At 39.8% G+C, this 48498-nt stretch carries 46 protein-coding genes and 3 pseudogenes; 27 read left to right on the forward strand and 22 right to left on the reverse strand.

Annotated elements, in window-relative coordinates; genetic code table 11:
* Together NMG86_RS25600 and NMG86_RS25605 are read left to right on the forward strand one after the other, a co-directional pair.
* A partial coding sequence (locus NMG86_RS25600) for an AAA family ATPase (protein ID WP_087882305.1) occupies positions 1-654 on the forward strand: 654 nt, incomplete at its 5' end.
* Entirely contained in the window at positions 651-965 is a 315-nt protein-coding gene (locus NMG86_RS25605) for a ribbon-helix-helix domain-containing protein (RefSeq protein ID WP_087882304.1), read from the forward strand. The genes NMG86_RS25600 and NMG86_RS25605, both read left to right, overlap by 4 nt.
* Here the strand turns inward: NMG86_RS25605 and NMG86_RS25610 are convergent.
* The 7 genes from NMG86_RS25610 to NMG86_RS25640 all read right to left on the reverse strand — a co-directional run bounded on the left by NMG86_RS25610 (position 962) and on the right by NMG86_RS25640 (position 8674).
* A complete protein-coding gene (locus NMG86_RS25610) occupies positions 962-4327 on the reverse strand; it encodes a DUF3854 domain-containing protein (RefSeq protein WP_499103753.1) in 3366 nt (1121 codons plus the stop codon). The two genes, NMG86_RS25605 and NMG86_RS25610, sit on opposite strands and share 4 nt — an antisense overlap.
* A 226-nt stretch (positions 4328-4553) precedes the next feature.
* Entirely contained in the window at positions 4554-5015 is a 462-nt protein-coding gene (locus NMG86_RS25615; protein WP_026789293.1) for a hypothetical protein, read from the reverse strand.
* Between the two features lie 128 nt (positions 5016-5143).
* Positions 5144-6580, reverse strand: a complete 1437-nt coding sequence (locus NMG86_RS25620; RefSeq protein ID WP_144018205.1) for a hypothetical protein — start codon at positions 6578-6580, stop codon at positions 5144-5146.
* The gene (locus NMG86_RS25625; protein ID WP_026798344.1) at positions 6577-6849 is read right to left on the reverse strand and encodes a hypothetical protein; all 273 of its coding nucleotides are present in this window, start codon (positions 6847-6849) and stop codon (positions 6577-6579) included. The genes NMG86_RS25620 and NMG86_RS25625 overlap by 4 nt, the downstream gene beginning before the upstream one ends.
* Positions 6850-7383: a hypothetical protein gene (locus NMG86_RS25630; protein ID WP_026798345.1), complete on the reverse strand. Its 534-nt coding sequence runs from the start codon at positions 7381-7383 to the stop codon at positions 6850-6852.
* A gap of 180 nt (positions 7384-7563) precedes the next feature.
* Positions 7564-8322, reverse strand: coding sequence for a hypothetical protein (locus NMG86_RS25635; RefSeq protein ID WP_144018204.1), 759 nt, complete (start codon positions 8320-8322; stop codon positions 7564-7566).
* On the reverse strand, positions 8267-8674 hold the full coding sequence (locus NMG86_RS25640; protein WP_026798347.1) for a hypothetical protein: 408 nt from the start codon (positions 8672-8674) through the stop codon (positions 8267-8269). The genes NMG86_RS25635 and NMG86_RS25640 overlap by 56 nt, the downstream gene beginning before the upstream one ends.
* Positions 8675-9422: 748 nt before the next feature.
* Between NMG86_RS25640 and NMG86_RS25645 the strand changes: the two genes are divergently transcribed.
* Positions 9423-9692 carry a hypothetical protein gene (locus tag NMG86_RS25645; RefSeq protein ID WP_144018203.1) on the forward strand — a complete coding sequence of 90 codons (270 nt, stop codon included), beginning with the start codon at positions 9423-9425 and terminating at the stop codon, positions 9690-9692.
* Positions 9693-9770: 78 nt separating this feature from the next.
* Positions 9771-10343, forward strand: a complete 573-nt coding sequence (locus NMG86_RS25650) for a hypothetical protein (protein ID WP_237746761.1) — start codon at positions 9771-9773, stop codon at positions 10341-10343.
* A 155-nt stretch (positions 10344-10498) separates the two neighbouring features.
* On the opposite strand, the gene NMG86_RS25655 is transcribed toward NMG86_RS25650, so the two are convergent.
* The 3 genes and pseudogenes from NMG86_RS25655 to NMG86_RS25665 all read right to left on the reverse strand — a co-directional run.
* Positions 10499-10708, reverse strand: coding sequence for a hypothetical protein (locus tag NMG86_RS25655; protein WP_026798351.1), 210 nt, complete (start codon positions 10706-10708; stop codon positions 10499-10501).
* A gap of 65 nt (positions 10709-10773) precedes the next feature.
* On the reverse strand, positions 10774-10998 hold the full coding sequence (locus tag NMG86_RS25660; protein WP_026798352.1) for a hypothetical protein: 225 nt from the start codon (positions 10996-10998) through the stop codon (positions 10774-10776).
* Between the two features lie 93 nt (positions 10999-11091).
* Positions 11092-11322, reverse strand: a pseudogene (locus tag NMG86_RS25665) (tyrosine-type recombinase/integrase); the annotation flags it as partial.
* A gap of 110 nt (positions 11323-11432) precedes the next feature.
* Between NMG86_RS25665 and NMG86_RS25670 the strand changes: the two are divergent.
* Positions 11433-12536 carry a ParB N-terminal domain-containing protein gene (locus NMG86_RS25670; RefSeq protein WP_040957830.1) on the forward strand — a complete coding sequence of 368 codons (1104 nt, stop codon included), beginning with the start codon at positions 11433-11435 and terminating at the stop codon, positions 12534-12536.
* Between the two features lie 192 nt (positions 12537-12728).
* On the opposite strand, the gene NMG86_RS25675 is transcribed toward NMG86_RS25670, so the two are convergent.
* From NMG86_RS25675 to NMG86_RS25685, 3 genes are all read right to left on the reverse strand, one after another.
* Entirely contained in the window at positions 12729-13409 is a 681-nt protein-coding gene (locus tag NMG86_RS25675) for a nucleotidyl transferase AbiEii/AbiGii toxin family protein (RefSeq protein WP_026785217.1), read from the reverse strand.
* Positions 13390-13914, reverse strand: a complete 525-nt coding sequence (locus tag NMG86_RS25680) for a hypothetical protein (protein ID WP_026798354.1) — start codon at positions 13912-13914, stop codon at positions 13390-13392. Before NMG86_RS25680 ends, NMG86_RS25675 begins: the two co-directional genes overlap by 20 nt.
* Positions 13915-14070: 156 nt before the next feature.
* On the reverse strand, positions 14071-14466 hold the full coding sequence (locus NMG86_RS25685; protein WP_040957831.1) for a DUF4351 domain-containing protein: 396 nt from the start codon (positions 14464-14466) through the stop codon (positions 14071-14073).
* A 44-nt stretch (positions 14467-14510) separates the two neighbouring features.
* Between NMG86_RS25685 and NMG86_RS25690 the strand changes: the two genes are divergently transcribed.
* From NMG86_RS25690 to NMG86_RS25700, 3 genes are all read left to right on the forward strand, one after another.
* Positions 14511-15914, forward strand: coding sequence for a Uma2 family endonuclease (locus NMG86_RS25690; RefSeq protein ID WP_026789288.1), 1404 nt, complete (start codon positions 14511-14513; stop codon positions 15912-15914).
* A gap of 119 nt (positions 15915-16033) precedes the next feature.
* Positions 16034-17008, forward strand: coding sequence for a tyrosine-type recombinase/integrase (locus NMG86_RS25695; protein WP_081692466.1), 975 nt, complete (start codon positions 16034-16036; stop codon positions 17006-17008).
* A gap of 107 nt (positions 17009-17115) precedes the next feature.
* The gene (locus NMG86_RS25700) at positions 17116-17682 is read left to right on the forward strand and encodes a Uma2 family endonuclease (protein ID WP_026789286.1); all 567 of its coding nucleotides are present in this window, start codon (positions 17116-17118) and stop codon (positions 17680-17682) included.
* 412 nt (positions 17683-18094) lie between these two features.
* On the opposite strand, the gene NMG86_RS25705 is transcribed toward NMG86_RS25700, so the two are convergent.
* Positions 18095-18337, reverse strand: coding sequence for a hypothetical protein (locus tag NMG86_RS25705; RefSeq protein WP_026798355.1), 243 nt, complete (start codon positions 18335-18337; stop codon positions 18095-18097).
* A gap of 205 nt (positions 18338-18542) precedes the next feature.
* Complete coding sequence (gene psb34 / locus NMG86_RS25710; RefSeq protein WP_043939620.1) at positions 18543-18707, reverse strand: photosystem II assembly protein Psb34; 165 nt, start codon at positions 18705-18707, stop codon at positions 18543-18545.
* Between the two features lie 340 nt (positions 18708-19047).
* Here psb34 and NMG86_RS25715 point away from each other — a divergent pair, with 340 nt between their 5' ends.
* From NMG86_RS25715 to NMG86_RS25765, 11 genes and pseudogenes are all read left to right on the forward strand, one after another.
* Positions 19048-19839 carry a hypothetical protein gene (locus tag NMG86_RS25715; RefSeq protein ID WP_026798356.1) on the forward strand — a complete coding sequence of 264 codons (792 nt, stop codon included), beginning with the start codon at positions 19048-19050 and terminating at the stop codon, positions 19837-19839.
* Positions 19840-19862: 23 nt separating this feature from the next.
* A complete protein-coding gene (locus NMG86_RS25720; RefSeq protein ID WP_026798357.1) occupies positions 19863-23093 on the forward strand; it encodes an ATP-binding protein in 3231 nt (1076 codons plus the stop codon).
* A 72-nt stretch (positions 23094-23165) separates the two neighbouring features.
* Positions 23166-23597 (forward strand): DUF7680 family protein, encoded by a 432-nt coding sequence (locus tag NMG86_RS25725; protein ID WP_026789282.1) that lies wholly within the window; start codon positions 23166-23168, stop codon positions 23595-23597.
* 15 nt (positions 23598-23612) lie between these two features.
* Positions 23613-23852, forward strand: coding sequence for a hypothetical protein (locus tag NMG86_RS25730; RefSeq protein ID WP_026789281.1), 240 nt, complete (start codon positions 23613-23615; stop codon positions 23850-23852).
* A gap of 267 nt (positions 23853-24119) precedes the next feature.
* Positions 24120-27167 (forward strand): DUF1156 domain-containing protein, encoded by a 3048-nt coding sequence (locus NMG86_RS25735; RefSeq protein ID WP_081694537.1) that lies wholly within the window; start codon positions 24120-24122, stop codon positions 27165-27167.
* A 159-nt stretch (positions 27168-27326) separates the two neighbouring features.
* The gene (locus tag NMG86_RS25740; protein ID WP_026789280.1) at positions 27327-27518 is read left to right on the forward strand and encodes a hypothetical protein; all 192 of its coding nucleotides are present in this window, start codon (positions 27327-27329) and stop codon (positions 27516-27518) included.
* A gap of 44 nt (positions 27519-27562) precedes the next feature.
* Positions 27563-28012, forward strand: coding sequence for an REP-associated tyrosine transposase (locus NMG86_RS25745; protein WP_026789279.1), 450 nt, complete (start codon positions 27563-27565; stop codon positions 28010-28012).
* Positions 28013-28300: 288 nt separating this feature from the next.
* Complete coding sequence (locus tag NMG86_RS25750) at positions 28301-28522, forward strand: hypothetical protein (RefSeq protein ID WP_026789278.1); 222 nt, start codon at positions 28301-28303, stop codon at positions 28520-28522.
* 6 nt (positions 28523-28528) lie between these two features.
* Positions 28529-28771, forward strand: coding sequence for a PIN domain-containing protein (locus tag NMG86_RS25755; RefSeq protein ID WP_499103756.1), 243 nt, complete (start codon positions 28529-28531; stop codon positions 28769-28771).
* Between the two features lie 17 nt (positions 28772-28788).
* A complete protein-coding gene (locus tag NMG86_RS25760; RefSeq protein WP_499103757.1) occupies positions 28789-28953 on the forward strand; it encodes a PIN domain-containing protein in 165 nt (54 codons plus the stop codon).
* Between the two features lie 71 nt (positions 28954-29024).
* Positions 29025-32385 (forward strand): annotated as a pseudogene (locus NMG86_RS25765) (helicase-related protein).
* Between the two features lie 2 nt (positions 32386-32387).
* On the opposite strand, the gene NMG86_RS25770 reads toward NMG86_RS25765, so the two are convergent.
* Positions 32388-33995: an endonuclease NucS domain-containing protein gene (locus NMG86_RS25770; protein ID WP_052338795.1), complete on the reverse strand. Its 1608-nt coding sequence runs from the start codon at positions 33993-33995 to the stop codon at positions 32388-32390.
* Between the two features lie 132 nt (positions 33996-34127).
* Complete coding sequence (locus NMG86_RS25775) at positions 34128-34430, reverse strand: hypothetical protein (protein ID WP_026798359.1); 303 nt, start codon at positions 34428-34430, stop codon at positions 34128-34130.
* Positions 34431-34875: 445 nt separating this feature from the next.
* Here NMG86_RS25775 and NMG86_RS25780 point away from each other — a divergent pair, with 445 nt between their 5' ends.
* The 7 genes from NMG86_RS25780 to NMG86_RS25810 all read left to right on the forward strand — a co-directional run bounded on the left by NMG86_RS25780 (position 34876) and on the right by NMG86_RS25810 (position 42312).
* The gene (locus NMG86_RS25780) at positions 34876-35763 is read left to right on the forward strand and encodes a phytanoyl-CoA dioxygenase family protein (RefSeq protein ID WP_026798360.1); all 888 of its coding nucleotides are present in this window, start codon (positions 34876-34878) and stop codon (positions 35761-35763) included.
* A 257-nt stretch (positions 35764-36020) separates the two neighbouring features.
* Positions 36021-36776: an SDR family oxidoreductase gene (locus tag NMG86_RS25785; protein ID WP_026798361.1), complete on the forward strand. Its 756-nt coding sequence runs from the start codon at positions 36021-36023 to the stop codon at positions 36774-36776.
* Between the two features lie 526 nt (positions 36777-37302).
* A complete protein-coding gene (locus NMG86_RS25790; RefSeq protein ID WP_071783123.1) occupies positions 37303-38496 on the forward strand; it encodes a phytanoyl-CoA dioxygenase family protein in 1194 nt (397 codons plus the stop codon).
* A gap of 55 nt (positions 38497-38551) precedes the next feature.
* A complete protein-coding gene (locus NMG86_RS25795; protein WP_043939625.1) occupies positions 38552-39091 on the forward strand; it encodes a DUF6309 family protein in 540 nt (179 codons plus the stop codon).
* Positions 39084-39797 carry an MtnX-like HAD-IB family phosphatase gene (locus NMG86_RS25800; protein ID WP_043939622.1) on the forward strand — a complete coding sequence of 238 codons (714 nt, stop codon included), beginning with the start codon at positions 39084-39086 and terminating at the stop codon, positions 39795-39797. Before NMG86_RS25795 ends, NMG86_RS25800 begins: the two co-directional genes overlap by 8 nt.
* A gap of 47 nt (positions 39798-39844) precedes the next feature.
* The gene (locus NMG86_RS25805) at positions 39845-41230 is read left to right on the forward strand and encodes an aspartate aminotransferase family protein (protein ID WP_026798363.1); all 1386 of its coding nucleotides are present in this window, start codon (positions 39845-39847) and stop codon (positions 41228-41230) included.
* A 245-nt stretch (positions 41231-41475) separates the two neighbouring features.
* Complete coding sequence (locus NMG86_RS25810) at positions 41476-42312, forward strand: IS5 family transposase (RefSeq protein ID WP_202962725.1); 837 nt, start codon at positions 41476-41478, stop codon at positions 42310-42312.
* Positions 42313-42488: 176 nt separating this feature from the next.
* Here the strand turns inward: NMG86_RS25810 and NMG86_RS25815 are convergent.
* The 3 genes and pseudogenes from NMG86_RS25815 to NMG86_RS25825 form a co-directional block, all read right to left on the reverse strand.
* Positions 42489-42740, reverse strand: a pseudogene (locus tag NMG86_RS25815) (hypothetical protein); the annotation flags it as partial.
* A gap of 708 nt (positions 42741-43448) precedes the next feature.
* Positions 43449-43946, reverse strand: a complete 498-nt coding sequence (locus NMG86_RS25820) for an SDR family oxidoreductase (RefSeq protein WP_026798834.1) — start codon at positions 43944-43946, stop codon at positions 43449-43451.
* A 24-nt stretch (positions 43947-43970) separates the two neighbouring features.
* Positions 43971-45050 (reverse strand): glycosyltransferase, encoded by a 1080-nt coding sequence (locus NMG86_RS25825; RefSeq protein ID WP_026798367.1) that lies wholly within the window; start codon positions 45048-45050, stop codon positions 43971-43973.
* Positions 45051-45320: 270 nt separating this feature from the next.
* Here NMG86_RS25825 and NMG86_RS25830 point away from each other — a divergent pair, with 270 nt between their 5' ends.
* Positions 45321-46253, forward strand: a complete 933-nt coding sequence (locus NMG86_RS25830) for an NAD-dependent epimerase/dehydratase family protein (protein WP_026798835.1) — start codon at positions 45321-45323, stop codon at positions 46251-46253.
* A gap of 46 nt (positions 46254-46299) precedes the next feature.
* On the opposite strand, the gene NMG86_RS25835 is transcribed toward NMG86_RS25830, so the two are convergent.
* The gene (locus NMG86_RS25835) at positions 46300-47019 is read right to left on the reverse strand and encodes a polysaccharide deacetylase family protein (protein ID WP_199918563.1); all 720 of its coding nucleotides are present in this window, start codon (positions 47017-47019) and stop codon (positions 46300-46302) included.
* A gap of 32 nt (positions 47020-47051) precedes the next feature.
* On the reverse strand, positions 47052-48149 hold the full coding sequence (locus NMG86_RS25840) for a glycosyltransferase family 4 protein (RefSeq protein WP_026798837.1): 1098 nt from the start codon (positions 48147-48149) through the stop codon (positions 47052-47054).
* Positions 48150-48498 lie beyond the last annotated feature (349 nt).

Consider the following 48498-nt stretch of genomic DNA (forward strand, 5'->3'; position numbering starts at 1 on the left):
ATGGGAATAATTGCCTTAATCAATCAGAAGGGGGGGTCGGGAAAATCTACCTCCTCAGTGCATTTAGCTTATTGGCTTCAGGTCAAGAAAAACTATCGGGTATTACTCGTAGATGCCGATGCTCAACGGTCAAGTTCTCAGTGGATTGCCGGGATGGAAAACCAGATTCCTTGTCAAGTGATTCAATCACCAGATGACATCCTAGAAAAGATTCCAGAGTTAATCAAAGATTACGATTACCTAGTTATTGACGGCCCGGCGAGTCTTTCCGAAGAAACCAGAGCTATTTTATTCCGATGTGATTTAGCCGTAATTCCGGTGCAACCAACGGGTGTTGATTTACGGTCTGCCAGCGATGCCATGCGATTACTCAAACAGGCTCAGTCTGTGCGGGGGGGATTGCCCAAAGGTTTAGTTTTCCTAAGTCGGGCGGTGAAGAATACCAAACTCAAACAGGAGGCGATCGCCCTTTTATCTCAAATCCCCGATGCTAAATTTTTAAAACCCATCATTCACCAAAAACAAGCCATCGCCGATACTTCCGGTCAATCACTAACTGTTTGGGACTTACCAGGACAAGCCGCCAGTGAAGCTGCTATCGAATATGACCGATTATTTAAAGCCATCTTGAAACAATTGCCAGAGGGAGTATGACCAATAAAAAACAAACCCGTAAACCCTTGAGTGATGCTTTAGCCCAAGAATTTGTCTATGGAGAAAATTCAACTCCGGCGGTAACTCCCAAACCGATTGAAATTTCCGAACCCCAACCCATTCCCCAACCAGAAACAACATTTATGGACAGATTACAAGTTCAACCCAAAGAAGGGACAAAACGCTTCACCGTCGATTTACCCGAATCCACCCATCGAAAATTATCAATGTTGGCGGCCAGGACAGGACGAACCAAAGCGGAAATCGTCAGACTCCTATTAGATGAAGCATTAGAGAATGTTCAGGATTAATTTAGGGCCTCATCGGTAGGAAAGAAACCCTCAAGAGTCCTGAAAATATCCTCCAGAATAGGCTGAGTTTGCAATTCCTCCGCCACCCATTGCAAAGCTTGGGGAATCTTCAATAGCTTCCTGAGTCGGGGTTTCCAATCGGTACAAGTGAACAGATTCCAGAATTGTGTCCAAAACCGTTTCAGCAATTCCGATTCTCCGGCCGGAGGTGCACTTTCTGATTCGGGAACATCACTCACAACAACTTCTATATTATTTATAGACTGCGGTGTTCCCTCCTGTTCCCTGAGTAAATCCCGTTCTAACCAATGGTCAAAGATAGAGTAACGCCAGGTGGGACAATCAAAAGCATAAACTCGTTGCCTTGTCCCATCGGGTAACTTAATTTGGCGCACACATTTGAGAGGTAGACCAATTTTATTCCTCAACACATCCTGAACAATACGGATAGGAGAAGCTTTACTATCGGGACTAATCCCCAGATAATCCCTCATATCTCGACTGTAGGTAATCACCTTATCCGCAAACTCCAAAATTTCCTCCGACTCCAAGGTAAACTCCGCATCAGGGTTAAGTAAATGTTCAACTCCTAATAGTTGCAACACCTGGACTTGTGCCGACAATAACTTAATATCCTGCAAACAAACTTTTCCTTCCCCTGCCTCCAACTGTTTCTGTAAATGGTGTTTATCCCGTTGATGAACTAAGTCAGGATGCAGTAAATAATAATGTAACCGCAACTTAGGATAATCCCCCGCCATATCCCTCAACACCAACTCCGGCGAGACTTCCACCCCATAACGATAAGAAATCTCATAATGACGCTGTTGGGCTAAATCCTCTTTGGTTTTCTGGCGCTTACTTTTTAGTTCCTCATATTGATTTCGAGAAACCAAGAATTGAGCCGCAATAAACTTAGCATAACTATATTGGTTCTTATCCCTGGTTTCCGTCGCTTTCTCTAAGTGATTTTTGGCAGTTTGTTCTAAATGATGGAGTTTTTGAACCGTTCCTTTTAATTGTTCAGTGAACTCAGGAACCTCAGCTAAGGGGTCTAAAACTTCACCTAATAAACGCTCACATTCTAAAGAAGTTTTCTCAAATTCAGACAATTCAATAATATGTCCTTCCGCTTCTAATTCCCTGACTAAAGTATTTTTAAATTTCCATTGACCTGCATTAACCCGTGCAGCAAACTTAGCCCAGAATTTAGTATGTTTAGGAGTCAGTTGCTCATCAAAATCTATAGATAACTCTAAATCAATTTCTTGCAGAATCTGGAGATTGCGTTTAAAAACCTTATTTTGAGTTGCCAATAAGGGTTTCCAATCAGTCTGGCGATTACCAATTTGACCACAACCATAGTTCGCCGCCCAAACATGACAAGGAACATTCAAATCTCGAACCCTTGCCAAAAATTGACAAGCATCTTTAACATTAATTGCCCCTTGGAAAATCCCAAATATCGCTTGAAAATGATTAACTAAATCAATACTAACTCCCGTACCAATCGTGGGAGAAGTAATAACAACATCATAATCTTTAATATGATTATTGATATCTTCCATACAGCCAAAAGCTTCATGGGTTTCATCAGCAACAGTTTCCGAATCAATCCGCAAAATCTTCAACTCAGGAAAAGACTCTCGTAATTGACTTTCAATATTAATACAAGAAAACTTCCCTTTAACCTTCTGACTATCTAAAACCATTAGAATCGGAGCTTTCCCTACGGATTCATAGAGTTTAGTGATTAGATGGGACGGATTTGATTGATTATAAACAATAATTTTCCGTTGTTGATTATGTTTATATTCATTAACATAAACTTGAGGGATAATGTTCCCCCCAGCACAATCAATTAAATAATCAATAGCATAATCAGATAAATCCGCATCTTGAGCAACAACTAAACCATCAGAACCCAAAACCGTCTGCATTAATTCCATGAACATTCGGCATAAAATGGCTCGTTTATCTGTACAGGTTGAACTATTGAGTAAATGCCAGATAATTTGTTCAACTTCGTCTAAAATAATAATAGCATCCTCCCATTCAGAGGGATTAAACTTAGCTTGACTTAGAGGATGTAAACTATCAATACATAAGCCAAAACCAAAGATAGAATCGTAGGGATTTTCCTTCTGGTCTTCCACCCAGACTAACCCTAATCGCTTACAAATTGAACGCCCTAACTGAATCCGATGGCTAATTACTAGAACTTTCCGACCAATGCCCATTGCTCCTTCAATCAAAGGAATTAGATTCTCGGTTTTCCCTGTACCTTTTCCTGACTTAATACAAACTAATCCCTGTTCTGGGAATTGAAGCTCTAAATACCGACTATTAAGTTTAGTTACAGGATAAGTAATAGAATATTCCTTCTGATAATTCCAATACTCTGAATCCGTTGCTGCAATAAATAATTGGTCAAATTGACCTTCACCATGATGGACAATAAAATCATCCACGCCTTTATCGGGGCCAGGTAAACTAATTATCCAAGCGGGACACTTCAAGGATTTTAAACATTGACCGAGTTTCTGGATTTCCCGATTAACTGCAATTTGGGTAGTCCGTTTCCGGTCATGGTCAAAACAAATATAGAATGGTCGTCTATTAGCAAACCGTTCTAGTTCAGGGAGTAGGAAACTCCGCAGTTTCAAACCATTGCTATCTCGTTCAACTCGTACCCCCCCGGTGATACCAGGTAAACCAATGGCCACATAACCAGCAGTTAATAAAGCCCCCGCTTTTTTAGCCCCTTCACAAATCGTAATGGGAATATTATTCTCTAGTACCCAGTCCCAAAACCCAATATCTTCCTCAGACAGAAGCGAGTCCAGTAAACTATCGTATCCCTGGAGTAAATGCGCCGGGGAAATATTGAAGGGAAGCTGTAAATGATGTTGTAGACGTTGTGAATATTCTTGGCCATAGCCATGTTTGAGAGCAATCTTTAGACCAATATTCCAAGATACCGAGAGTTGAAAGATACTGGTGGGGACTTTTGGGGGATGTTCATATTTGATGACCTTAGATTTGCCATCATGTCGAGGTTGGTCAGGTTTAAAACAGCCCCATTGTCCTAGACCCTGACAAAACCAGCCCCCCAATTCCAAGTGTCCATAGGTGGTTAGGAGGGGAGAACTAACTCTGCCGCTGTTGAGTCGCTTGAGTTGTGGCGAATAAAATAAATACTCGGCGGGTTGATATCCTTCTAGGCTAACAACGTTTAGACCAATGATATTTTGATGGACTCCAGAGCCTTGCCATTCAATAAAATGCGGTTCCTTGAGAAAATCAGGAGAAAAAGTTGAATAAACGCTTGCAGTATGCCCTGATTGTGCTAATATATCCATAAGTTTATGAAAGGGTTTCTACAAAACCCTGGTTGAATAACTAACTATCACCCGCAGAATCCTTGCCAAAAGTTCCTGTGGGTGATAATCATTTAAGCCTAAATAAGTACAAAAAGCAATCAATTTCGGTAACATTTAACAAATCTCTCCTGAGAAACTCAATCTCGCCATCAGAAAGGATTGGATTTAAAGCCCAAAGCATTAGCCCGTCAGGATTATCTAAGTCCTAGCAGTTTGGACGGCCATTAAAATACCTCCCGCAATACCCCGACTCCCTAACCCCATATTGAATCAAATAATCTTCATAAGTTTTGACCCGTTTAGGTGGTGAAACCAAGCGGTAATTAGGAGCAAATCTATCACGGTCAAGGCAACCGGAGCCGCCGTTATTCTGTAAGCAAAACCAAGCATCTGATCCTTCCTCAATAACAATAAGTTTCTGTGGCTTCTTAGTAATCACTAGGGGCGGTTCCGATGGTTGTGTTAATTTCTGATTACTGATACCGGGGTTAGGTTGTTCCATTGTGGGTAACTTGGTGATAGTTTGACGACTATTAACTACATGAATAATTCCCCCAATCAAACTAACTGTGATGGTAGCGATCGCAATCCCTTTTAGGAGTATCAATTTAGGAGGTTTATTCTCATCCAGTATTGAAGCTGTCGGAGTAATATTAATTGTTTGCATAACTTTGTCCGGGTTAGTTAATAAAACTGTCGTAGTGTCGTAGCGTCGTAGGTGTCGTAAGGTTATAGAAGCCCCCCTGTACTGCCCTTTACGACGGGTTACGACGGGGTTACGACGGTTACGACAGGTTACGACGGGGTAGGAGCTTCTAACCAAATTGTTTCCCCCTCAGTTGTCATCAACAAATATCCTTTATCAGCAATAAAACGGCAAGCATTGAGATAGTTTTGCTTAGTCCATCTCTCACCATCACTTGAAATTGTCAAACCTTTTAACATCTCGTTTAACTTAACCTTCCCCCCTTGTTTGCCTACCCATCTAACTATTTTGGCTTGCTCTATAGATAGGTTGGGATAATTAGGGTCTAAGGGGGGTTTATCAAAATTAAATCGGGGTAAATGTGGTTCAGGTTTTGAAGGTTGACGGGGTTGATAATCCTCATCAAAGTCTTCTGATTGTTCCGATTCAAAGACCGGAATTGATGATTTATCAAGGAATCTAGGCTGTATCAAATTAGCAGGTGCATTACCTTTTTTCTTGTATTGAGCATGGTGCTTATGGGTGGGATGTTCTGCTATCTGGAGAGGGTTTGAACCGCTAATTACAGCCGAATAAGCTGTATCTTTAATGTGTAAAAATCTAGGGTCATCATGTTTCCATTTATTGTCGATTTCTCCCCTAGCAGAAGCACCACAGAGTATTAGTAAAAAGTTGTTCCTAAACTTCCCGTCAATGCCTATGGCTTCTGTATTGTGGCTTTGCATAAGCCCCAACAAACAGATATCAAACTTCCGGGCGTTAGAAAGTTTGCGGATGGCATAGATAAAGGTATTTCTGCGTTTTTGTTTACCAGGCAAGGGGCTAATGGTATCCAGTTGTTCTAACTCACTCAGAGTATCGTTGATTTCGTCAAGGCAGACAATTATCGGGTGTCCGTCTTGATGTTTTCGGCGCTCAATTTCCTCAATTAACCAGCAGAGAACTTGATAAATTACCTGAACATCGGACTCGATACGGGGGAATCCCATCTGTTGCCAGATGATATTTTTTTGTTGGTGAATGTCAAGTACAATCACTTCCGCAGGGGTAACGGCGGTTAATTTCCCAACAATAAAACCAGCAGCGAGTGAAGTCTTGGCACTGCCGGAGTTCCCCCCAACTAATATTCCAGAAGCTTCATCGGCTAAATCATCCCAGTTGTAGAAGTCCAACTGCTCAGGGTTTTGACCTAACTGCATTTGATAGTATTGGTTGTAAATATCAGGAGTTGGCGGCATGGGAGAAGGTGGGAACAAGATATTTTGAACAGTTTGGATTTCCGCCACTTGATACAAGCCAAATATTTCCTCTTGAGTGTCCCGGCGGATAATTGACCTTTCCTCCTCCTTTAGTCCTTTAATTGCCGTGGCGATCGCCCCCACCCCAAATAACCCCGCACAACCTGAAGCATAAAACCGAGAAGGGTTAAGTCCGGGGTTGACAACTGACCAACTCAGGGCAACAACACCACCCCCGCAACAAATCAGGGAACTAACTGCCGATTCATGATCCTCTAACCATGTCAAAAACCCCATCCCCAAATCACCCCCAGAAAGGAACTAATTAAAATAATTACGATTACGGTTAACCATGTTGGCGATGACGTTGCAAACTGTCCACTATAAACCTGTCTAGCAACTGCGGTACAGGCAATAATTGACCCGACAATGATAATAAAAAAACCTGACCAATATAGCCAGATAAAGTTAGGAATAGAGCGAGTTATTAAAGTTAAGAACTGCCAACCCCCAACACTTAATAACCCCGTCCCAAAGTAGAGACTAAATCGAGACATCTAACCTCCTCTCAAGCGTTCCTTACGCTCTTGTATTCGTGCTTTTTGTTGTTCTAGTTGTTGTTGCAGTTGTCGGGCTTCTGCTTCCCTGAGAGCGATGTTTTTCTGATACTCAACAGCTATTTTATCCATATCAGAATTAAGTTTTTGATTAGCTGCATATTGGGCAAAATTCCCCCCGGCAACCTTGGGAATAGTTTTAGTTACAGTCCCGACTAATTTGGCTTCTGTTCTACTAAAAGCTCCTAATTCCTTTCCGTACTCCTTAGACAATTTCTCGTAACCTTCAAGGGTTTTGTGCATGGCTTTGAGAGTTTCTAAATCATCTTTAGAAATCATCCATCCCCTTGATTCCCACTCTCTTAAAATGTCAGCAGAAGTAGCAATATAAACCCCGTTCTGAGGGCGGTAATCAGGGGTGATAAGGTTTTGTGGGATAGGTGAAATATCCCCTTTAATGGCTATTTTAGGGTCGGTAGCAGTATCATTTTTACCACCGCCAAATATTCTGCCAATGGCATCAAAAATTCCCATATTAAAACCCTCCCAAACACTGCATAACTAAACCGTCATATTGATTGGATGATATGCTCTCAAGTTGTCGTAGGATGCGCTGTAATCGTGATATAATCGCTTTCATAATTAATCCTTCGTGATGGTTGGATTTATTAGAGAGACGGCTTTCTAGCAGGATTACCGTCTCTTTTAATTGGTTTATTTGCTGTTGGAGGCTTTCGATTTCAGTCCGACTAAATCCAGTTTCTTTTGCCGAACTGTTGACGCTTTCTGACTGCTTTGTTGGTTGGTTGTTGCCTTTTTTCCCAAGTCCTTTATCAGTTCGTTTGGGCGTTCCTTTCCCCGTTTTCCCAGTTCCTCAATCCGTTGGTGAATTAAGTTTTGGAAGTCTTCAGCTAACAAATTTTGCAACCCAACAACCTGGTTAATTCCCTCGATTTGTCCCTGTAATAAAGTCTTGGCAAACTCGATATTTCCGGCATCTGCAAGGGCTTGAGCATTGTCTCGTTGTTGTCGGATATATTCATCAATCAAGCCACCGGATAAACCCCCAACGGCCCCGATATGGTTCACCATGTTTTCTGCCACAGGGTTACTGAGAGCGAGTTCCTTGAGCGCTGCAAAATCACTACGGGTCACAGCTTCTCGTTCTAGTCCCAACTCCTGAACAAGTGCTAAGGCATTTTCCCCTAACTCATTCTCGATTTCTTCCCAGTCGATAAAGTCCTCTGAGTCTTCAATACTGAAGCTTTCCGGTGTTGATTCCGGTTTGGTTCCCTTGAGTGTTTGGGGTTTAGTTCCGGTTAGGTGATTGGCGATCGCATCCCCCCAACTTTCCTCAACTTCTGATGGATTTAAGCCAAGTTGTTTTATGGCAATTAGTAATTCAGTTTCACCAATTTTAAGCGACTTTGCTAAGTTTTGCATTGTCGATTTTTGTTTCGGTTGTGCAGACATTTTCCAATTCCTCTAAGTATTTTTTGATGGTCAATGATTGAGAATTGTTAACAATAAAATCCTCGATTATGTCCGGTCGTGGTGCTGATTTGCATTGTTTTTTATCATGTTCATCAATGCGTTCAATACACCAGACAACATAATCACAGTAGGCTTTACGAGGTTTGTAGAACTTCCAAAAACTGTCAACATGAGTAATCAAAAGGTTGACCCATGTTCTGAGTGTTTGTGCCTTCCGTTTCAATCGAGAAGTTAAATCTTTTTGGGAAGTGTACAAACTGTTCTCGGTTCGATTCTTGTAAAGCCTAACCCGTTCATTGTTTGGGATAATTTCTGGGTTAATTGCTGTCATTTTCCTTGGGATAATAAAGTGAATTAATTGCTTTCCACAGTTGAGCCTCTTATTGTGAGGATGTGGCTAGGCTATTTAGTTTTCAAGGTTCAGGATAGGTGCTATAGCTCTTAGAATCCGCCCTGTGACTCTATCGGGAGTCCTAGCATGGAATGTTTTGGAGTGCTATAGATAATACAGTATATTCAGATATCTTAAATGTCAAGAAGTATCTGAATAGCTTGGATACATTGCTTGGTATTCAGACATCGGTGATACTGAAGATATAAAGACATCGAGGTACATTGTGGAGAAGGAAAAGATTATCAGAGTTGACCTACCCGAATCACTTCACCTTGACTTCAAGCTGAAATGCACAACCAAACAGGAGAACATGAAGGATAGGGTCAAAACCTTAATACAAGCTGATGTTAGTGCATGGAAAAAAGGAGAAGATTTGCTTATCGACAACATTATTGATGGTGGTAATTTCTAATTAAGGAGAAAAAACACAGCCATTTTTGCTTTGCCTAACAATCCTCCGTAATGGGGGATTGCGAATTGAAACAAACCTCTCAGGGGAGGTAATAGCTTCCTTTGGGTATCTTCTGAGTCCTATCTAGGGTTCTGCGAGGGGATGTTCTAGGGCGCTATAGAATCAATAATACATCAAAATTAAACAGAATGAATTATTTTGTTTATATTAGAATATCTTATGAGTCTCTAAGTGCTGATATAATGAGATTTGATGCTGATACGGGGTAAAAATATGGTTGAACGGATCACAATTGATATAGAAGGGTTGCGAGGGCCGTTAGACAGGGTATGCGCTAGATATGAAAGGAGTCTCAGTCAGCAGATCAGGTATTTCATCCGTCAGGGGCTTGAGTCTGTGGGGGAACATGATGATGATGATGAAAATGCAAAAATATCACCGCCGGAGGACATTCAGGTGATTATCAGAAAAGTTTTAACTGGGAAAAAATTAAATAATATTGAATCTGATAAATTAAAGAATTATTTTAATATTGATGACTAATGAAGCGGGACTCTTAACTGCCAATTACTGCCAATTTCAACGAATAAAAACCATGATTTTCTGTTTAAATAAATGTGAATGATGACACCCATTAAATCATTTAAGGTATCCGTTTTAGCGCAAACTGGGACTCAACAAACAGCTTTACTAACTCCAGCAACAGAGGAAGATATGCCGACTGACTGGACATTTAACTGGCTATTGTTGTGGCAAGCAACGGACTTTGATTGTCAAAACATCGTTAAACTAATTTACGATAAACAGCTTTGGGGATTAGTTCGATATGGTGTTTATCCCTATTCTGATTCTGCCTCCCCAGAATTTCTGGAGATAGAACATCTGGAGACTAACCCAGTCAGTAGAGGACAACTCTCAGAACGTTTGATTGTACCCATAGGCAAATGGTTAATCTGGTACGCTGTACAAGTGGGATTACAGTGTTGCTCAGGAACCGACACACTGATTGTGTTAGTGTCATTGGAAGATGCTATCAACTACTATAGAGATATAATCCAAATGCAGTGTTTGGGGCCAACAACTATCGCTCCGGGAGAAGATGGATATGCGTTCAAATTTTCTAAGAAAGAAGCAAAAGCCTTCTGTTACAGACAAGAAAATGAATGGGGAGTCCCAACTAGCCTCAACCTCTAATCAGGTTAGAGCAGGCACAACAAAAGTGATGACGCATTCTCAGCGACAAGCTTTTTGGGAAAATTCCAACTTAGGAAAATCTTTAGGTTTTTCTCATTCGGATGAACAAAATTAATCTAATTCAAGCATTTGGCCTATGGTAATACAATTTAGGATCATTTTTGAGCGTGAGTTTTTTTTAAAACAATACAAGTAACCGAAATATCTCTAAATAACCATAAACTATAACGCAGGGAATTAAGCCATCGTAGCGGCTGATAAATTGGTAACAATAGTCGAATCATCATTACTATTAAATAGAGAAAAGGGGGTACAGATGTACACTGAATTAACTTGCCACCTTCAATAATTTCGCCGTGAACCATTTCCAATTCAGGAAAAAGTTGACACAATTGATTAATATTAGGACGAAATAGAGTATCAATAGGGTCTAAATGTAAAGGGAATTTATAACGCCGCAGTCTTGTTTTAGATCAGCGTGGATCACCAAATTACCCTTTTCTCTAGGAGATCTGAATAAATATTGATCTATCCAAGGTTGTTCTTTTTCTCGAAAAATTTTGCTAGAACTCCCAAGATTTAAAAGAGGAAAAACGGTTTTTTCATCAAGAGAATTAATCATTTTTCCTAACCATTGTGCTTCTTCTCGTAACATAATATTTTTTGACGATTAAAATTTAAAGTTCTAATTTGTTAACCTTACAACCTCCTGAAATTATTTACACAAGGTTAGGCTCAAATTCAATAGTTACAACAAATCATCCAAAAGATTCGTAATTTCTCCCTGAGCATTTTGGCGATTATCGTCATAGGCCATCAAGATATTCACATCATTATGGCGGCTAAGTTTCTGCACCCGGCGCACATCTCCCCCGGTGGCATCGAGGGCGGCGGTGATGGAACTATGGCGGACACGGTGGGGTGACATGGGTTTGGAAATCCCGGCTTTCTGGGAAAACTTTCTGATCAAGTTAAATAAGTTCAAACATAACGATTCTTATGCTATTCCTGCTATTCGTTATGCTATCCTTCTGCTATCCGTACTGAATCTTAAACGGCTTTAATATAACCTAGAGTTTCCTGCTCAACTTGCCCTCACCTGATGTAAAAATCACCCTAACAACCGTAGACCCCAAAAGCCTCAAACCCCATCCCCGCTACCTCAAAATTTACGGTCAGATGAACATTGGGGAATTGGTCGAACAAATTCAATTGTCCAATTGGATTAACCCGATTTTAATTACACCCAAACAAGTCATTATTAGCGGTCATCGACGCTGGCAAGTCGCCCTCCAATTAAACTGGGATAGCATTCCCGTTGAAATTCGAGCCTTTCCCAATCGACTGTCAGAACTTGAAGCCCTCCTGAGTGAAAATCTCGCCCGCTCCAAAACCCGTGAACAAAAAGTCCGAGAAGCTAACTCGTGGAAAGAAGTCGAATCGGCTCGCGCCAAACAACGGCAAGAAGCCGGACTTAAAATTGATGAACCCGACAACCTTATGGATATATTTTCAGAAGGTCGGAAGGGAACCACCCGGGATTTAGTTGCTGCTAAGGTGGGTTTGGGTTCCGGTGTCACTTACACTAAAGCCGCCAAAGTGGTGACTCAAATTGACTGGGAAATCAAAGCCGGAAACGAAGAATGGGCTGATGCTTGGCGTTCAATTCTCAACACCGTCAGCATTCAAGCGGCTTATTCCTTACTGAAACTGCCTCGAAAACAACAAAAACAAATCTTAGATTTAATTGCTACAGGTCAAGCTCGGACTCCTAAAGAAGCTACCCTACTGCTCGCCGAAGAAGCCAGTCTTGATGACCCCCGCTTATTTGTATCGGGCGACTTTGCCGTTGTCAACATTGACCCGAACCTAACCTTTGCTCCCTCTGACAATCGCTGGAATGGGTATTGGGGAAGGGTGGAAGGCACAGGAACTTCTGGGTTGATTGGGCTGAACTTAGGCAGTGAAATGCTGCAATTTTACAGTCGAGATTTAGTAGAAATTGATGAGCCTAGTGATGAATTATTACAGGTCGCTTCCAAAGTGCTGCGACTGCGGAGTTTAGACTTAGATGAACTGGAAATCGCCTTGCTGGATGTGTTGCAACAGCGTGTAGAATTTACGCCTCGACAACTGCTGTATCTGGAATATTTGGAAAAAGTTTTAACGTTACCTCGGCTTTCTGGCTCTTAATTTCTCAACCCGTGTGAAAACAGCCTTCACCGAGAGAGGAAAGCTACATTGCTTGCGTAATAATGATTAGGGAGAGTTAGGTTAAGATAATACCCATTCACTAAAGCCTAGTTTTTCATCCACAAAGAGTGCGCCAAAAGTGCGGAGTGCGGGGTGGAGAGTGGGTACTGGTGAGAGGTTTATCCTTTTTCCTTAAATAACCCTACCCAAACGTTCAATTAAATCAATTACTAAATCTTCCCGTTCCCCACTAGAAGCTGGCAAAAAAGTTAACACCGCTTCCTGTAGCTCTTCCCTATTTTCTCGAAACCAAGACCCCAGAAAAATCTTAACTTCACCTTGAATCTGATTAAATTCTTCTTCCAAGACCTGACAACCCTCTAACAAAATTACAATATCTTCTATATCCTTAGAAAACCGAAAATCTTTACCCCGTCCTAAAAAAGCCTCTACCTTACTAGCCAATAAATAAACAGGAGAAAAAATATCAATGACTTGCCCACTGGGTAAATTATAGGCGATCGCATTCTTAATCCCCTCACCATACCAACGATTAGTGAACCCTAAAACCCCAGGTTCACAAGGCATAATATCTATTATTAAATCCTGATATTGCCACCGACATAACGGAGCATTTGGTTCTGTACATTCCTCTAAACCAACTTCTCGCAACCGTTCCGCCAAAGTATAATACTCAGACCTCGAAAAAATCTCTACCACGCAATCTACATCTAATGTGGGACGCAATTCATCCTGTAAAATCTCATCCAAATAAAGACAAATCGTAGCCCCACCCGTAAACACAAAACGCTCTGGTACAGCCGCCAAAACCTTCGCCACTCTTTCCAAATTCCTAATCTGAGGATGAGTCATACAGCCTCTTTTTTAACTCTACTGCGGCTAATTCCTGTTCTCGCACCTTACCCACCCGTAAACTATCCACCAAACACAATAACTCATAAAATAAAGGATCATCCCCCACAACTTCCGGCACAGAGCGATATAAAGGTGTAATTTCCTGACCCTTGCTCTTCCCTTGAGCAAAAGGCCATACATAAGGATTTTGATCATCGACCATCAACAACCCCTTCAAGGGTTCCGCAGAATGAGCCGTGGGTATACCCCGTACCAATGCCCCAGGATAAGCCGGAAAAACGTATTTTAAACCATGTATAAGATATTCCTCCACAGCCCCTTTTAACACTTTTCTTCTTTTGCTGTTATACAAATGGCACTGTTCACAACGCTGTAAAGCCTCATACACGACAGAAGCACTGGTCTTTAAACTTTTTGCCAAGTCATCATAAGTCCACATCGAATCTAAACAGTGAACTTTGAGCAAGATGACGATATCTTGAGGTTTTTGAGCCGATTTCATTCAGGAGCTAGTTAGCAATGTTCTTTATTCATGAATTACGAATAAAACTATTATAGCTTAAATGATTTCACTTGAAATTGGCTTTTGAATGGGGAATGAAAATCAATCATAATATCTGAAGTGGGTACACCCATCTCGACATTATCTCATTCAGGATTAATCGTTTTGAGTCTGCAAATAGGCACTTAGATGTTCCAAAGAGTCAAAATCAAGGACAGCTATACTTAAGTCTTCAAGTTGTTCAATCGATAGTGCCTCCACCTGGGCTTGTATCTCTGGCGGTAGCCCATTTGCGAGCAAAGAAAAATCTTGTAATTTATGGTAGAGTTGATTAAGAATAATAGCCAGAGTCGCTTCTTTACGAACAGTAAGCCTCGTTTGAGTAATCAACGCTTTGAGATCGCCATTGAAGGAAATCTCTTGGGCAGCAATACTCGCCTCTTCAACAATCCTATTGCCCAGACGAATATTATGGCAAGCATCCCACTCCGTTTCTGCCGTCAACTCGATTTCATAATGGACAACAATCCAATAGCGTTTCAACTCACTCATACAACTTCACAATTTCAAGGGTTTATATTCAAGGAGATGTGGCAATGACATCAAACCTGTTCAACGAATTTATCGACGCCGGCCCAGAAGCCAAACTAGAATTGATTGAATCCAAGCTAATCGTCGGTAATACCCTAGTTGGCAGCCGTCTGCTACTCAAACAAATTCTCACCGGATGGGGAGCGCGGGCCGCCATCGCCCTAGCCCCCAGACAACAATGGCTAGAAGCTCTCCGTCTTACCTATAATGCGCCGATTCCAATTGGATTAAACAGTACAGAAACCATCGCCACCACCTTACAAACCTGGGCGGCTAGTTTCCCCTACCAACCCGAAGACCTACTACCCGGTTCAAGAGGAGAAGAAAACCATCACAATCCCATCCGCAGTTATATCAGCCACTCTTTCTGGGAAATCGCAGAAATACTAGGAGGACAATCATTCAGCCGCGATTTTGTCATGCGTCTGGGCAACAATGGCTTCACCCCAGACATCCTATTATTTATAGGGCCACCGCGCAATACACTTAGAGAATACTACCTGGAAGGGCCAGCCGAAAGTGTCATCGAAATACTGCGACCCGGACATGAATACACAGACCGCATCATCAAACGAGACTATTACGCCGCAGGTGGAGTGCCAGAGTACGTCATTCTCAATCCGGCCCAAAAAGAAATCGAATTTTGGCGCTTATTCAACGGAAAATACGAGCGAATGGCTCCTGACGCATCAGGATGCTACCGACCGCAAAGCGTACCGGGGTTAGTTTTTGCCCCCAACAATCTGTGGAGAGAAGATGAAGACTGGTATAGCTGGCCCCACGACCCGCCAGTTGTTTATATTGAAGACACCCAGCAAGAAGGTCGAAGACTGCGAGCGGTAGAGAATGGTTTGGGTTGGGGATGTTTACCATTTAATCCCCAATTGCAGTTAGAGCCAGTACCGATTTCTTTTGAACAATACATTGCTTGGTGTCCAGAAGCCAAGTTTGAGTTCTGGGATGGGAAACCTCAAATTGGCAGTAAAGAAGGCATTCGTAACTTGATTGGGATGTTACTGATGACCTTTGGTTTAGCAGATGCTTTAAAGGTCTTGTCGCCCGTTGAGTGGGTAACAGCGTTATTAGAAACAGAAACTCTGAACTGGCAAGATGCCCAACGGAAAGCGGTTTGGTGGGATTTGGCTCGTCAAGCTGCTACCCTATTGCGTTCTAAATATGGGGTAACTCGGTTGGGAGTCATTGGAGATTTAGTCAAACCTGAGCCCTTAAATTTTTGGTCTGAAATTACGCTAGTTGTTTGGGATTTACCCGGGAGGAAAGATTACGAGATTTACCAGGATTTGTCTAATTTGAGCAAGGAACCTGAGATTAACTTAATTGAGGCAGATAGCAAGTATGCTACGCTGGCTCAACAGCAGGGGATTTCTCAATCTCTGGTTGAGATTTAGTTCCCGTCGATTTCTTGTGTAAGTGTTTGACCAGGAAATTGGGATAAAATCAAACCTAGATCCTATTTTTGTATTCCTCAACTTTATCTCAATCGCACTCCGCACTCTTGATAGCCCCTATGAACACCCTCCCGTCTAATTCTGCTGTTGAAATTGTTCCGGCTTCTGTTGTGGGGACATTAGCTGAACGCAATGTGATGGAGGATTTATTAGCTACAAAGCGTTCTGAGAATACCCGTAAAGCTTATAATCGGGATTTGAAGGATTTCTTTTGGGCGATCGCTCAAACTGAACCTACCGCCGAGTTGGTGATTGAGTTTTTACAGTTATCCAAGGAACAAGCCTTAAGTTTGGTATTAGGTTATAAGCAACAATTGTTATCTAAAAAGTTATCAGAAGCGACGGTAAATCGACGTTTAGCCGCGATTAAAGCGTTGGTTGCATTCGCTTATCGGATTGGGCAATGTGGTTGGACATTGGCGGAATTAAAGGGGGAAAAGGTTAAGACTTATCGGGATACCACAGGAATTTCCCCGGTAGCGTTTAAGAGGATGTTACAAATTCCCAATCGTCGCATACTTAAGGGCAAACGAGATTATGCGCTATTAAGGTTGTTATGGGATAATGTCCTACGGCGGGAGGAGGTCTGTCAAGTCAATCTTGAGGATTTGGATTTGGAGGGGAAGACACTCAAGATTTTGGGTAAGGGTAAGGGAACGCAGAAGGAAGCGGTAACGTTATCAAAGCCAACGGTGGAAGCTCTACAAGATTGGTTGCTGGCTAGACGAGAATTAAAACGGTCTAAACCTTTGTTTATTGCCTTGGATAGAGCGAGTTATGGACATCGGCTGACGGGGACGGGGGTTTATAAGATTGTTAGTCAAATTGCACGGGAAGCTGGGATTAATAAGCCGTTATCGCCTCACCGAATTCGTCATTCGGGGATAACGGCGGCATTGGAAGCAACGAATGGGGATGTGCGGAAGGTGCAGAAATTGAGTCGCCATTCGGATTTGAATACGTTGATGATTTATGACGATAATCGGAAAAATCAGCAGGGGGAAGTCACCGATTTATTAGCGGATTTGGTTTGATAGGTTGACATTTTATTAAATATGGCGATCGCAGAAGAAGCTGAAAAACGAGAACCTCAAATTATTTGTTCTTTAGGATTATTTGAATCAAAGGATTAATGATTACCATGACATCAGTTCAATTAACTACAAATTTTTCCCTAGAAGAGTTCCTGCAATTGCCGGAAACTCAACCCGCTTGCGAGTACATTGACGGTCAAATTTATCAAAAACCAATGCCCCAAGGAAAACACAGTATTCTGCAAACTCGCTTAGTAACCCTTATTAATCAAGTTGGTGAACCGCAGCAATTAATTTATGGACTTACAGAATTACGATGCACGTTTGCAGGGCGTTCTCTTGTCCCAGATCTTGCTGTATTCGAGTGGTCGCGCATTCCTGTTGATGAAGATGGAGAAATTTCAAACCGAGTGGAAATTGCCCCAGATTGGATCATTGAAATTCTGTCCCCCGAACAGTCTCCAAACCGCGTGATTAACAAGATTATTTTCTCTCTTAAACAGGGGACAAAGTTAGGTTGGTTCATTGACCCAGATGATAAATCGGTGATGGTTTTTCAACCCAATCAATTACCAGAAGTTAAATATGATGCCGATATTTTACCTGTTCTCAGTGTGATAGAAAGTTGGCAAATTTCAGCAGCCGATGTTTTGGGGTTGTTAAAATTTCAATAAAGATTTTCTTGTCCTTTTCTTTAATTGACTCAATTTAAAATGATGAATTTTACCGATCAAACTTTCATAATCACGGGTGCATCTGCGGGGATTGGAAAGACTGTTTTCCTTGAACAATGAGTCCAGACATATTGATTCAATTGCTATTCCTGTTATTCGTTATGTTATCTGTTATTGATTACGTTATCTGTTTTGTTATTCATTACCTCAACGGGTCAATAAAAAACTACACTGTAGGAAAGGATTGAGGGGAAACATCAATAAATATCAAAGCCTTAATAAAAATTAATAAATCTGTCCATGAGTTTAAATCGTTATTATCAGTTTATCCAGATTAATTTTTAAAAGTTACCTATTTTTATACTATGATTTAGCAACGCTAGATTATCTAACGTTGCTGATTTAGCTGAATTTATTCTTCGCAATTAGTAAATCTTAGAGTATCCCCCCAATTACCTATCTCCCAAGTGCCATTATAACCCTCTTCACCATAACCCTTAAAGCCTTTATCTGTCTTGGAAGCCATGCCAGAAGTTTGATTGGGGTCATCGGCTGTACCGCTAATCTCTATTACACGAATATCAAACTGAGTAATCGAACCATATTGGTTTATTTGGTCTTGCATCTGATTTATGTCATTTTCAGCACTGTCCATAATAAATTATTCCTAATCTGGGTGAACCATATATAGCATATCAGAAAATTTAGTGGCTTTGTGTAGTAGTTGCCACCTGGCTTACCATCGTAGAAGTCGTGGAAATATCTCACCTGGGCAGTTATATTTGGATTTAAAACTACCCTAAAATACGGAAAAACCACCCCGGATGAGGCAGTTCAAAGAATTGTGATAGCCCATGATTTTAGGCAGCAAAAGCAATCAGGATTAGGGAAGTCAACAGAAGGACAGCAGCAGAGGCTTGAAGTGCATAGCGACTTTGCTGTTCGGGTGAGGGGTATTCGGCAAAATAAAGTTTGGGTTCGGTGGCGTAGTTATTTAGGATGCCATTTTCGTTGGTGGTTCTCATGGTGGTTTTCCTTGAATTTGCTTGTGTATGTAAATAAATGTAACGGAATGTTAAGGATTATTACAGTGACTTGACTCAAAAACCGAGGTGATGTTTGTCACAGGGAATTTTTGAATAATCTATTGGTAAAGGGGAGTTGACTGCAAAAATCAAGGCAGTGTTTAATTAAAACCTAGCTGTAAGTACCAGAATAAGAGAAACCTCACTTATAAGTTTAATTAAAATCAGGTTCTCAAGGAATCCTTTAGATTAAGGTAAAGTTTAGCCAATACATTAATAACCCAACTGAAAGCCAATAAAGATAAGAGTTTTGACCTAAAGGTTTTATTATTCTTGACCCATGAGTGAATCAGCAAAACCTGGATCTATTGTGATTTGTCGGCAACGGCAATGGGTGGTATTGCCTTCTGATAATTCCGAAGTTGTTCGGTTACAGCCCCTGAATGGTAACGAAGAACAAATTTTAGTATTTAATATTTATGACAAGCTGAAAGGGATAGAAGTGATGTTACGCAAAATTTTGGTTTTTTTAGTTTTTTTTACTGTTATATTTTCTACGGTTTTTTGTGAATATTCTTCGGCTAAATCTTCAGAATTAAATGATTGTAATTATAGGGATAAAAATAATTATGAATTTTCCTCATTAGAACAAAGTGACTATTATGTAATCAGAGAAATATTGTCAGTTAGTGACTTAGCCAATGACTCTACCGATCAGTTGAAAATTCTTTCCTCAACACCGCTAGGATTAGTGACTAAGATAGCAGCTAACGTAACAAAAGGTGTAATATATATTGAAGATTGGACACATACTGACAAAGAAATTGAACAAAGAATCAATCAAGTATTAAGTTCACCGAAATTAACTAACATTGCCCATGATTCAGAGTTATATGAGAAATTTGAACAATACGTTAAAACGAGCTTACGAGAATGGATACCAGACCGAGATTATCCGGGAATTGGTTATCTACCGAAAAAATTTTTATATGATCAATGTCTGGGAGAACAAGACATAACTAAATATTGGCCCGAAGCCACAAAACGACAACAAGCAGAATACATCGCTGTGAATTTTGATGAATTAGTTTTGAACTATGAATTGTTTTGGAATAATCTAAATTCTAATTAGTTGCTACTATATTATTAAAAACGATGCTTGCCTCTATTTTTGACACCTGTGACCCCAGAGCCGAAATTTTATCCGGTGATTTATCCCTGGATGTATTTGCCGCCAAATTGCGGTTAGTCGTCGAAGGAAAAGCACCCCAGGTTTATCAAGATGCCCATGCCTTTTTTGCCAATACCTTCCCCACCGATGGCATTAAAACCTTAATTCGGGAAGTCTTTGGACGCTTAAACGGCATCACCTCCGGTTCCCCCGTCATTCGCTTAGAAACCAGTTTCGGCGGCGGAAAAACCCATGATGAAATTGCCCTTTGGCATATTTGTAAACAAGGCAGACATATCCAAGGATTAGAACGCTTCGCCGATGTTCATGTTATTCCTGACTATTCCGTACAAGTTGCCGCCGTTGATGGTAAAGATTTAGATCCCGTAAATGGGGTGTTTCATGCAGAAACCGGAATTACAACCTATACCCTTTGGGGAGAAATTGCCTATCAAATTGGAGGTATTGAAGGGTATTCTTTATTAAAAGGTTCCGATACCAGTGGCATCAGTCCAGGGACTTCTGTACTAGAACGGTTAATCAATGGCAACCCCACCGTTATTATCTTAGATGAAATTGCCCGTTATTTAAGATCTGCTAAAGCCAAATTAATTGGCAATAGTGATTTATCAGAACAAGTTGTTGCCTTTTTATTTTCCTTAATGGATTTAGCGGGAGCTTGTAATCATTTAGTCTTTGTTTATTCTTTAGCCTCCGCTTCCGATACCTTTGCTGAAGAAACCTTCGATTTACAAGAATTAATCCATGCTTCGGCGCGACAAGAACGGGTTTTAAGTCCCTCTACCGATATTGAAATTTATAATATTGTCAAACAACGAATTTTTAATCGAGTTGATGATCATGCAGCCGAACAAGCCGCTTCCGAATATTTAGCTTCCTATCGAGGAAGTCGGGTGAATTTACCGGATGGTTGTAAAGATTCCAGTTATGTTACCGCCCTGACGAATAGTTACCCATTCCATCCCGAACTGTTTAATTTATTAACAAAAAAAATTGCTTCTATTTCTGACTTCCAAAAAACCAGAGGCGCACTGCGGTTATTGGCGTTAGTGGTTCAATATTTATGGAATCAAAATCAGGAGTATATTCCCTTAATTCATACCCATCATATCCCCATTGGATTAAATTCAGAGATCACCAATGAATTAACCTCAAAATTACAACGTCAGCAAATGTATCCCCCCATTGGGGCTGATATTTATAACCCGGATGGTAGACCTGCTTATGCCCAAGTTCAAGATGAACAATGGCTTATCGCTGGAAAGCCGCCCTTTTCTAGTTGGGTCGCCCGAACCATATTTTTACACTCTTTAACCCAGGGAATTTCCTCCGGTATTCGTCAAGCCGAATTAAACTTATCCTTATTAACTCCAGGGTTAGAAATTGGATTTGTACAAAAAGCTTTAGACCAATTAATTAAAGTGGCTTGGTATTTAGATTATGACCCCATTACTTTTATTTCTCGATTTAAAGAAGAACCTTCGATTAATAAAATTATTACCGAAGAAAAGGAACAAATCGGACAGTCTCAAGCTAAAGAAGAATTAAGAAACCGTCGAGATACGATTTTTGCCACTCGACATTTTACCTTAATTTCTAGTCCCGAAACTCCGACAGAAGTAGATGATAAACCGGATAATATTGCCTTATGCTTAATTGATTTTGATGAAGCAACCGTTCGCAGTTCTACGGATGCTGTCCCTGATTTAGTGGAACGAATTTTTAATAATACCGGAGAAGCAGGTAAATTTAGAATCTACAGAAATCGGTTATTATTTTTAGTGGCAAATGAACAAGAATTACACCGAGCTATTGATTTAGCCAGAGAATATATCGCCATTAAAATTATTCTTAAAAGTCAAAACCGTTTAGATGATTTATCGGAACTGCAAAAGAAAGAATTGAAAGCTAGAGAAGGGGTTAGGGATTTAGACGTTAGAATTGCTTTAACAAATACCTATCGCCATTTATTTTATGCTATGGTTGACACGGTAAAAGCTCCAAAAGGCTTGATGCACTATACCTTACCGTCTCATGATTCTAGTATTGTTAAAGGTAAAAATAATCAACAGGATGTAATTTTAAAAGCCTTAAAAGATTGTACCAAAATTCGTTCAGAAGAAGCGAATGCTTTTGCACCTGCTTATATTTTACAAAAAGTTTGGCCGTCAGGATTAGATTCTTGGACAACAAAAGCCTTTCGAGATGAATTTGCCAAAAACCTGAATTTGAATCTTTTATTAGATGCGGAAGTTGCCAAATTACGGGAGACCATTCGACGGGGTTTACAGGAAGGACAATGGGATTTAAAAATCGGAGAACGGCTGTATATTAAAACCGATGATAGCCCCCTAACGCCCCCAGACACCCTGGAATTTTCTGATCGCATGGTGTTATATCGACGGGGAATTTTACAGCCTCCTGAACCTAAAATTATTGAGCTAAATGCCCAATTAATGCCCTCTACAGAAGCCCTAAAACCTGTGCGGTTACGGTGGAAAGCTAAAGGGGCGGTTACGGTACAGTTATATCAAGATGGGGGGTTAATTCCGGGGGAGTTTCGCCCCTCTGATGAATATGAAACCCAAATTGATCAAACAACTTTATTTCGGTTAGTTGTTGACTACGGAAATGGGGAAATACAGGAGAAGGAAACAACGGTAAAACTGGTGGCGGGAACTAATTTAACGGTTAAAAATGGGGGCGGAATTTATGGCGTTGAAACCGTTGAAATTCCAACAATTTTTGATTATCAATCGCCGATCATTGAATTAGAAGGAACGGTGAACAGTGTTTTTACTAAGTTAATGGATTCCTGTAGCGACCGTAAAGTTCAAAGCATTGAATCCTTAGAAATTATGGTGAGTCAGTTTGTGGATTATCGGAAATTGGGAACTGCAATTTCTTTATTAAGTCGGTTTAAATTACAGATTGACCAACGGGCTACTATTCAAGTGGGAGATCAATTTGTTCGAGTAGAATACCAAGGGCCAGTCAAAGGATTTCAACCGTTTTTTACTCCTTTAAATGCACTCTTGAATAGTTCTGATGTCCAAGGAAATATTAGTTTTAAATTAACGATAGAATTTCAACCTGCGATTTTACCACACGGGACAGAACTCAATCAAATTCAACAACAATTAAATCGCAACCCCGTTGACCGTTTAAATTTAACCGCAAAGGTTAATTATTAATGGTTGAATCTAAATCAATGATATAATAAATTCATGTAATCCTAATTTTGTTTTAAATTGAATTCATGAATTATGCAGGAGTTTCAGTTGCGGGTTGTTCCTTTGGATAATAATAATTTTGCCTTAGAATTATACCAATGTGCTTATAAAAAAGCTGGAGAAAAGAAACGACCCGCAGCGAAACGAGTGGGACGGTTAAAGGGCAATAACTTAATTCAATCTCGACAATTAATTTATACTGCCTTAAAAACCAATCAATATGACCCTAAAACCTTATCTTATAAACGACAAACTCCTTATATTTTATCAGAAGAATCAGGGGTAATGTTAGCGATTTTATTTCAAGCGTTGCAACCGTTATCTAAACCCGAACGCATTGCCAATATTACCGATGGCGTTATGGCAATGAGTAATGAAGAAGCGCATTATTGGTTTGCTAAAATAGCAAATGGGAAACGTTCAACCGCATTAAAGGCGTTACGGGTATTATTAGGGGATAGTTAACCTCCCATATTAATTATGACTTCTACAATAGCTTTACAAAATATTGCGGTTTCTTTACCTGTTTTTACGGACGTGGAACAGAAGGAACGATTTTTATTTGTTTTGGGTGCGTTAACCGCGAGGGTGATTAGTTTGAGGAAAGCGGCGGAAGTGATGAATTTGGATGAAGCGGGATTATTACAAATTTTAGATTTATTAGGAATCGAATTTTCCTATTTAAAAGATGAAGATATTCAACGAGAAAAAAACTGGTAAATGCTAAACTACAATTAAATCCAATTTTATTCTAATGGAGTGCGAGTGTCCTCACTCGCTAAAAATCATCCCTATCTCTGAAGAAATCCCTATCTCTGAAGATAATTAGCGAACGGGGACGTTCGCACTACGGGTTAAAATTCTGATTAAATTAATCAACCATTATTGCCTATAATAGAATAAGCGATCGCTAACCGTAAACTATTCATTAACTTCTAACCATTCCCTCTTAAACTGATAACTGTTAATTGATTACTGATAACTGATATGTCCCAACCCCCAAGACCTGCGGTTTTTATTGAAAAAATTATGCCTGTCAAACTCCTGAATGAACAGGTATATTTTGAACATGGGGGAAATCCGTTTAAGGGGTTGCATCGCTGGTATTCTCGTAAACCTTTATCGTTTTCGCGGGCGTCGGTTTTGGCTTCTATTTTACCTGCGGATATTGATATCAAGGAATTTGAACTATTATTAGGATTAAACCCCGGAGTCGAAACCAAACTGTATAAAACTCCCCCGACTTCTGCGATTATTAAAAAGGTTCAAGATTATTGTGAACAAACCTGGGGAACTCGCACGCCGACGATTTTAGATGCCTTTGCGGGGGGTGGAAGTATCCCCTTTGAGGCGGCAAGATATGGGTTGAATGTATTAGCTTCTGACTTAAATCCGGTGGCAGTGGTGACGATGAAAGCGGCGATGGAATATCCCTTAAAATTTGGGCCGGATTTACAGGAAGACATTGATAAATGGGTGCAATGGGTAGGAGATGAAGCGGAAAAAAGGTTGGCTGAATTCTTCCCGTCTTTACCCGGAGAAACGGTACAAAATTATTTATGGGCGCATACGGTTGTTTGTCCGAATTGTCAATCTGTTGTGCCTTTAAGTCCGAATTGGTGGTTATATAAACGCCCTGAAAAGCAAAATTTACATAAATGGTGTGCGGTTAAACCTATTCCCAACCTTGAACAAAAACGGGTTGATTTTGAATTAATTAAAGGAAAAAAAGGCAAAGGGTCTACAATTGTTTATAAACCGAATCAAAATCCTCCCGCAGTGCGAGCGTCCCGCTCGCTAAATACCCCAAATATTAACGCTAATCCAGATCAGATTAGCGATTCTTTAAAGGATGATAATGATTATAAGAATAATAAGGATGATAATGATTATAAGAATAATAAGGATGATAATGATTATAATGGGGTTAGCGAACAGGACGTTCGCACTGCGGCGGATAATGATGATAATAAAATTAGCGAACGGGACGTTCGCACTGCGGCGGATAATATTGAATTGGAATATGATCCTGATACGACAACAACCATTAGCCGAGGTGTTGGTAAATGTCCGAATTGTGGAAATGTGATTGATGATGACGTGATTAAATCTCAAGCACAAAATGGAAATTTTGGTTATCAACTTTATGCAGTTGCTTATAAAAAAGGTAAGGGAAGTTTAGAGTTTAGAATTCCTGAATCTATAGATTTTGATGGCATTGATAAAGCCGAAAATTATATTAATCAAAAATTACTCGATTTTAATAGTAATGATATTTTGCCTAAAGTAGATATTATTTTTGGAGAGAAAACAAAAGAATTAATTAGATATGGAATGGATACCTGGGATAAATTATTTAACCCCCGTCAACTTCTAACCCTTGTTACCTACGTTGAAATTATTAATGAAGCTAAAGCGTTAATACAAGTTGAATATGAATGGGAAAAAGTAGAAGCAGTTAGCACTTATTTGGCTTTAGTATTAGATAGGTGTGCTGATAAAAATTGTAGATTATCTTATTGGCAATCTTCAAGAGCAATGGCTCATGCTTATTCAGTACAACACGCATTAAATTTAATGTGGAATTATCCAGAAATTAATGGTGCAGGTGAATTATGGTATTGGTGTGCTGATGCTTTTGCCTCAGACTATAAAAATTTATGTTCATTATTCGGGACAAAACCCCATTCTACAGGTTTATCAGGAATCGAAAAATACGACCCTAAAACCATTCAAATTAATTCCGCATCTGCCGATAGTTTATATCATATTTCAGATCATTCCGTAGATGCAATTATTACCGACCCGCCCTATTATTCCACAATTCAATATGCAGAATTATCAGATTTTTTCTATGTTTGGCAAAAACGCACATTAGGCAATATTTTCCCTGATTTATTCTTTAATGAACTCACCGACAAAGACCGAGAAGCCGTTGCTAACCCCTCCCGGTTTAGAAATATGGGAGAAAACCCCGAAAAACTCGCTAACCAAGATTATGAAGCCAAAATGGCCCTCGCCTTTGGCGAATATTACCGCGTGTTGCGACCCGACGGCGTAATGACCGTCCAATTTAACCATAAAGACCCCGGAGCCTGGGATGTCCTCGCCAAATCCTTAATTGATGCAGGCTTTGAAATCACCGCATCCTGGGCCGTCAGTACCGAAAACCCCCAAAACCTGCACCAAGCCCAGAAAAACTCGGTTTCCAGTACAGTTTTATTAGTCTGTCGTAAACGCGACCCCAACGCCGAACAAGCTTGGTGGGATGACCTGCGCCGAGAAGTCGCCAACCTCGTCGAAAGCCGCGCCCCGGAATTTGAAGCCAATGATATCACCGGAATTGACCTGTATTTAAGCGCCTTTGGCCCCGCTTTAAATGTGTTCAGTCGCTCCTATCCCATCCTCGACAGTAGCGGGGAGGAAGTCCGACCCGAACAGGCCTTTGAAGCCGCCCGCAAAGCCATTGCTAACTATCGTTTTCGTAAATTAGTCGAAACAGATACCGCCGGATTTGATGCCCTCACCCAATGGTATTTGCTGGCTTGGGATGCCTTCGCCGCCCGTGAATTTCCTTTTGATGAAGCCCGACAATTAGCATTAGCCATTGGCGGTTTTAATGTCGCAGATTTGGCAAAAGTTCATAAATTAATTGACTCTGCTAGTGGAACTTGTAAACTATTAACGCCGCAACAACGGTTTAAAAAACGAGCCTTTTCTGTTAACCCCTCGGAATTTGCTTTAACTTATTTAGTCGATGGTTTACACGCGGTTATTGCTATTTATGAAGAAGAAGACGTTACCTCCGTGCGTCGGTTTATGGAAGTAACCGGGTTAGTTAGTAATGATTTGTTTATGAGAACGATAGAAGTGGCGTTAAAGGTTATTCCCCGTATTGGAGACGAGAAAAAATGCCTGATTGAGCAAAAAGTGTTATTAGATTTATGGTTAGCGATGGATGAAATTAAGGGAAAAGTTAAGATTTATGATCAATTAGAGTTACCTTTAGGACAATTGAGTTTGGATTTTGAGTAAGGTTAAAAACGTAGTGCGAGCGTCCTCGCTCGCTATAGCAGTACGTTTAATTCGCTCGCTAACCCATTCCTCATCATAGAATTAGGTAAAGTTTCTATAGAATTAGGGAAGGTTTTTATAGAATTAGGGAAGGTTTTTATAGAATTAGGGAAGGTTTTTATGGAATTAGGGAAGGTTTTTATGGAATTAGGGAAGGTTTTTATGGAATTAGGGAAGGTTTTTATGGAATTAGGGAAGGTTTTTATGGAATTAGGGAAGGTTTTTATGGAATTAGGGAAGGTTTTTATGGAATTAGGGATATTAGCGAACGGGGACGTTCGCACTGCTAGGATGATGAATTTAATGGGTTAGAGAATGATAAAATTAAAAGATGTATTAATTTTATAAGATGATTCATGGCTTATAAAAAACCTCGACCTCGTTTAGAAATTCCAGGGGGAATTTATTTTATTACATTCGCTACTTGGGAAAGATTAGAATTAACCCCAGAAGCTCGAAAAGTTGTTTTAGAAAGTTGCCTATTTTTTAATCAACAAAGATATGAACTTTTTGCTGTTGTTATTATGCTAGATCATGTTCATTTATTAATCAAACCTTTTCCTAAACCAGAAGGACAATATTGGAAAATAGGCATGATTTTAAAAACCATTAAAGGGTATAGTTCCCATAATATCCCAACTGTTATGAAACATATTGGTAAAATTTGGCAAGATGGACGTTATGATGAATTAATTAGAAATTCAGAGCATTTTCGTCAAGTTTGGGAATATATTCGACAAAACCCCGTCAAAGCTGGATTATCAAATACTCCCGAAGATTACGAATTTTTATGGGAACAATTTTAAAACTCAACCGTAGCAATTGATTTAATAAAAAATAATATTATTATAAACTTATAATAAAGGCGAATGAGAATAGACTGAGATCAGTTTTTCATTCCTGAGATCAGCGAACGGGGACGTTCGCACTACAAATAAATCTTTTATCGGTTAAAATGCGATCGCATTCTTAAAAGGAGAACAGCAGTGCGAGCGTCCTCGCTCGCTAACCCATCAAATTTCCTCATCTAATTTAAAGCGATTTAAGTTAGAAAACTTGTGTTAAAATGAGATCTAACCTTATCTGGATAAACGATGAGCCAAACACTTAATATCAGTGGGTTAAAACCTGAACAAATTGAACAAATTCAAGCCATCATTGAAGCCTTTAAAGCTAAAAATCAACTCGATAATTTAGCTAAATCCCAACCCAATCTCAATAATACTAACCCAGACCAGATCGATATTTTAACAGAAAATCCGCTCAAAGTTAATGGCTTTTTGAGACGTGAAGAAATTTATGAACGTCAATCATGAGGTAAAATGCAACTTAACTTTATTGATACTAATATTTGGCTTTATCGGTTGTTTGATGACCAACGGATAGAAGCTCAAGAAAGAGAAAGAAAGCAAAATATTGCTATTTCTATTACAAACCAATCTAACCTTATGATTAGTACCCAGGTCATTAATGAGATTTCGGTCAATTTAATTAAAAAAGCTAAGTTTGATGAAAATCAATTAAAGCGGTTATTCAATCTCTTTATAATCGCTGCCAAGTTTTAGAATTTAGCTTAACTATTCTGGAATCTGCGTCTGATTTACGTCTGAATTATAACCTTTCATTTTGGGATAGTTTAATTGTTGCTAGTGCTTTATCCGGGGGTGGAAACACTTTGTATTCAGAAGATATGCAAAATGGTTTAATCATTTCTCAACAACTCACGATTATTAATCCATTCGCTTGAAGTTGTAGTAATCCATTTAGAATTATTAAATTAAAAATCATCAGTTAATATTACTGTTGCGGGACATATCAATGCAAATTGCTTCCACCTTTCAAAACCGTTCATGGTTAATAAGCTATTCTAGTAATGAAAATAACCCCATTGCGGACTTTTATATTCCCGCCCTAGAATGCGCTATCCAATATGACCGTAAATCAGGATTTTTTAATAGCGCAATCTTGAGTAAAGTTGCACGGGGACTGGGGGCAATGCTTTATAACCAAGGGAAAATTCGCTTAATTATGGGCTGTCAATTTTCCCCCCAAGATTTAGATGCTATTCAACAAGGTTACGCCCTCCGAGATGCCTTAACATTCCGCTTAGAAACCGAATTAACTCATCCTGAAACCTTTGTTCAACTCCAACATTTTGAAATCCTCAGTTGGTTAATTGCCCATCAATATTTAGAAATAAAAATTGCCATTCCCTTAAAATCCAACGGACTCCCAGAAGAAGCTAAAACTCAACTTGATTATCACCATATTTTTCATGAAAAAGTTGGGATATTTACCGATAAACAAGGAGATATTATTGCCTTTAGTGGGTCAAATAATGAATCTTTAAGCGGTTGGGAAAGTAATATTGAATCCTTTCATATTTATTGTTCTTGGGAAGGGGGGCGAGAATTAGAACGAGTTCAAGAAGAACAATTTAGATTTGAACAACTGTGGCATCAATTAAGCCCGAATGTTCGTGTCTTTGATATTCCAGAAGCCGTTGAGCAAAAATTACTTCAATACACCCCAACTACCCGCCCCAGTTGGAATCAACAAACCGAATTTGATACCCGACCTATTCCACAAAATCATCAAATTCCAGCAGTGGGAGCGTCTCGCTCCCTAAATAAATAAAAATCATGATCCTATAAATACATAAAAACAATGCTCCTATCAATGAATTAAATCCTGATTCTATCAATGAATTAAATCCTGATTCTATCAATGAATTAAATCCTGATTATAATGATAAAAACAATGATTTTATAAATGATAAAAAAGTTGAATTGGAAAATATTAGCGAACGTCCCGTTCGCACCTGCTTTAAATTTAAAAGAAGAAAAAGAAGCCTTTGAAATTCTATTTAATTTACATCAAACATCCCGGTTGTTTTAGATTATTGTTTAAAATCCATTCCCATTTTCCCCCTGGCCCCCATCAAATTAAAATTCTCCGTCGCGTTGCCCCAAACCTTTCCTAAAAGTTTCCTCATTGCCGATGAAGTCGGGTTAGGAAAAACCATTGAAACCGGATTAATTTTAAGATATTTATTAATTAGTCCAAAAAGCCAAACGGATTTTAATTTTAGCCCCCGCCAGTATTCAACCCCAATGGCATGAAGAACTTCGCGAAAAATTTAATCTGCATTTCTGGAGTTATAGCAAAGGCGAACTGATACCCCCAAAAATGCCCCTTTAACTCCCAGTAACCAACCCTCAACTAATATTTGGAACTCTCAAAACTTAATTTTAGCGTCTTCCCATTTAGTCCCGTCGGTCTGACCGAATGCAGGAATTATTAGAAGCCGAACCTTGGGATTTAATTGTTTTAGATGAAGCCCATCCATGCCCGTCGCAAAAGCCCTCAAAACCGCAAAGAAACCCCTAATTCTCTGCTTCAGTTAATGCAAAAATTACGAGATAGAACCAAATCTTTAATGTTATTATCGGCAACCCCGATGCAAATTGACACGATTGAAATTTTTGATTTACTCCATCTCTTAGGATTAAAAGGACATTGGCAATATGGGGATAATTTCTGTAATTTATTTTAGCACATTATCAGAAACACCCAACAAAAATATTTTAGACTTTTGGCAACAAATGGCCGTTGATTATTTAAAACAAGGGGGGTCTCCTTGTCCGCAATTCCAACAGTATTTAGAAACAAAACATCGTTTCTCGCTTATGAACTAGAAGATGTTTGGCAAAAAGGGATAAAATTGATTAACCCTAAACACTATTTAGATTAATCCCAACTTTATCAATACTTCTAAACACTATTTAACCGTTAATACCCCCCTCAAAGATTTAATGTTTCGTCCATACCCGTGATACCCTCCGCCAAGTATTATCGTCGCGGGATTTTAGACCAAGATATTGCCCAACGCCTCGTTCAAGGATAACGCCATTACCTTAGAAAAAATCGAGAAATCCCCCTTTATCGCGCTGTGAGTGAGTATGTTCGTCATTTCTATATATTTAGCCCAAAAAGAAAATCAAAAAGCTCTGGGTTTATTATGACCCTCTACCGTAAACGCCTCACCAGTTCCTTTTATGCCATTCGAGAATCCCTACAAAGACGCTTAGACGGGATTAATATTACCCCGGATGATTTAGGGGATTTAGACGACGCAGACGACCCATTATCGAGGGATTAGAACCTGATCTTATTCCGGCTGACCCCGAAGAAATTGCCTATTTACAAGATTTTATTACAGCAATTTGATCATACCGGAGAAGATAGTAAACTTTCCCATTGTATTAATATATTGGCGACAGGAATTAAGTCAACGGGGAAAGCGCGGATTATTTTTACTCAATATACCGACACAATGGATTATCTCCGACAAACATTACAACAATTATATGGATCTCAAATTGCCTGTTATTCCAGGACGGGGTGGGGAACTGTATCAAAATTCAAACTGGAAAATTGTACCCCAAAGAACAAATTAAACACCAGTTTCGGGCGGGAGAAATTAAAGTTTTATTGTGTACCGAGTCGGCATCAGAAGGATTAAATTTACAAACCTGTGGGGTGTTAATTAATTATGATATGCCTTGGAACCCGATGCGAGTGGAACAGCGAATTGGACGCTTAGACCGCATTGGTCAACGTTATCAAACCGTGAGAATTCATAACTTTTATTATGATGGAACTGTTGAGGCAAAAGTGTATCGAAAACTCAGGGATAGAATTGATGCCTTTCAAACGGTTGTCGGAAATTTACAACCAATATTAGCGCAAGTTCCTACTTTTATTGAAAAAGCGGTTATGAGTGCTGACCCGGAAGAAGAAGGGGTACTGTTAGCGGATTTTGAACAAGTCTTAGAAACTCCTCCCTTGCGTCCTTCTTTAGATGAAATGGTGGCAATGGATGTAGAAGCCGATTTATTAGAAATTCGTCAGCCCTTACCTTCAACACCCTTGACTGCTGAAAGTTTAGAAGAACTGTTGACGCGATCGCAAATTCTTAAAACTTTGGGATTTTATTTTGAAAAACGAGAACCGAAAATTTGGAAACTAAGGTTTAAAAATCAAACCTATTCGGTAACATTTTACCCGGAAATCTTTGATGAACAGCCCTCCCCTTCAATTTATGAGTTTTGGTAATCCCTTGTTGGAATTTATTTTTCTGCAATTAGAATCATTGTTTGGTGAAACATTTCTGTGAAATTAATCTAAATATAAACAGAATAGATAATTCAACTCACACATAAACTCAGGACAAAGGTTGATAAATTTCTCTAGACCTACACGGTCGTCCGATTTTACATAAGCTACTAAACCGTCCTCTATCTCTTCTATACTCCTCCTGTCTATGATCTCTCCAGCCGTTAAGAAATAAACGTCTGATGAATATTCAAACCCCATTGAATTCATGATCAAAAATTCTGTTAACCCGGCAAAAGGACTTAGGCCAGTCTGAAATGTAGTAAAGTATAAAAAAAGATCATCTATTTGAGATTCTTCTAACAACTGCTGAACATTTTTTCTTGTGCCATTCCACTTAATTTTACCAACATAAACTTCAGAAGTATTGTCGGGATCATCAAAGTGAATTTGAAGAATATAGTTTGGCATAAACAAAAGAGGATTGCTTGCGTCAAACTTTCTGTAGTTGTACATATAGTATAAAGTTTTTAATAAACCTTCTCCTGAATTATATATATCGATAAATAGCTCGTATTCCTTGCCACTCATTTTCATTTTCAATTCAGAAAAAATAAATTTGAGATGATTAAGCCAAGTATTATCAAGCTCACAGCCGTACAAATATTGGTAAGAGTTCTCTTCAATTTCCGAAAGGCGAAGTTTAAATTTTGAATTAGAGTAATTGTGATACTGTGTAAATCCTTTACCCTTAGTTCCTTTTATTTCTGATAGTAAGATACTGTCTCTTGCAAGTCTCGGATCATCAAAAAATATACCTTCACGGGCAATGCTACTAATTTTCCATTCTTTGGCTTCTATTAGGGATAAGAATTGATCAGGATAACTCGCTTCTAAAGTATCATAATTGTTAGGTCTAATATGGCTTAGGATTGCCTGTTCAAGTAAATGCAATAGCTCAGATTCATCTTCCAAAAATTCTTCGGCTTCTTCTATATCATCTTCCTGCTCTAAACTTAAAAGAATGCTTTTTAGTTTTATTTTTTCATATCTCTGAAAAGCAAAATAAATACCATGTGGATATATAATGTTTTTCTTATCTCCTAAATAACTCATTTCTAATAATACAAAATCTTCTATTCCTATACGTTTAATTGTTTCCCTTAATTGCTCTAACTCTTGATGTATACAATCGTTGTTTTCATATAAAAATATCATGTGATTGTGGGAAATATTTCTAGGTAATACCTCTTCTAAAGGTTTAACAAATTCCTTCTTAATAGGCTTATTTGTTGAGTCAATTTGAATCTTAAATCCTTCCAAATGATATGGAATTATTTTATGCAATTCTGAGAAGGTAACTATTAGTTCATCCCAATCTGTTGAGACTATACAAATTCTAATTTCAGTCTCTTTGACTTTCAGTTGCTGTTTAAGCAAGCCTGCGTACTTAAGAATTTCGTGAATAGCCTCTCTAGCTGTCTGATTAGATCTCTTGATCTCTATAATTACGAAGTGCTGGTAAGAATCTTCAGCCAGGATATCAATAAAACCTTTTGTTCCAAATGAGTTCTTAAGAGGAAACTCCTTTTTGATTAATATAAAGTCCTTTGAAAGGAAGGTTAAGTCTGAGGCAAGAAAATCTCTAATCTGCGCTTCTACTTGGCTCATCTGCTCATTACTCTTTAGTGGAAACTTGGAACAGCAATCATTCACTATTATAAGCTCACTGTCCAAAACCTATGCTGTAATTTGGTTTTAGCCAAGCGCGTAAGTTTCTGCACGATTGCTACTCAAACCTTTCTACTCAGATGCAGCTTCCTGGGGGTCTTTCGGTTTTTTCTCAAACACTTGAATTGCGGGGTCAGCCAAGACAAAGCCATCGGGAGTAGCTTCTCCCAGCTTCCCAGCAATCGCCGCCACCCACATCGGATAATTCGCTTGCGCTTCCTCTAGTTTTTTGAACATTTTCGGCTTCACTGTGAGCGTGAAGATTCTGCCATCACAGTCAACAGTAAATTGCTTCCAGTTATTCTCAACGGTCTGAACATCCGTTGGAAATTCTGTAATTTTAAGGGTTAATTCCAGCTTCCCTGTAACTGCCATATCTTAAGATGATCAACACCATCCCGATTGTAAACCCAAACGTGAGTAACGCTTTCCATTAATTCCTTAGCGTAAGTTTCTGTTCGACTGCTCACTTCACCCCGTTGACATTATTGCAGTTACGGCTCGTCGCTACAGCCATAAAGCTGTTTCAGAGGAAAGTTTGCAAAGACACGCCTCCATATGTTATAATTGCTGATTATTCGGCAATGACAATAAGTGACCGGAATACGGGACGTCATGCTACATAACAGTTTTCAAGTCAGTAAGGTACAGCATTTAGCGGAAAAGGGAAAGGGAAAGAGGGAACAGAAAAATCGTGTACCTCACCCGGACACAAACTGCTATAGCTGGGACAGATAAATGCTACAAAGAGAGATTTTAAAGCGCGCCAACGCTCTCTGAGGAACCCGTCAAAATCAAATAGACTCAAGGACATTGAAGTATGAAACCAATCCCAGCACAGGCAATTACTGTAAACTCATCTCTTGAAGTTAAAACAACTTCACACTCAAAAGAATCATTTCTACCTACCTTTAATGAAAAAGGTTATTATCTGCTTCCCGGTATTCTAAGTCCAGAGAGAGTATTAGAAATTCGGAAATTTTTAGAAGAAAAGTTTAATGAAAAGTTTCAGGACGAAGACCTGATACGCGATGACACTATTCCCGATCACTTATGTCTATATCCCGAGCTAATTGATACATTTATTAACGATCAATTGCTTGAAGTCATAAAATCCATAGTTGGTGATGATTTTGTTTTATTATCAGTGTCATGCATCAGAAATAGTTTTAAAGTCCTTCATACCGACTTGACCACAGCGGAAGGCGTGGGGGCCCAGTTTTTTTTGAGACCGGATTTCAACGCGATTACAATTGGAATTTACCTCCAGGATTGCAACGATGAAGGAGGAGGTTTATTTGTGGTACCGGGAAGCCATAAAAAAAGAGATCCCCTTGTAAAGCAACGACAGCTTGCCAAAGGCATTGGTGTGCCGGTATTTGCAAAAATTATGCGTAAAATGACTGGCGGGAGATTCCCTAAATATGAAGACTATTCCATCTTTGAAAAAGAAGGAATTAACCTTCCGAGCAAGGCGGGAGATGCTGTTGTTTTTGATATGCGTATTTTACATCGAGGCTCTAAAGCGGTCGCGAAGAGAGAAACAACAAAATTTGCACTGTTTTACCACATTTCTGCATCTGGGCAGAGCTGTGATGAGCATATAGAATTCCTTTTCTCCGAGCATGGTCATCCATATCTAAGAGAGCCAAGAAATCCTGAAATCATCAAAAAAGCAGCTCAAAATGCGGGATTTACAGCTATTTAGATTATCCCCGTATGGGCGTGGATCAGAGCATTCTCAATGAGAACCTTGCATCAGCGAAAGACGTGACTTGATGTTAGGGTTGGCAGAGATAAGTTCTAGGAAACAGAATTCAGAAGTTTGCCAACACTTTCTTATAAATTATTTTTAAAGAACTATGATAAAAAACTGTCTTTCAATGTTTCATCTGAAAAGTAGCAACTGATCCAATTGTTGGTGTATGATATAAGATTAACAAAAGTGTAAGGGAATACTTTCGTATGACAAGCAAAATAGCGATCGTCACTGGTGCTGGTAGCGGCATAGGTCGCGCCTGTGCCCTTGCCCTGTTAGAAAATGGTTGGTCTGTAGCGCTCGCTGGAAGGCGCAAGCACGCCCTAGAGGAGACTGCAAAACTCGCCCTAGAGGCGACTGAGCGAGCCTTCCCTGTCTCGACAGATATCGGCAACCCCGATTCAGTTGCGGCGCTGTTCGCGGCGGTAAAGCAGCGGTTCGGTCGGCTCGACTTCCTATTCAACAATGCTGGCGACAATGCCCCAAGCGTGCCCCTTGAGGAATTAGCCTATGAAGACTGGGCACGGGTAGTGCAGACTAATCTAACTGGCACCTTCCTCTGCGCTCAGCAAGCATTCCGGGTGATGAAATCACAGTCACCGATGGGTGGACGCATCGTCAATAATGGCGCACTCTCAGCACATATGCCGCGACCGGATTCGATTGCTTTTACTACGACTAAGACTGCGATCACTGGACTCACTCGTTCGCTCTCGCTCGACGGTAGAAAATACGACATCGCCTGTGGACAGCTCGACATCAGTAACACTACGATTCCTACAGATCAGCCAACTCCCCCGCACGCAGCGAAGCAAGCGGATGGAACGTTTCAAGTGGAGCCGTCTATGGATATCAAGCATGTTGCAGAGACGGTTGTAATGATGGCGAATATGCCACTCGATACAAATTTTCAGTTTGTCACGTTGATTCCAACTAAAGTTCCCTACATCGGTCGAGGATAGTAATTGAATGGGTGCAAAGGTGAAACCTCTGTGTGTGGCTAAACTGCAAAATCTTTGGTTCAAAACATAATTCGTGATCGCCATATCAACGATTTCCCGATTTCTTTATTTCTTCTGATATCCTCCTACTTCACAAAGCTGTTCATAAATTTCATTAGAATAGTTTGCCAGCTTAAAGCTATAATCAAACATCGCCTTTTGAAATTAATGATTGAGTCAAATATCCCTCTTTTGTCACTCTCCGAGTATAATGAATAGAAGAATTAAAAAATTAAACTCTATAAAGTAGGTGTGGCAATGGATGTAGAATTACAAATCCTGAAGCATTTGGCAAGAGAGGCTCGGCCAACAGTTGCCATCATAGATGAATATTGTGCCGAATATAAAGACTAAGGAATGGAAAAGTAATAACTTGATGAATTATTAGATATAATGGAGTATAGCCACTGATGGCAGATTTTACAAAAATTGAGAGAACCGGGCAACGGATTTTTCGATTAAATGACACAGCTTGACCTGAAAACCCATGTTTTATTCTAGTTCAATTCAGGAAGAAATGAAGAAGTTTTATAACTCTTTATCAGAAAAGGATAAAAGAAGATATGCAGCGATAGAGGCTCAAAAATTGGGATGGGGAGGAATTAGTTATATCATCAAACTGTTGGGTTGTACTCGAAACACAATCGTCCGAGGAATAAAAGAGTTAGAAGAACTGGATGAACCGACGATTAATGATGATGGATATGTCAAGCGAAAAGCACAAAAAAAGCAAACAACAGGAATTAATAAAGATCGAAATGCTCAATTTGAAAATATTGCTAGACTCGATAGCCTGTATGACGTATCATCGTTGCTGACTTCCCTGGTAGCCGAACCACTAAACGCCACACAGCTCAGCGCATTTGCCGATCGCGGATATCTCGTGCTGTCATCGTTTCTGCCAAGCGAGCTGGTAGCAACACTAAAGCCAGAGGTTGACCGTTGGGTGGATGGGGGGTTGCGCGATGAGGCGACGGCATACTGCCTCAAGGGGCTGCGCCAACCACCGCCAGTGATGGAACTGGAACTGGGCGAACATGGCTGGCTGATCGGATATCCTCCACTGATGGCGATACTCGCCCAACTGATGGGGCCAATTTTTGCCTTTCATCACCTGCACAGCAGCCGCCACGATTCTGGTTCTGCTGACAAAAACTGGCACCACGACTACGAGCAGTATCCGCAGACTAACCGCTCACATATGATGGTTCACGTCTTCCACTACCTGGACGGCCTCAACGGTACGATAGGTGACCTAGTGGTACTGCCCGGTTCGCAACAAATTGTTGCCGAAAAGAATGCCCTTAGTCGCTTCGGCGCTATGCCGCTGCCTGGTGAAGTCGCGATCGAAAACTTGCCGCCCGGATCGACAGTCATTATCCACTCGGGGGTGTTCCACGCCCGGCGCGCCAAGGCAGGTGGTGAGGGACAGCCACGCTACCTTATAGATTGTGCATACTGTCAAGGCGGGGTGCGCTGGCCTGTGGTCAAGCCCTACTGGCAGCAGATGCTTGCTCGTGCTCGTGCCCTAGGCTTAGACCGCGGTCAGTGGCACGATCTGTTCGCTGAACGACATTTCTATGACCCCTACGATCAAATGGTGCCATTTAAGCAAATAAACCAAGGCAGTTTATTGGAACGGCTGATGCCCGCTCTGATGGAGCAGGCGCGGCGGGGGTAAAAGCTTTGTGCAAACACCTTACTATTTCGGCGCAAGAGTCTTTTGGAGCCTGAGTATGAAAATTGTGATGAAAGTAGAGTTTGACGAGGTACTGGCGCAGTTTCGCTCAGAGCATCATGCAGACAGAGAGCACGAAGCCAACACAAATCGGCAAGCAGAGGAGATATTAGTGTGTGCTGATGTACAGTTGCGTCAGTGGAGCAAGGTTTTTTTAGGGCGGCAAGATATTTTGCGGGTTACTTTGCCCTGGCATATTAGTGAAGGCGGGAACATCAAGCTCATTCCCAAATCCGGGCTGACTGTAGAGCAAGCTGTAGAAAAGCTTTCCAGTATGAAAGATCGGTATGCAAAAGAGAGTCCTGTCTGCTGGAACAAGATATGGAGAACCGATCGCACCCAATTCCTGCCGATTTTTTTATCCACTAAAGCAATTACCGCCCCATACTATGCAGGCTATACAGAACTCGATATAACCGAAGGACTGGTGCATCTCGACGGCTTGCACCGGATGATCGCTTGGGAATTGAATGGATTACTAACGGATAACGCGCAGGTAGAAGCATACGTGGCAGGTAACTTATCGTTCTATGTATAACCTCAAATCCTTATGCCCAACTGAACGTAACATCGGTGATGGAACTTGGGACATTTTCTGTGACTTTGATGGCACGATCTCCCTTGCTGATATCACCGATACACTGCTTGAGAGCTTCGCTACCTCGGCTTGGCAAGAAATCGAGCAGGCGTGGCAAGCGGGAGCGATTGGCTCGCGCGAGTGTCTAGCCCGCCAGATCCCTTTGCTCGATATGTCACGCAGCGATCTCGACCTGCACCTCGACGCGCTCGCGATCGACGCTGATTTCCCCGCCTTTGTTGCAGAAGCACAGGGGCGAGGACATAAAATCACCGTAGTCAGCGATGGGCTAGACTATGCCATCCGGCGTATCCTGGCACGTTACGAGCTAAGCTCCATCTCTATAGTCGCTAATAGCTTACAGCAGCAGGGTGAACGAGCTTGGCAACTCACTTTTCCGAATTTCAACGCTAACTGCCTGGTCGCATCTGGAAATTGCAAGTGCGCCACCGTGGATCAGATCCAGAGCTACACCACGAGCAATCGGCGATCGCTACTGATCGGTGACGGCACTTCGGACTTCTGCGCCGCACAGAAGGTCGATTTTGTCTTTGCCAAGCACAAGCTGATTGACCACTGCACCCAGCGCAACCTGCCGCACTTCACGATCCAAGGCTTTGCCGATGCACGGCACTTGCTTGAGAAACTCGACCGCATGGTATACTGAAACACACTACTTTAGGCTGACATTTATACAACGGAGACACCATAGCTATGGCTGATGCCCTGACAGAACAAGATCTGCTTGCGCTAGAGGCGCAATACTGCTCCCATGGCGACACCGTTCATTATCAAAACCCCCCCAAAATATTCAGTCGCTGTGAAGGCAGCTATATGTATGACGAGTCAGGCCAAGCCTTCCTAGATTTGCAAATGTGGTACTCGGCAGTCAGTTTCGGCTACGCCAATCCACGTCTCAACGATGCAATGAAACGTCAGCTTGATACGTTACCCCAAGTCACAAGCCAGTATCTACATAAGGAGAAAATAGAACTCGCAGCAGCTCTGGCACAGAATGTCGAGCGAACCTTTGGCATGAAGGGGCGCGTACATTTCAATGTTGGTGGCTCTCAGGCGGTCGAGGACTCGCTAAAACTCGTGCGGAATGCGTCCAACGGCAAGAGTCTGATGTTCGCCTTCGAGGGTGGCTATCACGGTCGGACGCTCGGTGCCTCAGCGATCACGTCGAGCTACCGCTACCGGAGGCGTTACGGTCATTTCGGCGATCGAGCGCAGTTTGTTCCCTTTCCCTACTGTTTCCGTTGCCCCTACGGTAAAAAGCAGGAGGACTGCGGGTTGTACTGTGTCGATCAATTTGAGCGGCTGTTCGACTCTGAATATTATGGTGTCTGGGATACCAAAGCGGGAGAAGCAGAATATGCTGCCTTCTATGTGGAAGCGATTCAGGGAACGGGTGGCTATGTCATCCCACCTGCGGGGTATTTTGAGAAACTCAAGCAAGTGCTCGATGCCCGCAAAATACTGTTAATTGATGACGAGATTCAGATGGGCTTTTACCGAGCAGGTAGGTTCTGGTCAATTGAGAATTTTAACGTAAAACCGGACGTGATTGTTTTTGGTAAGGCAATCACTAACGGTCTCAATCCCCTAGCCGGAATCTGGGCCCGCGAGGAACTGATCAACCCAGAAGTATTCCCGCCCGGTTCAACACATTCGACTTTTTCGTCCAACCCGCTCGGCACCGCTGTAGCCCTAGAGACGGTTCGGATGCTTGAAGCAAAGGACTACCACTCCATGACTATGGAAAAGGGCGCTTACTTCCTGGCGGGATTGAAAGATTTGAAGCAGAGGCACGCGATCGTGGGTGATGTAGATGGTTTAGGTCTCGCTCTGCGGATCGAAATCTGTGCGGCAGAGGACAGCTTTACACCCGATAAAGCAATGGTCGATAAAATGTGCGACATGGCCATGAGCGGGACACTGGAGGCACGAGGCCGCTTCTACGGACTCATACTCGATATCGGTGGCTACCACAAGAACGTGATTACGCTCGCACCATCTCTGGAGATCAGCTACGACGAAATCGATCTGGCGCTTGAACTCCTTGAGTGCCTCTTCACCCGCTGCACCAAAGTCTGAACGGGAGGAGAAGAATAACCCGAAAGCCTGCCCTGATACATTAGAATTCTCCAGAAAAGCAAGTCTTGAACAGGCTTTCGGGCTTGCTCCACAATAATAGAACTCTTGCAAAATAATTTTATGGTATTATGGTAAGTTTTGCTCAATTTCATAAAATCCTAGAGACTAACCATTCTTCACAAACTTTTGCTAAAAACTCCATAAAATGGTAAAAATTGAAAGTGAATTTAGACAATAACTCTGCGATGAACACTCAATTTTATCTAAATTTGAAACCTCATGAATTTAAACGAAGATTTGGTGTCAAGATTCAAACCTTCCAAAAAATGGTTAATGCCATAGAGCAGTTCAGGTTAGAACATCCTAAAGATAGAAGAGGACGTCACACCCTGCTGACTCTCCAAGAGCAAGTTTTAGTAGCCTTGGAGTATTGGCGAGAATACAGAACATATTTTCATATTGGGACAAATTGGGGAGTATCAGAATCAACTATTTGCCGAATTGTTGCTAATATTGAATCAACTTTAATGAAAACAGGAAAGTTTCGGATTCCGGGAAAGAAAGCATTAATTCAAGATTCTGGCTACCCCGAAATCGTAGTGATGGATGTCACGGAAACGGCTATTGAAAGACCGAAAAAAAAACAGAAAAAATGTTACTCAGGAAAGAAAAAACATCACACGCTCAAAATTCAGTTAGTAATTGATCAAGAAACTAAACAGATTATTTGTACAGATTTTGGACAAGGACATTGCCACGATTTCAGCTTATTCAAAAAAAGCAAAATTCATTTTCACCCCCAAACTGATAGTTTACAAGATAGTGGCTATCAAGGGATTAAGGATTATCACTTGAATAGCTATGTACCCAAAAAGAAACCCAAAAATGGCAATCTTTCGGTCTTAGAAAAAGACTATAATCTAGCTTTGGCTCATCAACGAATTGTGATTGAACACGTTAATCGGAGCCTCAAAATTTTCAGGATCTTATCGAGTCGTTATCGAAATCGTCGTCGCCGTTATGGTCTTCGTTGTAATTTGTTGTCAGCCATTTATAATTATGAGTTGACACTCTTAGTCTGAAAGTGAAAATTTTTTATTATAGCATAGATTTTTTTTGCAAGAGGTCTAATTATAACTGCTCGCATCATGTTTTTAGAAAAGGGTAAATAGATGAATCAGGACTTACGCAAGCACACTATATATAGGGCTTGCTGAAAAAGTAACAGAAAAGGAACAGAATGATTTACCACCCAACGAAGTTGATGAACAATTTGAATTAATAATTCCACTAAACTATCCGTAATTTCTTGTTTTCTTTGCCAACAGAAGGCTGCCATGAGAGTGTAACGAATCGACTGAGGATGGCGACGTAATTCCCTAGGCGGTTCCGTTGAAGCTCGTTGTCGATAGTGCTGGACAATTTTCGGGGAAGTCTGAGTAAATAAATGCTCTGGTAATTCTAATTGCCGAATTGTTTCTAACTTGTCAATTTCTTTGAGTAAGCTATCTGTAGCGAACTGCAAACATAAACGTTTCAAACCGCAAACAAGGAAATTTTCAAACCACATTAACTGCAAATAAGAGGGGTCTCGAACCCACAATCACTGCAAATGAAACCACATTATTTGCAAACAAACCACAATCACTGCAAATGAAACCACATTAATTGCAAATAAGCTGTAACCATTGCAGAGGTTGGATTACAGCATTTGTCGCCTCCAGAGTGTCCAATTTATACGAACCAATTAGTCAAACACTTATGCCCGAACAATGTGGTTTAATCTGAACGATATCCGTCCAATAAAATTATGAATTAGGTTTTTGGGAGCAAGTATCGCCAACCTGTTTCCCTTGCTTAGTAAAGATTATGAAGTGTCGTTTTGGGTTTTGGTAATCATCTAAAAATTTGGACACTTTCATTCCCTAAGCGTTTATTAATCCCAAAACCATACAGGGTAGCCACCGAGATACGTGCAAAATGGGACACTTTGTAAAATTTTGTAACGTTGATGTTTAAAATCCACGATTTTACGTTGTTTCAACACTGAATTCCGGGTGTCCTCTTTTGTAAAACATCCCCAAAAAAGGTCATAAATGGGCAAGTTTGAAAGACTGAATAGTGTTAACAGTGGATTTGAGTATCCAAAAACTAGAATGTTTCAGTACCATTTTTGGGCAAGTTTTTAAATCATTAAAAGACATTTTGCAATATTTGTTTACAAAGTGTCCCATTTTGCACGTATCTCGGCGGCTACCCTAGCAAGAGCGGCTTTAGTTGTTGAGTATGAGGGAATATTTGACGGAATAATTTCATGGATTGATGATATATTGACAATAATACCAGGAATTTGATGTTCAATCCAGAAACGAACGGTTGCCTGTGATAAAAACATTGGTGCAGCAAGATTAGTCAACCACGTTTTTTCAAGAATTTCAGGAGTTGTTTCTAAAAATGAGGACTTAAACTGACAACCGGCGTTATTAATTAAAATATTAGGTCGAAATGATGTCAGTAAATCAGGAAAATCCTTATCCCAGAAATTTTTTTCTGAAATATCTGCTGTTACTAAAATAATATTCTCCTGTTGCGGTTGGGCTAACCAGTTTTTATCAATAGCTAAAACCTGATATCCCTTGCCAAGAAAATTTTCAACTATCGCTGAACCAATTCCTCGTGCTGCTCCAGTAACAATTGCTTTTGTTTTGGTATCCATCTGATATGTTCTCCTCTAGTTAAACTAGACTTTCAAAATTTGTTGATATAGTTTAATTAATTGTTCAGTAATTTTTTTATTATCATAATAATTTTCTATGAATTTACGACCTGCTTTACCCATTTCTATCCGTGATCTTGGATTTTCAATTAGATAGTTTAATTTCGCCGCTAAAGCATCCACATCTTTTTCAGCAACTAGAAAGCCCGATGTTCCATCTAACACTCCATCAGGAATACCATTATGAATCGTGGATAAGACAGGTAGCCCTGTAGCTTGAGCTTCTTGCAAAACTAGCCCCTGACCCTCTTGGTCTCCATTAGCAGCAGTTACACTTGCCAAAATGAAGATATGAGCATTATAATAAAAATCTATAATTTCATCTTGGTTCATCCATCCTAGTAGTTTAACTTGATTAGAAAGACCTAGTTCTTGAATTAATTTTTGAATTGATTCACGTAGATAACCATCACCAATAATGTTATATTCAAGTTTAGGGTAGTTAGAGATTGTTTTAGCCACAGCTTTTAGAGAATATTCAATTCCTTTCTTTTCTACTAATCTAGCAACTGTAAGAACTTTTATAGGTTCGTCTGAGCGGGTTTTTCTTGGGTAAAAACTGTACTTTAAAGTATCAATACCAATGGGTAGCTTAATTATTTTGTCCTTTGGACAACCTAGTGCTAAAGCCTTGTCAACTATAAAAGAAGATATGCCTATAAAGCAATCACCTATTTGAAAGAGGTGCTGATAAATGTCATTACCAAATTTTAGAGGATATAAAGTTACATCAAACCCGTAAAAACTTGTAATTAACTTTCCCTGAAGTCTACCAAGTTCTAACAGTCTTAGTCCATCTAAGCCATAAGGTCCAAAATGACAATGAATAATATCATAGGTTTGTTTTTCTGGTTTAAATGGAGCATAATAAGTTCTCTCAAGTAGACCATATCTATATATATCAGGGTGTATCTTAGGCTCATTCCTAGAATGCCTTGCATATATATCGACCTGATAGCCATGCTGAATTAAGCCTATGATTTGATTGACAATAAAGGTTTCCGATAAAGCAGGAAAATCTCCTACTACAAAAGCAATTTTCATGGTAGAGAATTAGACATTGACAAAATTAGTTTACTGGATTGGGGTAGCAGCGTAAAGCGGGACACTTTGATCTGGTTCTTGGATAGTGAAAATGGCTGTAAGGCTTACTCTGTAGGACGAAAGCTAAAACCCTTTCAGGATAAGCTGTCCCGCATTAAGTTGATACCCCTGGATTGTTTCCCCTATCCCATCAGAAAAAACGCGCTCGAAGTCTTAGCCATTTATAATATAATAAGAAAAGAACTGTTTACAAGAACGTTAAGGAAACAAATGAAAGCATTAGTCACAGGAGGCGCAGGGTTTATAGGTTCTCATTTAGTTAAACACTTAGTAGCCGAAAATATTAAGACTAAAGTCTATGATAACTTATATTCGGGGCACTTAGAAAATCTAACGTCTGTCCAAAATAAAATTGAATTTATTTACGGAGATATTTGCGATAAAAAACACTTATTAAGCGCAATGCAGGACGTAGATTGTGTATTTCACCAAGCAGCTTTAGTTTCCGTTCCTCAATCAACTTTGAATCTCCAACTAACTCAACAAATTAATATTTTGGGAACATTAAATGTCTTAGAAACTGCCCTCAAAGCTGACGTTCGGCGCATTGTTATTGCTTCAAGTTGTGCTATCTATGGAGATTGCTATCAACCACCTTTAAAAGAGGACTTAGCTTCTATGCCAAAATCTCCTTATGCAGTTAGTAAAGTAGCCACAGAAGCTTGGGGTGAAACTTTTTATCATACTTATGGTCTAGAAACCATATCCTTAAGATATTTTAATGTTTACGGAGTTGGACAAAGGGCTGACTCAGAATATGCAGCTGTTATTCCAAAATTTATTAATTGCTACCGCAACAAACAAAGACCTAAAATTTATGGCGACGGACAGCAAAGTCGTGATTTTATATCAGTTAGTGATGTGGTACAAGCCAACATTGCTGCTGCTACCATCTCTAGTAAAATTTTAAATAAGCATCGTATTTTTAATGTATGTACGGGGATAGCTACCAATTTATTAGAACTACTACAATTAATTTCCGAAAAATTTGGATATTGTCTCGAACCAGAATTTTTAGATATAAGGAGGGGGGATATTCAAGCATCTTGGGGAGATATTACTAGAGCGTCAGTTAACCTAAACTTTTCTGTCAAGGAAACACTATCTGAAAAAGTTTCCTCAGTAATTGATCGTATTAATTAGATGGCTAATTTGATTATTTGAGTCATGCTAACAGCAAATATTAAAATTAAGTATTTTTTGGAAAAAACTTTCTATACAAGTGAGCTAGATCAAGGTAAGTTCCGCCACCCCATCCCAACAAGTAACGTAAGCGTTCTTGAGAATAAAGCTGTTCATTAACGCAGAGCCTAGGTAAAATATAGCGATTACTCTTTATTTTAAGAGAGATAGCTGTAACAGAAAAAGCAGCATCATAACCAGCTATTTTTACAAGGTTTGAAATTTCTAAATTAGTCTTACCAAATGGATAAACAAAGTACCGTATAGGAACTTGTAACTCATTTTGTAACCGCTCACGACTTTCAAGTATTTCCCTATTTACATCTTCTAAAGACATTTTGGTTAAATCTCTATGAGTTAAAGCATGAGAAGCAATTTCTAGATTTGAATAATCTGCCAGCAGATTGGATATTGTAGTCAAATCTAATACTTTGCCTGTAAGTCCTTGATGTAGTGGTGATTCAGGTAAAGCCAATACAGACCAAAGAACAGGAATATTTTGCTCTAATAACCAAATAATTGCTTTCAAACTACTTTCTAATCCATCATCAAAAGTAATAGCAAGAGATGGATGCAAATCATTTACTTGTATAATATTTGCTACTGAAGTGATTTGATAGTTTAAAGTCTTTATCCAATTTATTTGACGTTCAAAGAGCGACCAAGATACATTACAGTATAATTGATCTTCACCGATACCATGATAACAAAGAATAATTCTGTCCATAATATTTATTAATAAACTTTCAAAATTAGTTTTCAATAATTTGATAAAAAGTTCTTCATACAATTTTCTAATGTTTCAAGAGAGTAATATTTTTCAACATACTTACGGCCTGATTGACTAAGATTTAAAACCAGTTCTGGTTCATTGTTCAATCTAATAAGCTGTTCAGCAAATTCTGAAACATTATTAGCTAACAATAAATGCTCATTAGCTTGTATATCTACTAATCCTTCAATGGAAAGAGAAGTAGCAATTACAGGAACTCCCATAGCCAAGCATTGTAAAATTTTATTTTTTACACCTGCACCTGAACGTAAAGGACATAAAAAGACATTCCATGAATACACTACATCAGATAAATTTGGGACATAACCTATTATTCTCAAGCCTAAACTCTGTAATTTTAACAATCGTTTTGATGGAAACAAACCAACTATTTCACATTCTAATAAGGGAAACTTCTGTTTTAGATATGGGTAAATATCAGTTCCTAACCAGTAAGCGGCATCTTCATTGGTCGAAGCCGAAAAAATGCCGAAAAAACCAATTTTGATTGAATTAGACCAAGAAGAAGGTGCTTGATACTGAAATTTATCTAAATCTACTACATTAGGAATAACTTTTATTGTCCCTGAATCTAATTTAGCTGATTTTTCAATGTAAGAGCTATCTAGTTCTGAACAAACAACCATTCGATAGGATTGAGCGATTTGTTTTTCATAGTTACTGAGTATTTTACTTTCATAATTGTTAATTATTGCCCTAAAGCCATAAAAATTTAGCTGACATAATCGTTCATAATAGAGTCCCATAGAATCTGTCCCATCAATAACTTTATCATTTTCAAAGTGTTTAGCATATTGAGCCATTCTTAATCTTTTGATGTAAATTAAATCAAAATTTTCTGATGCTAATTGAGAAACTACTCGATGAAACTCTGGAAAATCACAATAAGCAGAACGTAATGAAGACTGTTTAAATAAGGCTAGGAAACAGGAAATATAAGACCATGTTTTGGGAGCATTAATTCCTATCGCTTTTTGACATAAATCAGAAATTTTGGCTAAATCCTCTGCTTCATATTTATTGGTTACTAGGGTAGCCGCCGAGATACGTGCAAAATGGGACACTTTGTAAACAAATATTGCAAAATGTCTTTTAATGATTTAAAAACTTGCCCAAAAATGGTACTGAAACATTCTAGTTTTTGGATACTCAAATCCACTGTTAACACTATTCAGTCTTTCAAACTTGCCCATTTATGACCTTTTTTGGGGATGTTTTACAAAAGAGGACACCCGGAATTCAGTGTTGAAACAACGTAAAATCGTGGATTTTAAACATCAACGTTACAAAATTTTACAAAGTGTCCCATTTTGCACGTATCTCGGTGGCTACCCAGAATCTTACTGAATCCTGCAAACTGTAATAAAATACTTAATTAATGCAGTAAGTAAGTAAATCAGTAAGTAAATCAGT

It is taken from the genome of Planktothrix rubescens CCAP 1459/22 (assembly GCA_904830895.1).
GTDB classification, from domain to species: Bacteria; Cyanobacteriota; Cyanobacteriia; order Cyanobacteriales; family Microcoleaceae; genus Planktothrix; species Planktothrix agardhii.

What these genes read in the sequence shown, in the direction of transcription:
- NMG86_RS25610 (WP_499103753.1), bottom strand. Translation starts at nt 4,327, where the DNA reads ATGGATATATTAGCACAATCAGGGCATACTGCAAGCGTTTATTCAACT.
- NMG86_RS25780 (WP_026798360.1), top strand. Translation starts at nt 34,876, where the DNA reads ATGAAACCAATCCCAGCACAGGCAATTACTGTAAACTCATCTCTTGAA.
- psb34 (WP_043939620.1), bottom strand. Translation starts at nt 18,707, where the DNA reads ATGAGAACCACCAACGAAAATGGCATCCTAAATAACTACGCCACCGAA.
- NMG86_RS25830 (WP_026798835.1), top strand. Translation starts at nt 45,321, where the DNA reads ATGAAAGCATTAGTCACAGGAGGCGCAGGGTTTATAGGTTCTCATTTA.
- NMG86_RS25720 (WP_026798357.1), top strand. Translation starts at nt 19,863, where the DNA reads ATGCTTGCCTCTATTTTTGACACCTGTGACCCCAGAGCCGAAATTTTA.
- NMG86_RS25740 (WP_026789280.1), top strand. Translation starts at nt 27,327, where the DNA reads ATGGAATTAGGGAAGGTTTTTATGGAATTAGGGAAGGTTTTTATGGAA.
- NMG86_RS25605 (WP_087882304.1), top strand. Translation starts at nt 651, where the DNA reads ATGACCAATAAAAAACAAACCCGTAAACCCTTGAGTGATGCTTTAGCC.
- NMG86_RS25800 (WP_043939622.1), top strand. Translation starts at nt 39,084, where the DNA reads ATGTATAACCTCAAATCCTTATGCCCAACTGAACGTAACATCGGTGAT.
- NMG86_RS25675 (WP_026785217.1), bottom strand. Translation starts at nt 13,409, where the DNA reads ATGACTCATCCTCAGATTAGGAATTTGGAAAGAGTGGCGAAGGTTTTG.
- NMG86_RS25820 (WP_026798834.1), bottom strand. Translation starts at nt 43,946, where the DNA reads ATGGATACCAAAACAAAAGCAATTGTTACTGGAGCAGCACGAGGAATT.
- NMG86_RS25700 (WP_026789286.1), top strand. Translation starts at nt 17,116, where the DNA reads ATGACATCAGTTCAATTAACTACAAATTTTTCCCTAGAAGAGTTCCTG.
- NMG86_RS25810 (WP_202962725.1), top strand. Translation starts at nt 41,476, where the DNA reads ATGAACACTCAATTTTATCTAAATTTGAAACCTCATGAATTTAAACGA.
- NMG86_RS25755 (WP_499103756.1), top strand. Translation starts at nt 28,529, where the DNA reads ATGCAACTTAACTTTATTGATACTAATATTTGGCTTTATCGGTTGTTT.
- NMG86_RS25805 (WP_026798363.1), top strand. Translation starts at nt 39,845, where the DNA reads ATGGCTGATGCCCTGACAGAACAAGATCTGCTTGCGCTAGAGGCGCAA.
- NMG86_RS25645 (WP_144018203.1), top strand. Translation starts at nt 9,423, where the DNA reads ATGGTTGAACGGATCACAATTGATATAGAAGGGTTGCGAGGGCCGTTA.
- NMG86_RS25735 (WP_081694537.1), top strand. Translation starts at nt 24,120, where the DNA reads ATGTCCCAACCCCCAAGACCTGCGGTTTTTATTGAAAAAATTATGCCT.
- NMG86_RS25635 (WP_144018204.1), bottom strand. Translation starts at nt 8,322, where the DNA reads ATGTCTGCACAACCGAAACAAAAATCGACAATGCAAAACTTAGCAAAG.
- NMG86_RS25615 (WP_026789293.1), bottom strand. Translation starts at nt 5,015, where the DNA reads ATGCAAACAATTAATATTACTCCGACAGCTTCAATACTGGATGAGAAT.
- NMG86_RS25790 (WP_071783123.1), top strand. Translation starts at nt 37,303, where the DNA reads ATGTTTTATTCTAGTTCAATTCAGGAAGAAATGAAGAAGTTTTATAAC.
- NMG86_RS25655 (WP_026798351.1), bottom strand. Translation starts at nt 10,708, where the DNA reads ATGGTTCACGGCGAAATTATTGAAGGTGGCAAGTTAATTCAGTGTACA.
- NMG86_RS25730 (WP_026789281.1), top strand. Translation starts at nt 23,613, where the DNA reads ATGACTTCTACAATAGCTTTACAAAATATTGCGGTTTCTTTACCTGTT.
- NMG86_RS25825 (WP_026798367.1), bottom strand. Translation starts at nt 45,050, where the DNA reads ATGAAAATTGCTTTTGTAGTAGGAGATTTTCCTGCTTTATCGGAAACC.
- NMG86_RS25660 (WP_026798352.1), bottom strand. Translation starts at nt 10,998, where the DNA reads ATGTTACGAGAAGAAGCACAATGGTTAGGAAAAATGATTAATTCTCTT.
- NMG86_RS25770 (WP_052338795.1), bottom strand. Translation starts at nt 33,995, where the DNA reads ATGAGCCAAGTAGAAGCGCAGATTAGAGATTTTCTTGCCTCAGACTTA.
- NMG86_RS25690 (WP_026789288.1), top strand. Translation starts at nt 14,511, where the DNA reads ATGACATCAAACCTGTTCAACGAATTTATCGACGCCGGCCCAGAAGCC.
- NMG86_RS25785 (WP_026798361.1), top strand. Translation starts at nt 36,021, where the DNA reads ATGACAAGCAAAATAGCGATCGTCACTGGTGCTGGTAGCGGCATAGGT.
- NMG86_RS25775 (WP_026798359.1), bottom strand. Translation starts at nt 34,430, where the DNA reads ATGGCAGTTACAGGGAAGCTGGAATTAACCCTTAAAATTACAGAATTT.
- NMG86_RS25625 (WP_026798344.1), bottom strand. Translation starts at nt 6,849, where the DNA reads ATGTCTCGATTTAGTCTCTACTTTGGGACGGGGTTATTAAGTGTTGGG.
- NMG86_RS25630 (WP_026798345.1), bottom strand. Translation starts at nt 7,383, where the DNA reads ATGGGAATTTTTGATGCCATTGGCAGAATATTTGGCGGTGGTAAAAAT.
- NMG86_RS25705 (WP_026798355.1), bottom strand. Translation starts at nt 18,337, where the DNA reads ATGGACAGTGCTGAAAATGACATAAATCAGATGCAAGACCAAATAAAC.
- NMG86_RS25725 (WP_026789282.1), top strand. Translation starts at nt 23,166, where the DNA reads ATGCAGGAGTTTCAGTTGCGGGTTGTTCCTTTGGATAATAATAATTTT.
- NMG86_RS25685 (WP_040957831.1), bottom strand. Translation starts at nt 14,466, where the DNA reads ATGAGTGAGTTGAAACGCTATTGGATTGTTGTCCATTATGAAATCGAG.
- NMG86_RS25715 (WP_026798356.1), top strand. Translation starts at nt 19,048, where the DNA reads ATGAGTGAATCAGCAAAACCTGGATCTATTGTGATTTGTCGGCAACGG.
- NMG86_RS25835 (WP_199918563.1), bottom strand. Translation starts at nt 47,019, where the DNA reads ATGGACAGAATTATTCTTTGTTATCATGGTATCGGTGAAGATCAATTA.
- NMG86_RS25640 (WP_026798347.1), bottom strand. Translation starts at nt 8,674, where the DNA reads ATGACAGCAATTAACCCAGAAATTATCCCAAACAATGAACGGGTTAGG.
- NMG86_RS25650 (WP_237746761.1), top strand. Translation starts at nt 9,771, where the DNA reads ATGATGACACCCATTAAATCATTTAAGGTATCCGTTTTAGCGCAAACT.
- NMG86_RS25795 (WP_043939625.1), top strand. Translation starts at nt 38,552, where the DNA reads ATGAAAATTGTGATGAAAGTAGAGTTTGACGAGGTACTGGCGCAGTTT.
- NMG86_RS25680 (WP_026798354.1), bottom strand. Translation starts at nt 13,914, where the DNA reads ATGAAATCGGCTCAAAAACCTCAAGATATCGTCATCTTGCTCAAAGTT.
- NMG86_RS25745 (WP_026789279.1), top strand. Translation starts at nt 27,563, where the DNA reads ATGGCTTATAAAAAACCTCGACCTCGTTTAGAAATTCCAGGGGGAATT.
- NMG86_RS25750 (WP_026789278.1), top strand. Translation starts at nt 28,301, where the DNA reads ATGAGCCAAACACTTAATATCAGTGGGTTAAAACCTGAACAAATTGAA.
- NMG86_RS25695 (WP_081692466.1), top strand. Translation starts at nt 16,034, where the DNA reads ATGAACACCCTCCCGTCTAATTCTGCTGTTGAAATTGTTCCGGCTTCT.